The organism is Allobacillus salarius (assembly GCF_007559425.1).
GTDB lineage: Bacteria > Bacillota > Bacilli > Bacillales > Alkalibacillaceae > Allobacillus > Allobacillus salarius.
Genome location: NZ_VMHE01000009.1, coordinates 1 through 57671 on the forward strand (window position 1 = coordinate 1; position 57671 = coordinate 57671).

Here is a 57671-nt window from a genome sequence, read left to right on the forward strand (position 1 = left end):
CTATGTGCTTACCGCTACCAGGTCACACTCGGGACTTTCACCCGTTAGAATTCACCCATGCCGGGCAAACTAAAAAAGCAATCTTCATTTGTTGTGAAGATTGCTTAAAATTACATCTGTTCTTACTCTTCGGCATCCCCAACAGTAATTGATGCTTGTGGCATATTATGTTGGCCCTTTGCAGTCGTATGCGCAAACATCTCATACACGCCTTCTTCTTCAAACGTTACCTCAACCGTATAGCTTCCGTCTCCATTATTCGTCGTTTCGACGGTCTCGCTATTATCTTTGTCTCCTTTTTTCCAATATTCAAAGTTCATTTCTTCTGCATCTGTTACATCCTCTTCGCCATAAGTAACTATTGCTTTCAATTCAACTGTTTCCCCTACTTCAACTCGCTCAGGAATATCAACCTCTACTTCCAATGCAGTTAGTTCATCTGATTCATTCGAATGATCAGTGTGTTTTTTCTCCGCTTCTTTATCATTACTTGAACAAGCAGCTAATAAAAGAACCAATAAACTCAATACGATTAAACGTTTTATGTTCATTTCCTTTTCCTCCATTAATCTTAATGATGGGTAGTTCTATATTCAATCTAACATATTTACCTTCGTTCTATTAAGCAATTATTTGAAGGGTTTATGAATATTTTAGTGAACAATAATCGTCATACAATGTACAAATGACCTAGTTTTAACATGTTTATTTCAGGAAATAGTATTAGTGCGGGTGGACAGGCCCGTAAGAATAGAGGCACAAAAATTTCATCTAAGGAGGTTTTCAACATGCCAATGCTTAAAGAAGTAATGACAGATACTGTAATTGCTGCAGATGCAACAGATAGTCTTACGGAGACAGCAAAAGAAATGAAAAATAATGATATCGGTGATCTTCCTGTATTGGAAGGTAATAAACTTAAAGGCGTTGTAACCGACCGTGACATCGTCATTCGCGGATTGGCTGAAGGAAAAAATCCTGAAAACACGGAAGTTAGAGAAATCATGACTAGCAAGGTCATTAGTGCTTCACCTGACACAGATGTTCATGAAGGTGTTCAGCAAATGGAGAGTCATCAAGTAAAACGCTTATTCATCGTTGAAAATGATAACTTACAAGGCGTTGTCACAACAGGTGACTTAGCTAGAAATCCTCAAACGAAAGATATTGTTGATGAAGTACAGAGCGCAATAAAAGAAGAAAAATAAATAGTAGATGATAATGCCCACCTTCACAGAGAAGGTGGGCATTATTTATGAATCGAGCTCTGGATAAACTACAGAACCGTCTTCTTCGATAATTGGCATCGCTCCCCATCGACCTAATTCATGCTCAACAAGTTCGATTTCACTTTTGGAATTGTCGATGATATGAAACACCTTCCACCCATTCACTTGAAGCCAGTTACTAATCAGTAAGCGGTGACAACGTGATGGATGTCTTTCTGAACAGAAATAAACAACGTTTTGTTTCTTTGCTGCACGTTGAAGTTCATTAATCCCTTCTAAGAAATCTTCAGTTAATGTATAATCCGCATAGTTGTGAAAGGATTGATTGTTCCATCCATTATTCAATTCTTCCTGAAAAGCTCTTGATTTCGTTCGTCTCCCACCGAGAAGAGGAAAATGTTGATAAGCAATTGTAGATTCTGGTAGCCACTGTTCCATTCGTTCTTTCTTAAAATGAGGAAACTTCCGACTACCCGGGAAGGCTCTAACGTCTGCGACAAAATCGATATCCGCGTGAGAAAGCATTTTCAGAAAATATTCTTGGCTATGAACAGAGTGACCGACTGTATAGATATTCATTAACATACCCCTTTTCCGTAGCTCTTTATTTACTTAATTCCCTTCCCAAATGAGATTAATCGTCAATGATTTGAAACGGAAAGCTTTTGTAATTGAGCAATCTTCATTATAATGAATGAAGAACATTTTTGAGTAGTCAACATTGGAGGAATAGATAATGGCTTTTGTAATTACCGCCCCTTGCCAAGATGAAATGGCGGGTGAATGTGTCGAGGTTTGTCCTGTCGATTGCATTGAAAAAGGTCCAGATCAATATTATATCGATCCTGAAATCTGTATTAATTGTGGTGCATGTCTCTCTGTATGCCCGGTTAGTGCAATTGTGGAAGATTTTGATATGATGCCTGATGAAGAAAAATACTTGAAAGCAGCAGAAGAATTTTTTAAACGCAGCTAAAGATTGCCGGAGGAACAGCCGTGAATTTCTTAACAAATGTTAAAAATAGTATTCAATTACCCAATAAAGCAGCACTATTTCGTTTAAACCGAGTTAGTATGCGAGATACAATGGTTTATGCGTTGATTTTCACTTTTATTTTAGTACTCCCTGATATTTTCCATGCGTTCACATCATATAAGGAAGTGGACTATTTTGGAATGCCAAGAGAGTTGTATTTTATTCAGCTGATCATCCTTTACCCAGCAACGATTTTTCTATTCGTCGTCATTGGTTTATCGGTTTTGTCCGGAATCGCCGTCATCATACGAAACTTTTTACATAGAAAACTAGCCTATCAACAATTGTGGAAAATGACTGCGTTCGCCTTAACAATTCCAATGATCATTTACCTCATATTTCGTATTTTTCAAATTGAGGCGGTCTGGATTAATTCACTGCCTCTTCTCATTTACTTTTTCTTGATCACAAAAATGATCTTAGTATTTCCAAGGATGAAAGAATAAAATATATTTAATTGTAGCACTGACTCCGGTCGGTGCTTTTTTGTTGTTTAATTACATGGCTGTTTATGTCTGAAATCTACAACACCCTTTCTAATCCACTTTGAATGAGATGCCCTTCTCCTTAAATTCAACGATGAAATCAAGTAACATTTTCATTACATTTAGGCTGTTTTTGTAACAAAAGAAGCTATTTAAAATCTGTCAATATATAAATCTATGTAAATGTTTCCTGTTGTACTTCTATTAACCAATCAAGAAAATCTCACCAATTTGTCAACTCCTTGCTACATAAAGGTTATGCATTTTTCCATAGAATTGTCTATTAAACAGGAAATTTGTGCCACAAATATGACAGAAAAACGCATGCTATGATGATGTTGCAACAAAAAACAACCCAAAGGAGTGTAAAGCACACATGAAGAAAAAAATTAGTATTCTAGCGATTGCTTTAACTATTCTGTTTGGAGGAGTGTTTGCATCTTCTGCATCAGCAGCGGCGTCCGATCAGACACAAGTACAACAGAATTTCTCATATAAAGTCTTCTATTCTTTCAACGGGGGAGACTACTTCTCAAGTAATGATTGGTTGAAAAAATTCTTTAATAAAGCTGAATGGAACAACAAACAGGATCAAAAAGAACAAAAGCCATCTGACAATAAAGCTAATGAGCCAAAGCCAGAAAAACAGCCTGCTCCTGAGAAACCTAAAAAAGAAGTAGAAAAAGAGCAAGAGAAAGAAGCTGAAAAAGCTCCAGAAAAAGAGCAAGAGAAAGCACCTGAGAAAGAGGTTGAGAAAGAGCAACAAGTCGAAGAAACACCTGCTAAAGAAGAAGTTACGGAGCAAAAACAAGAGCAACCTGAACAAACAACTAATGAATTGAATCAGTTCGAACAACAAGTCGTTCAATTGACGAACGAAGAAAGAAGTAAACACGGTTTGCAACCATTGAAAATCGATACAGAATTGAGCAAAGTAGCTCGTGAAAAGTCTCGTGATATGGCGACAAATAATTATTTTTCACACAATAGCCCAACGTACGGTTCACCATTTGACATGATGAAACAATTTGGTGTTGACTATCGTACAGCTGGTGAAAATATCGCTAAAGGACAGCGTACGCCACAGCAAGTCGTCAATGCTTGGATGAACAGTGAAGGTCACCGTGCCAACATTTTAAATGGCAACTTCACGCATATCGGCGTTGGTTATGTAGAACAAGGCAATCACTGGACACAACAGTTTATCGGAAAATAATAGTAAAAAATGACCACCAATCATACAGATTTGGTGGTCATTTTTTTGATGAATATTAGCATCTAGGTTATTAATTTACTTTTAGCATACCTATTTTAACCGAAATCGTTGAATTTGTTTATTTAAGCTCTGAGCTTGGTTCTCCAATTCATTTGCAAAATGATTCACATTTTCAATAGTGCTGGCTTGCTCTTGAATCGAGGCATTGACCTCTTCCGTTCCAGCTGATGTTTCCTCTGCGACTGCAGCAACCTCTTGTGATTGTGCTGCCGTTGATTGGATGGCCTCCAACTGTTCATTAACTAATTCAGAAATGGCGTCAATCTCTGTAGCGACTTCTTCGACAGAATCGGCAACTTCTTCAATCGCTCGATTTGTTTTAACACCATTTTCAGACTCAACTCTTGCTGTCTCTACATTTTCATTGATTCGGACAACGACATTACTAACATCTTTTTGAATCGCTGCAATTAATTTTGAGATGTTTTTAACAGCTTCAGCACTTTGATCTGCGAGCTTACGGATTTCTTCAGCAACAACGGCAAAACCTTTACCGTGTTCCCCTGCTCTCGCCGCTTCAATCGACGCATTCAGTGCAAGTAAGTTCGTTTGTTCAGCAATATCGCCAACCATCGTAATGATTGTTTCTACTTGCTTCGTATTATCTTTTAGTCGATTGACATCCGTTAAAGACAGTTCTTGATTCTCCGTTAATTGCTGAATGCCGTCAACTAATTGATTAACGACCAATTTACCATTTTGCAGCGTATTTAACATCGAACGAGACTTGTTTCTTGATGTAGAAGCTTTCTCTTGAACATTTTCTGCAAGATTAGTAATCCGCTCAACCGATTCCACTGTTTGTTGGATTGCTTCTGCTGAACTTTCAGATCCACTGGCAATTTCATCAGTAGCTGAACGAATCGTATTAGAATAAGTCGCCAGTTCTTGTGAAATAGATTTCATCTTAATAACCGTATCATTCGTATGGTCAAAATGTGTATCAATATTAGTGACGGTATCTCTTAGATTTGTCAGCATCTGATCAAAGGCCTGCCCCAATGCTCTAATCTCATCATCTGACGAATGAATATCAATTTCTTGGTTTAGTTGTCCATCGGCAGCTTCTGAGGCTGCATGTTCCAATTTTTCAAGTGGCTTTGTAATGAATCGAGCAGCAAAGAAAGCCAGGATTCCTGACCAAATAACCCCAGCCAATAAGGTTAACGTTGTAAATATTTCCGTGGAAACTGCCCAATATTGAGTAACGTAATCATAGACTACGTAAAGGAACAAAGCGCTCATTGAATATGTAATAATTGCTAAAGCAGTTGTAAAAAACATTAATTTTTTACGAAGTCCAAACCGGTATTTCTTTTTCATGTACTCTCCCCCCGATTAATGAATTGGTTGATTAAAAGCTATGTATAAATAAATTCCGATCTTCATTGCTAGAATAATTCGATCGGAGTTGTTACCTTAGTCCTATAATTATATCGGAGCATTCTAAGTTTACTAAACAGTTATTTGGACAATTATTTGACAATAATACGTCCATCATACGTTCCTACTATGGGTTATATCGGTTGGATTTCAAGATTTTAAAGTAATATTAACTGAATGATAGATTGAGCCGGTTTCATTACTTTTCATTAATATAAAAAACCTCCTTAGACTATGTCCAAGAAGGTTTGTTATCTACCGCAATTATGAATTCAATTCTATACATTGCGATTCATTGGGTTTGGCACCCTATGACTCCGATTGGGCTCGAACCAACGACCTCCACCCTGTCAAGGTGGCGCTCTCCCAGCTGAGCTACGGAGTCGTTTGAGATATAAAGTTATTATCGACAATTACTAATATAATGTTTTATACTGAACTTGTCAATCTTTTTTTGGAGGTTTTATGATGATCGCCAGAATACTTACTTTTCTAACAATTGGCGGCCTATTATTGGCAGCTATTGCCGTAGCAGCACCTCAATATTTAACTAAATTTTGGATTGTTTCAGCGCTATTATTTTTGATTGGTATATCTATACTAGTCATTATCTATTTGAGAAGAGCAATATACTTAATCAAACAAATGAATGCTAAAGAGTGAATTGATTCAATTGTTTCATTTTTTTAGATATCACTTTCATTTCACACTCCCTTCGATTAAACTATAATTATTGTGAAAAGAGAGTCTTTGGGAGTGATTATGATGTCAAATCAATTCGTAACAGCAATTAATTGTATGGATGGTCGTGTACAAGAGCCGGTCATTCAATGGATGAAAGAAAAATACAATGCTACCTATGTTGATATGATTACAGAAGCAGGTCCGAACAAAACACTTCTTTATGGATCTGGTGAAGACAGAAAAAGAATTATGGATAAAGTAGATATTTCTTATCATAATCATGGCTCTAAAGTTCTCGCCATTGTTGGTCACCATGACTGTGCAGGCTATTCACTTGAAGATTCTACTAAAAAAGATAAGATCAAAACGAATGTACAAACATTTAGAAACTTAGATTATGAAATGGAAATCATCGGACTTTTTGTAAATGCAGACTTTGAAGTCGAAGTCGTAATAGATTAATTAAATGCCGTTCAAGTGAATTATAATGCTTGAGCGGTTTTTTGTTGCATAGTTTTGATCCATTTGGGGAACCTCGTTTGTATGGGGATTGGAGGATTACAAATGGTAGATGATCAACTAACCAAAGAAACAATTGAAATCAATAAAACAAAAATCTATTGTGAATACGCGATAAATGACCGACCACCGCTATTCTTAATTCATGGTTTTCTTGCCTCTACATATACATTTAACCGAGTGATACCGTTACTAGCTGAAGATTTTTCAATAGTAGCGTTCGATTTACCAGGGTTCGGCAGGAGTGAAAAATCGACTTCTTTTAATTACTCCTTTGAAGGCTATTCACAGTTAGTCAATGATTTAATGGATTACTTTCAAATGGATAAAGTTTTTATCGCAGGACATTCAATGGGTGGACAGGTTGCATTGTACACGGCGAAAAATTTTCCTGACCGTGTAAACAAGCTTGTGTTGTTAAATAGCTCTGGTTACTTAATGAAACCTGCACAAAAATATGTGACGGCTTCTTATCTTCCTTTCTTCCCATCATTTTTAATGCGTTATTTTAAACGAATAGGTGCTGAAAAAACTTTGCAGAATGTTTTATATGATCACTCGCTGATTAACCAAGAAATGATTGACGTATATGAAAAGCCTTTTTTAAAAAAAGATTTCTATCGTTCATTAGTGCGTATCATTAGGCAGCGAGAAGGCGATTTATCTACCGAACAGCTTAATTTAATTAATCATCCTACATTGTTGCTTTGGGGGAAGAATGATAAAATCACTCCCCTCCGCACAGGAAAGCGACTGGCGGAAGATTTAGCAAATGCAACCTTAAAAACATACAATCAAACTGGGCATCTGATCACAGATGAACGTCCGAATGAGATTGTCGATGAAATGAAGCATTTTTTACTTGAATAGTACTTCTTTAATCGCTCTCGGTTATCTGATCGGGCGGCTGCATCGCTTCGTCGGGTGGCTCGCCGCGTTAATCGGGCGGCTGGAGCTCTTTGTCGGGTGGCTCCACGCTCTCGGCGGGCGGCTGGAGCTCTTTGTCGGGCGGCTCCACGCTCTCGGCGGGCGGCTACATTGCAAAATCAGGTGTCCAGCAATCAAACTCCCTCTCCCTCTCATCGCCACACTTCCAATGCCGACACCAACAAAAAGCCCTGAACGAAGAATAACTCCTTCGTCCAGGGCTTTTATAGTTACATTTTATTTTGTCACATTTCCTTCTGCTGGAATCGGTTTTGCATTCAACATGCGAGCGAAATGGATCGTGTTATATGCCATTGTAGTAATTGCATTTTGAGTAAAATCGCTGTCTGTACCTGCTTTTATATAGGACGGACCTGGTCCTGCTTCGCCTACCCAATAGGCATCGGCGTTTGGTGGGATTGTAAATCCTAGATGGCTCAATCCATAAATGATGTCGTGTGAGGCATGCTTAGCGCCGTCCTCATTACCTGTAACGACTGCCCCTGCTACACGGTTATAAAATATTTCTTGTCCTTTGTCATTCGTTTGCCCACTGCTTCCGTTCAGTCGCTCTAAAGCCTTTTTGGCCAAGCTACTTTTTTCGCCTAACCAGACCGGTGAGCCAAGGATAAATATATCTGCATTGAGGATTTTTTGAAGGATTCCAGGCCATTCATCGCCCTCACCTAAATCATCTGAAATTCCAACAGGAACATTGTAATCGGCCAAACGTAACACTTCTACCTCTACGCCTTCTTTTTCATATACTCTTTTCGCTTCATCAAACAAAGCTTCCGTATTGGATTGTTCACCACTTTTTTTAAGTGAAGTGTTTAAAAATACACATTTTAAAGCCATAAAAAATACCTCCTATCTATAAAGCCTTTTCCCGTCAGATAGGAGGATTAAACGAATTTGGTTAGTGAACCATCTCTACTGCCATGACATGACGTTTCGTTCGCATGCACGCTTCTTTATTCACATCCGATTTCGGACAACCTTTACAATACTTACCGCTATTTGTTTCATAATTAAAACAGCATGTCCGACGAACTCGGACAGGTTCTTCTTTGCCTTCCACCTCAATTTTATTTGTATAAAACCGTTGTAATGGATTAAAGCTTGTCTGGAAAATATCGCCCTTCAACTGGAGTAGATAAGCAAAGTCATTCCATGCTTCCTTTTGTTCATATAAATTCAATTCGTCACTTTGCAATTTCGATTCATACAATTTATAAATATAAACAGCTGCATTTTCCCATAATAAAGGAGTTGGCACTTTTGCGACTTTATTGATCGCTTGAACATAATAGGATATTTCACGAATGCTTTCTTCCAAATATGCGTTACGGTCTGCTCGATTAGTCACTGTTGTTACTTCATCTGATTCGCTATACATATACGGCATCCATTTTTGTTTTTTCATCGCTGAAATGATAAATCGATTGCCGGTACTTAGATCCATCTTTTTATTAAAAACGGCAAGCGTATATAGTGCGGGAACGAGCAAAGTGTTTGTTAAACGCTTTATAAGTTGCGACCCTACAACCAATAACTGATCTGTTTGTAATATTTCATCCGTTTGCTTTAAATAATCATATAAAATGTTTTCATCTAATAATGATTGAATTGCCATAGGTTGATCAGTTAAGTTGTTTTGAAATAGTATTCGGAATGTTTGTTGTAGCTGATCTTTTTCATTTCTAGTTAGCGTCATTTCCATATCAATCATCCTTTTCGAATTAACCTATTCAAAGCACTCAAACATTCTTTACAACTGCATCTACTATTCATTATAGCTGAAATGATAATCATTCTCAACGAAAGTATATAATTGCTTAAAAACACCAAAAAAATACCACAGTATATTTACTGTGGCGTGACTCCCTCTATATCATTGTTTAATCGCTTCTATAGGCAAAACTTGTCTTTTCGTCACCATACAGGCAGCCTTATTAACGTCTGTCTTTGGACACCCTTGGCAATATTTTTGCTTAGTGTTTGTTTCATAATAAAAACAACATGTTCGTCTAACACGAATCGGCTGATCATTACCTTTTACATCAATTTTATTTGTATAAAAACGATGCAGTGGATTAAACCGTTCATCAAAGCATTGTGGATCAAGCTGTAACAAGTAAGCAAAATCATTCCATGCTTCTTTTTGCTCGAGCAACGTAAGATTTTCATCTTGTAACCGTGTCTCATATAACCAGTAAATATAAACTGCGACATTTTCCCATAATAACGGTCTGGGTACTTTTGCTACTCGATGGACAGCTGAAATAATCTTAGCGATTTCTTGAATTACTTGATTCAAATAAGATTCACGATCTGCCTTATGCTCAACAGTTGGTGCATCCCAACTTTTTTGATACAAATGTGGCATCCATAGGTCTTCTTTAATTCTCGAAACTAAATATAGATATTTCAATTGTACATTAAGTTTCTTTTGAGAAGTCGCCAATAAGAATAAAGCCGGAACAGTTAAAATGAATCCAAGCCGCTTAATAAACTGTGAGCCTAAAGCCAATAGCTGATTCGTTTGAAACTGTTCTTTCAAGTCCGGCAAATAGGATGATAAAAACTCTTCATCAAGCAACTGTTGAAATGAAACCGCAGAATCAGTTTCCTTCAAATCAAATAGAACCCGAAATTGGTTTTCAAATAGCTCTCGACTTTCAAGCGTCCATTTTTCTGGCATGGCTAGCATCCTTTTTCCGTCTTCCCCTACTGAATGGGATACACATTGGTGTTCCACTATGTGGGTCATTCATGATTTGACAGCGAAGACCAAAAACATTCGCCACTAACTCTGGTGTGACAATCGTGTCTGGGTCGCCTTGATGATAAATCGTTTTATTACTGATCGCTACAATATGGTCCGCATAACGACAAGCGAGATTAATATCATGCAATACCATGACAATTGTCCGGTTTTCTTCTTCATTCAAATCACTTAATAAATCCAAAATATCGATTTGGTGAGTCAAATCTAAATAAGTCGTCGGTTCATCGAGTAAAATAATATCTGTATCTTGCGCCAAGTTCATTGCAATCCAAGCCCGTTGACGTTGACCGCCGGAAAGTGAATCTACTTTTCTTTCGGATAAATCTTTTACTCCGGTCACTTCCATTGCCCGTTGCACCGCTTTTTCATCTTTCTCAGACCATTGGTTCAACCAACTCTGATACGGATATCTCCCCTGTTTAACAAGTTCAAGAACAGTCAAACCTTCCGGAGCGACAGGTGATTGAGGTAAAATTGATAGCTTCTGGGCAATTTTCTTCGTTGGCGTCCGAGCGATGTCAGCTCCATCTAAGACAACCGAGCCTTCTTTCGGCTTCAGCAAGCGTGCCAGCGAACGAAGCAATGTCGATTTTCCTGAGCCATTTCCTCCGATGAATACAGTAATTTTCCCTTTTGGAATCACCAAATCAAGCTCTTCAATGATGTCCTCTTCTCCATAGCCTAGTGTCAATGCGTTCGTACGAATGGCATCCATTCCAAATACTCCTTTCAGGTCAATCATTCTGAACCTTTATTGATTTCTACTCTTATATAACAAATAAATAAAATACGGAGCACCTATAGCAGATGTAAGCACACCTACCGGAACTTCAAGTGGTGCAAAAGCTGTCCGTGCAATCAAGTCCGCTGTGATGACAATACATCCACCGACTAAAGCAGATACTGGTATTAATGAGCCAAAGGAAGAACCTACTAACCGTCTAGCGATATGCGGTGCCATCAGGCCAACAAACCCGATGCCTCCTGCAAATGCGACTGCAATACCTGCTAACGAGGTACTAAGCGTAATCAACATGAAACGATCCCGTTGAATTAAACTACCTGCATTCGCTGCAAGATCCTCACCTAACTCCTGAACGTTTAATCGCCTTACATAAACAAATAAAATAGCCATCAAAAGAAAGAACCACGGGATAATTGTCCAAACTTCACTCCAATTAGCTCCATTGACACTTCCGGTAATCCATATATTTGCTCGTGAAGCTGTAAAGATCGGTCCTAAAATCATAATCATCGTTGTAAAGGCTTGTACTGCTGCTGAAACACCTATACCAATCAAAACTAACCGCATCGGTTTGATTCCGCCGTTTTTCCAAGCAAGGAAATAAACGAGAAAACCCGTAACAATGGCTCCTATAAATGAAGCAAGCGGTAACCATTGAATACTGACCGTCAGTGTATTGCTTCGGTCACTGAAAAAGGCTAAAAATCCGACTGTCGCGAACGCCGCTCCTCCCGTAATTCCGATAATATCCGGAGAGGCCAATGGATTACGGATCATTCCTTGTAATATCGCTCCTGATACGGCTAATCCAGCCCCTGCAAATAAGGCCATTAACACACGAGGCATACGAAACGATTGCACGACGAGGTTATTCATATCTGTACTAGAGTCAAATAGAGCTCTAACTACTTCTATTGGTGAAACGTTTAACTGTCCAATGCCTAAGCTTAAAATAATCAATACGATTGTTAAAAGAACCAAACCAACCACATAAGCGATGGACCGATAATTCATTAAAAATGAAATATTTCCAATTCGAAAAGGCACATATCTCTTCATTCGTTAATCCCCCTTCTTGCAATGTAAATAAAGAAGGGAACCCCGATGACTGCAGTCATGACACCTACCGGAACTTCTGCTGGCATAATGATATACCGTGCTCCAATATCGGCGATCAATAATAGTACTGCACCTAACATACCACTATAGGGAATAACCCATCGATAATCAATGCCAACCATCCATCTTGCGACATGTGGAATGACGATTCCAATAAAACCGATTGGTCCTGCAACTGCAACAGCTCCCCCTGCTAACAGAACAATTGTCAATGCGGCCAACACTTTGATTAACCATGTTTTTTGTCCTAAACCCTTAGCCAAATCTTCACCCATCGCAAGGACATTAATTTGCTTACCAATCAGTAAGGATGCAACCAAGCCAGTTAGTATATATGGAAAAACTGCAGTTAATATGTTCAAATCCCTTCCTTGCACAGAACCTGCAAGCCAAAATAACGCCTGATCTAATGATTGCTCATTTAATGTAAGCATCCCTTGTGTCAAAGATGAAAATAATGCCGCAATGGCTGCACCAGCCAATGTCATTTTAATCGGTGTCAAGCCATCTTTTCCTAATGTGCCCAATGAATAAACAATGATGACCGCTAATGTTGCTCCTAAAAAGGCCAACCATGTAAATGACATGAGTGATGTCATTCCGAAAGCGGTAATTCCAAGGACAACGAAGAAGCTGGCCCCAGCATTCACACCAAAGATACTTGGTGAAGCTAATGGGTTATTCGTGATCCCCTGCATAATGGCTCCAGCCATCGCTAAGCTTGCTCCGACTGCTGCAGCAATGAGCGAACGCGGGATTCGGGTATCTTGAATGATAATATGCTCATTCGATCCATCAAAACGAAGAAAAGAATCGATGACCATTTGCGTATCAATCTTTGTCAAACCCCAGATGACACTTCCCCACATAAAAAATAGTACAATAATTGAACCAATTCCTAGTCCAATCCATTTCCCTTTATTTTTTTCTATCATAATGAAGTTACCTTTCCACACTGAAACTCCGTAAGTACGGGCAAAAAGCACTAGCTTTCACCAGTCTAGATGAACGTGCCTAGCGTGTCAAAACAGAAAACGCTTATCAATTAGCTTTTACAAAAAAAGATAAATAAAATTTAATAATTTTGTTGACACTCTTATTATAAATGATTACGATTGTTATTGTAAATGATAATCATTCTCACCAAGGTGAATGGAGGAACAGAAAATGAAAAAAAGCATATTTTATTTAATTACTGGTTTACTCGTATTATTCTTAGCTGCTTGTGGCGGAGATGATTCGTCAGAAGAAAGTGGTAGCAATGAGAACGGTGACAACCAGACTGAAAGCGAATCAAGCAATACTTATGAAGTAGAGCATGCGATGGGCACAGCAACCATCGAAGAAAATCCGGAGAAAATCGTCGTATTGACAAATCACGGAACAGAAGCTTTACTCTCTTTAGGCATCACACCAACTGGCGCCGTCCAATCGTGGGTTGGCGATCCTTGGTATGAACATATTAGCGACGATATGCAAGGTGTTGAAGTCGTCGGTACGGAAAGCGACATTAATTTAGAAGCAATTGCTGCTCTTGAGCCTGACTTGATCTTAGCAAACAAAATGCGTCAAGAAGAACATTATGAAGCCCTTAACGCTATTGCACCAACGGTCATGGAAGAAACATTGCGAGGCGATTGGAAAGTAAACTTTGAATTGATTGCCGAAGCTGTCGGGATGCAAGACGAAGGCCAACAAGTACTTGATGATTACCAAAGCAAGGTTGAAGAACTTTCTGCAGATTTGGAAGACGCAGGTAAACTAGATACAAAAGTATCAATGGTACGCTTCATGCCACAAGATGTGCGTATTTATTATAAAGATTCATTCTCAGGAATTATCTTGGAGGAGATTGGATTAGATCGTCCAGAATCCCAAAAGAAAGATGAATTTGCAGCAAAAGGTGTTACAAAAGAACGAATCAATGAAATGGATGGTGACGTCATCTTTTACTTCACCTACCAAAAAGCTGAAGATGGTCAGCAAGTCCAAAGTGAGTGGACAGAAGATCCATTATGGCAAAACCTTGAAGCAGTTCAAGAAGGAAAAGCCTACGAAGTCAGTGATACAATCTGGAATACGGCTGGTGGCGTCATTGCAGCCAACATTATGCTCGATGACTTAAGAGAAAAGTTATTGAATGAAGGAGAATAATGCATAAGAAAAGTACCGGTGTTCATTTATAAGTAGTTCCGTTTCGGTGGAGAAAAGTTTAAATAACATACCATATGGGAGACCAAATCGCATAGCGATTCGGTCTCTTTAAAATGCTGTTATATCAATGCTTATGTTAAATTATCATATGAAATCGCATTGAAAATAGCATACTAAATAGCTAACTGACAATAGCTGTTGTCAATTGAATCTTTAGTATGCTAATTAGGGTTCTAATTGGAGTGTTATTTGGTGTGTAAACTTAGAATGAACAAAAGGCAGTTTTAGTGTTCAAAAGATAGCTGGCAACCTAAGTGAACGAATTGTTTTAAAGGTAAATGGAAATTTTATGTTAATATTAAAAATAGAAATTATGATAAATTGTACTTAAACTAACTGGTAATTTAGTGCAAGAGCTATGATTAACTGATATTTCAACAAACGGGCCATTTTGTTGAGAAAGGGGAACAGGATGAGTGTAATAAATATAATCGGCATAATTTTAGTAATAGTTCTGCTGGCATTGAGTTTGTTCAATGTTTCCTTAAGTAAAATAATTATAGTATTATTTATTAGTTCTCTTGGATTATTTGTTGTAAGAATGACTATTGAGAATAAGGATTTTTTAGATGCCTTTATAAATTCATTTGGTTTAATGACAATAATTTCGTTTGTCGTGGTTATCGTCAATTTTTATAAAAATCGTTCGTTTGAAAATAGCGAAAAGGAATAATGGGATTTCACCAACAGGGCGCGTTTGTGGAATAAAATGTGAAATGATGTACTTAAATTAAAGTGTGAATTAGTAATACAAGACAGTATAAAAGAGCAAACGCTTGGACATTAAAATGTTCAAGCGTTTTTGGTTGATATTTATACTGTTATTTTGATGTTAATTATAGTAATTTTTAGTGTGATAATCAGAATGTTTTTTCGCATTTTCTCCACAGTATCGGAACTACTTATGTTCATTTACCGGTACTTTTTCTTATTCCATTTGTATATGCGACCTAATTTCGGATATATGAGCCAAATACCTGGGATATGCTCCCTCGACCGCGACTTATGCTACCTTCTCTCTTGTTTATGCTCCCTTCATCGTATTTTATGGGACCGAGTCGAAAATATATGTACCCTGCTAACTTTTCAATGAAGAAACAGTCGATACTTTTTCATTCCATTTGTATATGAGACCTAATTTCGGATATATGAGCCGAATACCTGAGATATGCTCCCCCGATCGCAACTTATGCTACCTTCTTTATTGTTTGTGCTCCCTTCATCGAATTTTATGAGCTCAAAGCTAAAATATATGTACCCTGCTAACTTTTCAATGAAGAAACAGTCGATACTTTTTCATTCCATTTGTATATGCGCCCTAATTTCGGATATATGAGCCGAATACCTGAGATATGCTCCCCCGATCGCGACTTATGCTACCTTGTCTCTTGTTTATGCTCCCTTCATCGTATTTTATGAGCCCAAATCGAAAATATATGCGCCCCTTTTCAAGCCTTCCCACAAAGAAAAATGCCCGTGAGTGACCACTCACGGACATTTTCTTCATTATATTTAACTAACCCGTCTTCTTCTCTTTTTTCTCGGAGGATTTTTTCTTGGATGTGCTTTTTTCGGATGATTTCTTTGCCGTCGATTTCTTTTGTGTCGACTTTTTCTTTATTCCGGTCGATTTTTTCTTGTTTTTTTGCAAGGATTTTTCTAAAGCATCCATCAGATCAGTGACATTATCCTGCTTTTTCGGTTCTTTTGGAATGGTGACTTCTTCCCCGTCTTTTTTCTGTTCGATTAAGTCCTCTAAATTTTCACGGTACTCATCTTTATATTGTGTTGGATCGAATTCCGCTGTTAGTTGGTCGATAAGCAATTTTGCCGTATCGAGTTCTTTTTTACCGACATCCTCTTGCTCAGGTACATTCGGTACTTCTCCGACATTTCTCACTTCATCCGGATAATGAATCGTTTCCATGATTAATGTATTTTCGTAAACACGAACGACAGCAAGGTGTTCTTTTGAACGAATCGTGATTTTAGCCACTCCTATTTTCCCTGTGTCTTCCAAAGCTTTTCTTAATAACGAATACGCTTTTGCTCCTCCTGAGTTCGGAGAAAGATAATAGCTTCGATCAAAATAAATCGGGTCAATTTCTTCCAATTGAACAAAGTCCAAAATCTCAACCGATTTATCATCATTTTCCTCTTTTAACTCTTCTAATTCTTCATCGGTCAAAATGACGTACTTCCCTTTGGCATATTCAAACCCTTTAACAATTTCATCGTTTTCAACATCATCGCGTCCACATTCTGGGCATGTTTTTTTATAACGGATCGGAGTCTTACATTCTTTATGAAGTTGGCGTAATTTGATATCTTTATTTTCTGTCGCAGAATGCAACTTTACGGGTATATTCACAAGGCCAAAGCTAATGGATCCTTTCCACATCGTATGCATAAGGGGCTTCCCTCCTAGTCGAAATCAAAGTATTGGTCCTCTTTATATTCCCGAATTCATACGAATTTATTCATTGGATAATGGTGTAAAGAGTTCATTTCTGTGGTATCAATAACTACGAGGCTTGTGTACATAAGGATGGTGATGGTCATGTGGAAACCAATGCTAACCACATACAGCGAGGATGCGCCAATTGGCGACCAGTGGCGCTATGAAGTGAAATACGACGGTTTTCGCTGTGGTTTGGAATGGAAAGCAAGTAGAGTTACCTTATGGTCCAGAAATGGAAAAGAATTAAATGATCAATTTCCTGAAATCATCAAAGCCTGTGAAGAAAACCAAGACGCCTTCGAAAATGACCTTCCTTTATTGCTCGATTGCGAATTAGTGATTCCCGTCACGAATTTGCGTACCAATTTTTCTGAGTTGCAAACGCGAGGTCGAATGAAATCAACGGAGGCCATAGCAAAAAAAGCGGCGGAACGGCCTGCCAAGCTTTATGTGTTTGATTTACTGAAACATACCGGAAAATCATTAAAGAAAAAAACGTACCAAGACAGGCGCAATCAGCTAGAGAAGCTATTCAAAAAGAACCCGACCAAAAGGTTAAATCTGGTAACCCAATACAAAGATTTAACCAGCATCGAAGAAGATGTATTTTTGCATCAAGCTGAAGGCATTTTAGCCAAGAAAGTTGATTCAACCTATCAAGAAAATACACGCTCAAAACAATGGTTAAAAATCAAAAACTGGCGGCAGGTTCAAGGCATCGTTACGGGATGGAATCAAGCGAACGATTATTACGACCTTAGCGTTTATGACAAGCAAGAACTTGTTCCACTCGGTAAGGTAAAAAACGGTTTTCCAGACGACGACCGACAGACGTTGAATCAATTCATCCGAGAAAATGGACAAAAACTGAACCAATCCACTTGGCAAATCCCTGAAGGCGTTTGCATTGAAGTAAACTGTTTGAATGCACGCAATGGAGAAATTCGCGAACCGTTATTTAATCAGTTTCGATTTGATTTAGTTCCAAAAGAGTGTACGTGGGACCGCGTTCAAGAACAACTCGCCCAACTTCCGGAAGACATTGACTACTCAAATTTGGATAAACAACTGTTTTCCAAAGCAAGGAAAGTGGATTTATTGATCCATTTACGAAAAGTTGCACCATTGATGCTCCCCCATTTGTACAATAAAAAATTAACGGTCATTCGCTTTCCAGACGGAATTTATGAAGAGTCGTTTTACCAAAAACATGTCCCAGAATACGCGCCTGGATATTTCCAAGGAAATGAACATCTTGTCTGCAATGATTTAAAGAGTCTGATCTGGTTAGGCAATCATGCGGCATTGGAGTTTCATGTCCCTTTCAATCGGTTAGATGAAAAAAATCCGAGGGAAATGGTATTTGACATCGACCCACCAAATCAAAGCAAGTTCCCAGTTGCCGTAAAAGCCGCCCAACTGATCAAAGAATTATGCGATTATAAAGAGTTGGTCTCCATCGCTAAGACTTCTGGACGAAAAGGATTACAAATCCATATTCCAACGGACGGAGCATGGACGTATGACGAAACGAGAGAGTTCATGGAAACAGTAGCTAAAGTACTTGTACAAAAATATCCCGATTTATTTACGATTGAACGAATGAAAAAAAATAGAGGCGAACGCGTTTATATTGATTTCTTACAACATGCTGAAGGAAAAACAATCATCGCTCCTTACTCCCCTCGTGGACAAGGAAATGCAACGGTAGCCACTCCATTATTTTGGGAGGAAGTGAATGAAGATTTAGATCCGAATGATTACACGGTTTTTAACGTAGCTGAGCGGCTGCGTAAAAAAGGATGCCCTTTTCAATATGGTCAACAGTGAGGAATACTTTTCACTGGGAAGGGTATTTGTTGTTTATGAGGAGTGATAAACAATGCCTTACATCCAAATTAATGACCTCGATATTGAAGCCGCACCTTTTCAGGACTTAGCGCAAGCAAGACAGTTTTGTACAGAGGAACAAATCGTCGTGAAACATGAAGATACCTTTTATGTCGTGAACGAGACATTTGAAGAAGATCTAATCACTTATGGATATGAAAAAGTCTAATGCAATCATCACCGGTTGAGAAATTTCCGGTGGTGATTTTTTAGATTTGGCTCATATATGTTTGAATGGGTCTCATATTTCTGTTCAGCAGGTTCCTATTTTTGAAATTCATGCCTTTATATTTTTCTCATGGGAACATATCAGCCTAATTAGGCAAACACACGAGCAGGGTACATATGATCGCTATTAAGCGATATGACCTTGTCTCAGAAGAGGACTTTAATCAACGGTTATCGAAATAATGATTGTCGAGCAGCATGTCATGAACATATTAAGGTAACTTATCGCATCATTACAACGGGTTATGCAAGTGATCAACTACATAAATATTCAATCGACTATACTTTAATTACCGGGAGGAGGAACATTGTTGAAAGTAAAAATTGATCTGGATGAAAACCATCATGAAACGACCATCACGATTCATGCGAAGGAGTGGTCTAAAGAATTGGAACTCTTAGTTGAAAAATTAAAAGAACAAACAACCGGTAAATTGATTGGTACGGAAAATGACAAATCAATCTTACTCCATCCAAATGAAATCGACTTCATCTATGCACAGGAACGAAAAGTATTTGCTGCCGTGAACAAAAGATCCATAGAGATTAACATGAAGCTTTATGAGGTGGAAGAATTGTTGGAGACTTATCACTTTACCCGCTTCTCAAAGTCAGTCATTGGAAACCTGCAACAAATAGATTCATTCGAGTTAAGTTTTAACGGAAACCTTTGTGTCTTTTTCCGTTCGGGTAACAAGGAGTATGTTTCACGGAAATACGTCATGAATGTAAAAGAAAAGCTTATACTAGGAGGTGGTTCGAAATGATGGCTGAAGCATTCAAAAGAAGTCTTGGCGGCATGGCGTTCGCAGCGTTAATCACGTTTATTTTCATTACAGTACTCTTAATTACAGAAACTGAATCAACTATTTTGGACATATGGAAAGGAATGTTCGGTTCTTTAATTATGGGGATTTACTTTGGCTCAGCGTCGTTGATTTTTGACAATGAAAAATGGAGCCCATTAAAACAGACAATCATTCATTTTTTCTTGTCCGTGACCGTTTGGCTTCCTCTTGCACTCCTTCTTGGTTGGGTACCTGTTGGAATCATTCCAATCGTGATGGGTTTAGTTGGTTTTGTATTTATTTACACAGTATTTTGGTTTGTTTTGCGGAGTTACTTTTCAAAAGTCGAAAAGGATTTAAATGAGCATCTCAAAAAAACGTAAAAAAATGGCTGGCAACCCATGAAGGGAGCCAGCCGCCTATTATCGATTTCTCATTTGTTTAAACAGCTGATGACTAAACACAGCAGCACCAGCAATCAAGATCGATTGGATGGTTGATTCAAACGAGAGACCTAGCATCACACCGGTTAACAGGAAACTCAGACCAAGCAATGTGATTGGGATAAAGCGTGTTGGTAGATTCGTTGATATTTTTAAAATCCGACCGATGATGATCAATACGGGAATCAAAATATAAGCTTCTTCCATAATAAAATCCAACATAGCCAATGTTATTCCCCCTTTACTTGCGAAGGATATCGATGAACGCTTCGTACCCTGCCTTCTTGAGCTGTTCGATTCTTTTCTCAGCATTCTCCCTTTTATGAAAGGAACCTGTGACAACACGATATAATGTCGTTCCTTTATCCGTCGGTTCCTGGGATGCTTGTCTATAAGGAACGCCTTCTTCTGCACAGATCGCTTGAACGACGCATTCGTAAAGACCTTCGCGATAGTTCTTGTCTTTTAATCTATGCAGGTTTGGTCCATCTAAGAAGCCATATTCTACAATTGTTACTCTGGCACTACCTGTTTCGCGGTTCATATAATAATAGTCTCGCTTACGATTACCTGGATACGTTTTGGTGAAAATTCGTCTAAAAGGATACCCTGCTTCTTCAAATTTCTGCCGTAGATTTTTTTCGAAAGACCCATCCGCATAAATGCTGTGAATCAATTCCGCACCGGAACCACCGCCAGCATTAAAGTGATGTGATATTGCTTTTTCATATTTTGATACGGCAGCGGTGCGTTCATCCCTTGAAAGATTTCGATCTGATTTTCTGGTCACAGTACTCGAAACACCTAATTCATTCAGTCTCTGATTGACATATAGAGCTGCCTCAAGTGACCATTCTTTTTCCGCTACACCATCATGGAAGGCTCCAGTATCACTTCCACCATGGCCAGCGTCTTGAATCCATTTAGTCATATCATCCCTCCTTCATTAATAGATTATGAAAATACATGAAATCTGCTTGAGTATCTGTTTATAGAATCGTATATTTGTCGAAAAATGGGTGGAAAGATCGTTTAAAATAGGCGATTAGAGTTGTTTGATTATGCGAAATTTGAAAAGAAATATTTATTTCAACCTATTATCAATTTGTTTTACAGCTAAATAAAGAACATAAAAAAAGGCCTCTTTTAGAGGCTTTTTTTATGTATTGTAATTTAATGTTGCTAAATTAGTTCTAAAACAATTTCAGATAATCTGTGCCTGATAACTAATTGTGTTTTTCTAGCTTTTTCATTTAGTTCCTCAATATCTTCTGTTTGTTTTTCCCAAGATAACTTTGTTTCATTTTCTAAGTTTTTTACTTCACTTTCTAACCATGAATGGTATTTGTCATAGGTTTGTACAGCCTTTTCTTCACTCTGAAATTCTCCAGGACATTTAAAATGAAGATTTACAAGCTCCTGTTGAAATTCCCTTTCACCCTGTTCAACGATCTTTTGTTTAAAGACCTGAATAATCTCTTTTATGAAATCATCATCAAAGCCTACTTCGTTCATTTTATTCTCTAAATTATTCAGTGTAATGTTATTTAAATTTTTGTTATCCATCCATAGAGTATCTTTCACAATTTTTACTACCTTATCGTTCACTATGTACACCGCCTATTATTGAACTTCCTTTTATTAATATAGCATAATCCACTTATATGTTTTTAAAAAAAGCCAGGCGAATGCCTGGCTTTTCATATCATTTAATCATCATATTCAACACTTAATACTTTTCCTGTCTTAGCATCAATTTCGACTTCTGCTTCTTGTTCGTCATCTTCAAACTCAATTTCAAAAATTTGTTGTCCATCATCTTCATCTAGTTCAGCCTCTTGTACCGTTCCGTTATGAACTTCTTTTGCAATGTCGATTGCTTTCTCACGGCTAATGATTTCATTTGTTGATGTTTGTTCAGATGACTTTACTTGTTTATGATTAGCTGAGTTTTTCTCGTTTTCGTTTTGATCAGACTCGTTATTATCCTCTTTCTCTGTATCTTGTTCGTCGTCACGATCGTCATATTCAACTTCGATGACTTCTCCGGTATACGCATCTACATATACTTCAGCGTCTCTATTTTCTTTGCTCTCTATTTCTACTTTGAATAAAAGCTTGCCATTTTCATCTTCCAGTTCAATTTCTTCAATGTTTCCTTGAACTTTGCTAAGTACGATATCTTCTAGTTCATGGGCACCGACTAATTTATTTGTATCTATTTCCATATCAGTGTCCACCTCTGTTTCGATACCGTCTTTTCCATAACTTTTATCAAGGGTTTGATCACTCATTGCAGATACCCCAAAAGCTCCTCCAGCAGTTACAATGACGGCTACTGTACCTAATAATATTTTCTTCTTCATTTAACTTCCTCCTTTTGTTTCTTGGTATACTCTTACTGTAAACGTTCAATATGAGAAACAACGGATAGAATTATGAGAAAATGATTAGAAAAGAGTAAAAATCCACAAAAAAAGAACGAAGGCTAACGTTGCTTCGCTCTTTCTATTTACGGGCAAATCACCTCGGCAGTTTTGTGTTTTACAAAGGTCTCGATTTGATTAGATGATTATATTAATTATGACTACAGTGCCCAATATCACAAATAAAAAATCTATAATTGCCGACTTCTTATTTTCTTCTATTAAAGACTTGTAGAATTCATACACAAAGCTTATGAAAAGAGCAACTATTATTAATAAAAGACCAACACGATCATTGGTTCCTTCATTACCCAGAATGAGATCTGCTGCAAACAAAAACAAAATAGTAACTACGATTCCATAAATAACTTTAATCGTTTGGTTAATTTTTTCTTTACTCATCAGATCCCCCTTTATTTATCTCCATTTAACTAAAATGTCTAGTTTATAAATTGAAAAAAATTGGCGAATCTTAATTATCTTAATTTTACCATAAAGTTTAATTTTTTGTAATTTAGTCTTGAGTTGTGGATTAAAATGTGAGACAAATAAAGTAGTGAACTATATGATTTTCAAAGAAATCATAGAAGCATTTTATACAATAGTTTCCAAGCATTCACTAATTACGTAAACGTATTTTATCAGCAAATAAATTAATCATCTTTAGAAACTGAAATAACTTTCCCTGTAATCGCATTGATTCGAATCACATAATCTTCTTCATCGTCGTCTACTTTCTTTTCTACTTCAACATGGTAGTAGGCGGTTCCATCGACTTCTTTCAGCTCAATATCTTCTAGTTCTCCAGCTATTTTATCCAAAGCAATTTGACCTGCTTCTTTCTTTGTAATCAATGTGTATTGACGACTTTCATCTTCAGCTGGATTTTCTTGTTTAGACTGTTCTTTACTCACCCGTTTTTGTTCGCTTAATTCACCTGAGTTTGCATCCACATGAATTTGAATCGTTTCATGAGAGTTATCAATCGTTAATTTAATGTACGGTTGCTCTTCATCAACGAACTCGGATGAGATGATTTCACCTTTGTATGATTGCTTCACTTTTGTTTCAGCTTCTGATAGGGTTAGCTGATTTTCTTTATTTTCTTGCGTATTTTCACTTTCGTTCTCTGAATGATTTTCATCTGACGGTGGATCTTCGCTTTCTTCGATAATGAAATCTTCATCAGACGTTGATGACTCTTCTGAAGTTTCATCAGAAAGCGGTTGAATATTGAGTACTTGCCCTTCTACAGAATCAACGGAAATTAAATATTTACCATTGCTTTCTTCGATTTTCACTTCAAATTGTTCATCTTTCTCTTCAATCGATAGGACTTGAGCTTGGAATCGTTCTTCAATCCTTTCCTTCACTTCACTAACAGAGAGTTCTTCAGCAGAGGATTCACCGAAAAAGAATTGCTGCGCAATCAGAAAAAGAGTAATCGTCAGTATCGATCCTCCAGCCATCCAAAAGATTCTTTCTTTATTCAAAAGGCATTAACCTCCTTGAGTTGTCCATTTTAACCAAAGTATAAAACATAGAGATTAAAATTTAATGAGAAACGGATGAAGGAATCGTTAAAGTGACCGTTGTTCCTTCTCCAACCTGACTTTGGACATCTATTTTTATATCAAGCGCTTCTGCTAAATCACTAGCTAAAGCAAGACCGAGACCACTGCCCCCTTCATCACGGCTTCGCGCCTCATCCACACGATAAAAGCGATCGAATATTTTACCGATTGATTCTTCTGGAATACCTATTCCGTAATCCTTAATGTTGATGACATAGTTTGTCGCTCGCATTTTAATATCAATTTCAATCGATTCTTCGCTGTATTTACGGGCATTATCGATAAAGATATACAATAATTGTTTAATTTTTTGCTGGTCTGAGCGAATTGGAGGAATATCTTCATCTATGGTTAACTTTACTGTTCTGCCATAAGAATATTCGATGTTTTGTGAAGCTCGTTTCACAGTTTCTGATAATGAAAAAGATTCAACATGCAATTGCCAGTCCTTTTGTCTTCGAGCCAGCATGAGTAATTGCTCCGTCAAATCCCGCATTCGAACGGCTTCTGAATGAATAGCTTCAATGGATTCCATAACCAACTCAGGTTTCTCTAGTCCGCGTCGCTTAACCAGATTGGCATAACTTTCGATGACAGTGATTGGCGTTCGTAGTTCGTGGGACGCATTGGAAACGAATGCTTCTTGTTTTTCATAGTTGTCTTTCAAAAGATCAATCATTTCATTAAATGTACGCGTCATCGTATATAGTTCATCACCCGGTTTTTGTTGGTATTCGATATGCTTAAATGATGAACTCGTCTGAATATCTTGCATGGTACGAATGAGTGATTGTATTGGACGACTAATAAAATCAGCGAGCACTCTACCAGAAACCATTACCGGAATAATCGCGACTAAAACGACCAGAACCAAAACAAATCGGAGTGTCCGCAGGTTATCTTGTACAGCACTTAAATTTTCAAAAAGCTGCACATAAACAACTTCACCATTCTGCCAGATCGTCGGTACTTGGACATAACCGATCACTGTATTCGAATCTTCTGTTCTTCCACTCATTCGAACGGAATTGAATGGGATTGTTACCTTCCGTAATGACAAATAATCACCTGACGTAATTTCACTTAATTGATTGCCTTGCTCGTCTAAGATTCGTAACATGCCGTTTGACGGAACATAAACACCGAGTAAATCGTTTACCGGAAAACTTTCGTCTGCTTGAGCGATTCCTGTCAAAATATTTGTAACTTCATCTTCCATTTGATCGATTTCCCGGTCATATGTAATGTGGGAAAAAGTAAAATAAATTGTAATGGAAAGCAGAATAGTAATCACAACAAACACAACAGCAGTATATAAAAAGATTCTATTTTTTAGATTCATAAGCATCCTTCATGACATAGCCGACGCCTCGAACGGTATTGATTAATTTGTTATCTTGTTCTCCGTCAACCTTTTTTCTTACGTATCTAACATAAACATCAACGACGTTCGTTTCGCCATAGTAGTCGAATCCCCATACGGTTTCTAAAATCTGTTCTCTAGTTAAAACATGGCGGGGATTATTCATGAAATAAACAAGCAAATCAAATTCTCTTGGTGTCAGTTCGATCAATCGGTCACCACGGTAAACTTCTCTCGTACTTTCATTCAGCTTCAGATCGGAAAAAACCAACCATTGATCATCTATTTCATTGTTAGGCTTCTGCTTCAAACGAAGAGCTGCTCGAATTCTAGCTAAAAGTTCTTCGATTTGAAATGGTTTGGTCATATAATCATTGGCACCTAAATCGAGACCTGTCACTTTATCTTCAATAGAGTCTTTTGCAGTCAACAATATGACGGCAACTTGCTCATTTTCTTTTCGAATTCGACGTAGGATTTCAATTCCACTCATTTCAGGAAGCATGATATCGAGTAACACGACATCCCATTTTTCTGTTCGAAATTTTTCAATCGCTTCATATCCTGATGAAGCTTTATCGACTGTATAGCCTTCAAATGACAACTCTAATTCAAGCACACGTGCGATTTTATCTTCATCTTCTACAATTAAAATGGATGCATTGTCAGACATACTATTCACCTACTTTTTTCGCCTTTAATTATATGTTCATCTTATCATAAGAGAGAAAAAATCAGCACAAATCGAGTCCATAAGACTACTCGGTTTGTGCTGATTTTACGTTAGTTTATTTACTTATTCGAAAGCCAATCTTTCCAAAGTTCTTACTTTGTTCTAAATAATTGAATGCATCCACATAGTTCTCCGCTTCAAACATTCGATCGATTTCCGGTTTAATCCCGTGCTGTTCGATAAATTGAAGCATTTCACGGAACTCTTCTCTACTTCCCATCGTTGATCCTAATAAGTTGTATTGTCCATAGAAAAACTTCCGGATATCGATCGTCACCTCATCATCCGTTGTGGCACCAAATGTGACAATCGTTCCACCACGTCTAATGATTCCGAGGGATTTTTCAAAAGTGGCTGCACCGATGGATTCAATTAATAAGTCAACGGATTCATCTTTCAACTCTTCATTCCAATCCGAACCAGTCAAAATTCCACGGTCAGCCCCAAGCTTCTTGGCTTCCTCTAGTTTCTCTTCACTCCGTGACGTAACAATCACACGTGCTCCCGCCGCTTTCGCATATTTTAGTGCGAACGTGAGGACACCACTACCGATTCCAGGAAGCATGACTGTTTCATCTTTTTGTAAGTTCCCTCTTGTGAACAAAGCTCGATAGGCTGTCAATGCAGCAAGTCCTAAAACACCCGCTTCATCCCATGATAATTGAGTCGGTTTTTTCTCTACTTGTGACTCTGGCAAAACAATGTATTCAGCAAATGTTCCATCATCAGGAAAACCCACGATATTGAATCCTTCAGGTGGCACGTCGCTATTCTGCTCCCATCCCAAGCTTGGATTGATAATTACTTCTTGTCCAATTTCGAATCGTTCTGCATCACTTCCGATCACTTCGATAACCCCAGCACCATCCGATCCTGGGATTAAAGGTGGATCATTTTCTTTGTGGCGCTTAGTAATAACAGCTAAATCTCTACGATTCATTCCTGCAGTTTCCAACTTAATTAACACTTCTCCAGCTTTCGGTTCTGGTTTCTCTGTATCTGACCAGCGAACTCCTTCTACACCTGCGATTTTTTCATGAATCAATGCTTTCATATGACGAACTCCTCTCTATTAGATCTTCTTTTAATGGATAGCGTTCGAAAAATAGTTTTCCTCCTGGTGGCAATTGTGCTATTCGCCACAAATCTTCCGTTAAGACGGTTCCGATTGTTGGATACCCTCCTGTTGTTTGAGCATCAGCAAGCAGTATTATAGGACTTCCTTCCGCTGGCACTTGAATCGTTCCATAGGTCGTCGCTTCCGACAAAATATCTATGTTTTCTTTCCGCTCTAAACGATGACCCTGTAATTGGCACCCCATCCGGTCAGCTGCTTTAATTGTAAAGCCCTTCTCATAAAAGTATTGAATGGACGAATCTTTGAAGCTACTTTCATAATGACTCGGAACGACACGTACCGTTACTTCCTTCGTATACGTCGGAATCTCCATTGGTTGGATTGATTTGGCATGAGCTGCAGTTGACTGTCTGCCTTTAATGTTATCACCTTTTTGAAAGGCTTTCCCGAAACCTGCTTTCTCATAGACGGATTGACTTCCTAAATAGCTCGGTGATTCAATACCACCAGGAAGAGCAATATACGTGCGCATGCCTGATTTTGGACCTTTAAACGTCAATCGATCGCCTGAATGTACCGTTAGTTTTTTCCACATTGGAAGATGTTTTTCATTTATATAGCCATTTAAATCTCCGCCAGTGACGCTTATATCCGTATCTTCCACGACATCGAGTGTAACGCCACCCATTGTTATTTCAATAACCGCTTCCTTTTCTGAATTACCCAATAAATAGTTAGCACAATTTGCGGCGTAATGATCCATAACACCCGATATTGGTACTCCGAATGAACGATGCTTTTTCCGACCTTGATCTTGAACAGTCATCAAAATTCCTGGATTGATTACTTTCAACATAGATTTCTTCCTCACATTCCAAAGGTTGTCATAATGTGGATTCCTTCTTTTTCAAAAGCATGTTTACAAGCTTTCGCATGCTCGACAGCTTCTGGTGTATCACCGTGGAAACAAAGCGTGTCTGCATGGAGTTCAATGTCCATACCGTCGACGGACGTTACTTTTCCTTCTTTTGCAATACGTAATGCTTGTTCAACAACACTGTCTGTATCATGTAAAACGGCATTATTTTCAATTCTCGGTGTCAGTGTTCCGTCATTTTGATAGGTGCGATCCGCGAAAGCTTCCTGTGCGGTTACCAAACCTACTTGTTGGCCTGCTCTGATAAGCTCACTGTTAGCTAAGCCAAACAAAACGAGCCGTTGATCAAAATCTTTGACCGCTTGGGCAATCGCCTGTGCTACAGATGAATCTTTGCACCCCACATTATATAGAGCTCCATGTGGCTTCACGTGGTTCAGGCGGCCGCCGTGTAATCGAACGAATGCCTGCAATGCACCTAACTGATAAATCATCAACTCATAAATATCTTCTGGTGTATGAGGTATGTTTCTTCTTCCAAATCCATGTAAATCGTAAAAACTAGGATGAGCACCAATCTGTACACCTTTTTCCATCGCTCTCTTAACCGTTTGCGGAATGGTTTTATAATCACCCGCATGAAATCCACATGCAATATTACATGAACTGATAATACTCAATAATTCTTCATCATTCCCGACAGAAAATGCACCGTAACCTTCTCCAAGATCCGCATTAAAATCAATCGCCATCTTGAATCACCTCAATTTTTGGTTCAAATAATTTATTTTGTCGGATGGACTTGTATTCGTCTTCATCGACCGGATAAAAAGTAATATAGTCACCCGCCTGATAGTAGAATGGGTATTTTTTATCTAATCGGATGAGCTCCACTGGTGTTGTTCCAATAATATTCCATCCACCGGGCGATGAAACAGGGTATATGCCAGATTGTGAATTGATAATCCCTACACTTCCTTTTGGCACTTGATTTCGTGGTTTTTCCAGCCGAGGAATTGAAAATTTTTCTGTGAATCCACCGACATAAGGAAACCCAGGCAAGAAACCAACCATATAAATGGGATAAGCCTGATTCGTATGGTATTGAATGATTTCCATTTTACTCAAACCCGTTTTTTCAGTTACTCGTCCTAAATCCATTCCATTATAAAGCACAGGTAAATAAATGTTTCGAACGCTCTTCTTCACTTCCCTATACCCCTCATCTTCCAACAAAAGATTCAATTCACTTTTTACGCCTGGATATGATTGCTTAGTTGCATCATAGAAAACCGTTACATTCGTGAACGTAGCCACTACATCCACGATAAACGACCACTGTTGGCGAAGTAGTAAGTGACGGAAATGTTGCACCCTTTGATTCGTTTGCTTACTCAGTTCATTTCCGAAAGAGACAATAATCGCTTGGTCACCTAATGGCATAAATTGGATTGGATTCATTTATTTCAACTCACTTTCAATCTCAATAATTAAACGCTCTTACTTTTCGTAATTACCCTGTTTAACCATTCGCAGAAACTAATAAACTTCATTATTTTCATTATTTTTAAGACTATTTTAACATAGTTCGGGTATAGTCTTAGTTAGGGTAAAACTCTTTCGCGTCCATCTAATTCCATGGATATTTCTTCTAAGTATGCTAAAATAAATTTATATTCAGTAAACGGAGGTTTGATTTGTGGGAAGAGCCGGAAAAATGATTGACAGAGAAATTGAAAGTGATTTCCTGAATGAAACAATAACCATCAAAATTTATGAACCTGAAAATTTTAGCTCATTGTATAAATACCATCTTTGTATCATGCAAGATGGAAATGATTATTATCAACTTGGTCGAGCAGCTACTGTAAGCGATCGATTACACGGTGACGATAAAATCGAAAACACCATTTTTGTTGGAATCCATTATCAAGACCGCTACGACCGTTGGGATAAGTATCATCCAGACGGCGAGAAGAATGCCGATTACATTAAATTTTTACGGTCAGAGGTTGTTCCGCTTTTAGATGAGGAACTGCCTGGTTACAATGTCGGCTCTTGTCGCGTACTCATGGGAGATTCACTCGGTGGAACCGTTTCTTTAATGACTGCGTTAAAATATCCAAATGCATTCGGAAAAATTATTATGCAGTCTCCATATGTTGATGAACAAGTTTTAAAAGCCGTTGAAGCTTCTGAAGAAATTGCAAATATGACCATCTACCATACGATTGGAAAAGATGAGACCGAAGTACCTACGACAAAGGGTAGCAAAGATGATTTTTTAGAACCTAATCGAAAGCTGCATGAGCTTTTAAAGAGCAAAGTCGCAGATTATTATTACAAAGAAAATGAAGGTAAACACACATGGAAGCAATGGCAGAAAGATTTGCCACAGGCCCTTCAGACTATTTTTGGAAAATAATCAGCACATGAAAAGTTTTTCAGTCTCGTATCTGTTATAATAGAAGTTAAACAAAAATTGAGACGACTATATTTTTTAGGAGGGATGATTGAATGAGTCAATTAACTTACGGAATCGCTGCATTTCCATCAAAAAAAATTCAAGACATTGCCAATTCTTATCGGATGAGGTATGATCCATCATACTCCAAGATACCTCCTCACATTACATTGAAAGAAAGTTTCACCGCCGATCAGCAAACGATTGACAGATTGTCTAAAGACCTTTCGAAAATCGCGAAAGAGACAGAACCATTTGACATCGAAATAAAGAAAGTTAGTTCGTTCAGCCCGATTACTCATACGATTTATTTAAAAATAGAACCGAATGATACATTGAGTAAGTTGAATGAACAAATGAATGCTGAAGGCTTTCCAGGTGAACAAGCGTTTAAGTTTGTTCCACATATAACGATCAGTCAAGATTTATCTGAAGACGAACACTCTGATGTGTATGGCACGCTAAAGATTTCTTCTTTTGATTTAAAAGATACAATTGATCGTTTCCAACTTCTTTATCAGCTCGATGACGGTTCTTGGACCGTTTATGAGACATATAAGTTGGGTGAATGATGATCAAAATTAAGGAAGTAAGTACCGAACGAGAGAGAAACGATGCCTATCAGATCCGCCAAGAAGTATTTGTTGACGAACAAGGTGTTTCCATGGATGAAGAGATGGATGAACATGATGAGCACGCCATCCACTTTGTCGGTTATATTGACCAACGCCCTGTGCTCGCAAGCCGTTTAAGATTTGTCGATGAATATGGAAAACTTGAACGAATTTGTGTAGTCAAAGATGAACGTGGAAATCATTATGGAAATAAAATCATTGAAGAAATGGAAGAAACGATCAAAAAACACGGATACTTCAAAGCTAAACTGAATGCACAAAAGTATGCAGAAGAATTCTATAAAAAATTAGGTTACCAAACGATATCAGGTGAGTTTCTCGATGCTGGTATTCCCCACTTCACAATGGTTAAGGATTTATCTATTTAGGTATAAGTATCTACGTAATATAATATAAAGAAAGCCGGATAAACTTACGTTTATCCGGCTTTCTTTATTAGAAAAAATTCCAATTTATTTGGCAGGAAGGAGATTTGATTGTCGATAACCCTTCTTAATAACCAAATTGACGCTTCGGTGTATGAACAAATCCTTTCAAACGCATACTATTGAGAGGATTTAATGACATGGAGGGGACCAAAATGGGATTTGGATCCATTGCATTGGAAGCCATCATTGGATTTATAGCACTTTTTATATTGACAAAGATTCTCGGTAAAACACAAATGAATCAGATTACCGTTTTCGATTTCATCTCTGTAATGGTACTGGGTGAGCTTGTCGGTAATGCTGTTTATGATCAAGATGTTGGTATTCAAGAAATTTTATTTGCGGTTGCTCTTTGGGGAGCTCTCGTCTATGCCATTGATTTTTTTACTTTAAAAGTTCGAAAAAGCAGAAAAATATTAGAGGGAATGCCCTCGATACTCGTTCGCCGAGGAATTATCCAGTATGACGAATTAAAGAGAAACAAACTGGACCTTAGCCAAATGTTACAACTGCTGCGTGATAAAGATGTATTTTCATTGAGAGAAGTTGAGTATGCCATCTTTGAGCCAAGCGGTACAATTAACGTACTTAAAAAACATAATTACCAACAACCAGATCAACAAGCATTAAATATTCCAGAGCAAGATGTTTATTTACCGATTACCATTGTCGCCGATGGAGAAATTGTTGAAGAAAACTTAGATGAAATTGAATGGGATGAAAATCGTGTTATAATGGAAGCGGAACGACAAGGTTATCAATTGAAAGACATTGTATATGCAGAATGGGAAAAAGGGAAAGGCCTGTTTATCCTATCATCTGAGTAAGGCCTTCCCTTGATCTATAGTAAGCATCCAGTCAATAATTTGTCTGGATGTTATTTTTGTGTAGTCCTATTACCCCATTCTAAAAAAGCAAAACCTTTTATTAAACAGAGTCGCTAATAAACTTTCCTTTCCCTGTAATATCGGGAAAAGAAATATCTTTCCTCTTCCCTACTTTCGCTTGTTCAGTTACAAAGACGGTATTCTGTTGTGGTTTGTTTGTTCCTTCATGATCAAGTCGTTTCTTCAGTTGTTCTTTTCTTCGGTAAAATTCATCTAAATTTTGATGCTTCGCTAATTGTTCATGTAGCTTCACATGGTAAATCCGTTCCCATGTGATTGGATGAACTACATTTTGGACTGTTCTTAATTGATATTGGTTTGTTTGTTCCATTTTGACCGGAGCAATATAGCCCATTGACAACGACCTCCTCTATCTACTAACCTATTCCCTTTATCACAAAATATATGCCTATTCTTTATGACGTTCTTACGACTTTTACTTTACAACCATTTGACTACTCTATTTCATCTAGTTCCTACAAATAAAAAAACCGTACGATGAATATGACGAATCGATCATCGTACGGAAACTTATCTGCTTATGAACCTTTCATGAAAAAAGTTAAATCCAAAAAAATGGTGGTCTTCTTTCTTCGCTGTCAAAATCTCCGTCATCTTGTTCATCAGATGCTTCATTTTCATGTTCCGCTTCAATTTCTTCTTTGTTATGATCTGTTGGTCTCCATAAATCTGGTCTTCCCGAACCAAAAAATGGATCTTTTCTTTCTGGCGGTTCGAATGATACACGATCTGCTTTGATAACCAAGTCTTTTACGTGAATTTCTTTTTTATCTTCAGACAAGTTATTCATCTCCTTTTATGAAAATGTACATTACTACTATATTCATCCTCTGTCAGTTGGGAATAGTCAAACGCCCTTTTCCTTACAAAAGAAGGATTGCATTGATTTTCTAGAAATACGACATCCGCCCACACTCCACTAGGTAATTCGCATAATGTAGTAGCGTATAAAAGGTCATTTGACTAGAAAGGGGATATTATATGAGTTGTCGCTGTGATAAGAAAGATCGAACGGGAAATTGTGTTTGCGATATACTTCGTCAAATCGTGGAGGCACAACGAGATACAGTTGATCATGAGTGTCAGATTGGCTGTGAGCAATCGATTCAAGATTTGTTAGGTGATTCAGCTGCACCGAATAATCTCGATACGGTCCCTGTACTACTATATTGTGACTGTGATCCTTTTAAAGGATTCGGAGTGTATAACAACTCGAGCAGAACGGTTGTTGCAAGCTACTATTTCCGCGTCAAAAGTGTAGATAGTGATTGCTGTGCAGTTCTAGAACTACTGAGAGATCCACAAGAATCTCAACAAAACTTTACTGATCCAACACGTCAAAAGACTGCTAATCTTAAAACCACTGGAATTTGTATTACAGTTGATTTAGATTGCTTCTGTCATGTCACTTGTCTGCCAGCAGTAAACGCTTGTAGCTAATTCAGTTGAAGAAGCTGCCTTGATATAACTCAAGGCAGCTATCTTATGCATGTACATCTATAACCATCAAAAAACTGGCTCAGCCATATGGCCTTGCCAGCACATCATCTATAACCCCGCCAAACGAATATCTTTGATAATCTTCCTGGATATTTTGAAAGCTGGTGATTGCTGTGGCTTTAAAATGATCGCATTCTCATTGATATCTTGAATTGTTCCTTTAAAACTTGTTTCTTCAGTAATAATTTCACAATTCATTTGAGGAATTGTTAATAACAAGCGGCTTAAATGCTTGAATTTCTCACTTAAATCGAATGATTCAAACGAAGTTTTATTAGCATGATCTTCATTGTGCTCATTCGATGCTTTTTGTTGCGGTGAATCCTCTGTTGAACCTTCTTCTTCTCTTGCGTTATTTTTACTTGATTTTTTTGAGTAATAGAACGATTGTGCTTCAATCTCTGTTGAATGAGAGCTTTTTTCTTCGATAAATAATAATGGTGGTTTTACACGTTGCACGTATGGATCACTCCTTTGTCAGTTCTTCTCCATCATATGCAACGGATGCATTCTTGTGCGTTTGTACCGGGTGTTTTAGAAAAGATATTCATAAAATAAAAATTAAAACCTCAAAACCGATTGAGGCTTTGAGGTCTAATGATTTTATTCTGTTAATCCTAAAATATTATAACCTGAATCGACGTGTAAAGTTTCGCCTGTAATACCGCGTGAAAGATCACTCATTAAGAAATAAGCCGTATCTCCAACTTCTTCTTGCGTAACAGGTTTACGTAGTGGTGCTCTTTCTTCAATTGTCTTCAAAATCGAGTTGAAATCTCCGACACCTTTTGCAGATAATGTACGAATTGGACCAGCAGAAATCGCATTTACGCGGATTCCTTCTTTACCAAGATCGTTTGCAAGGTAACGCATTGTCATATCTAAGCTCGCTTTGGAGACGCCCATTACGTTATAATTTTCAACAACGCGCTCTCCGCCAAGGTATGTCATTGTCAAGATGCTTCCACCTTCTGTCATCAGCTCTTTAGCCTCTCTCGACACTGCTACCAAGGAATACGCGCTAATATTTTGAGATAGTAAGAAGCCATCTCTTGAAGTATCAATGAATTCCCCTTTTAAGTCTTCCCGATTGGCAAAAGCAATACAGTGAGCCAATCCGTGAATAACACCTACATCTTCTTTAATTTCAGCAAATGTTTTCTTTATAGCCTCATCGTCTGTAACATCACACTCATAAAAAAGTGAGTCGTCTCGATCCAACGTTCCAGCTAATTCTCTTACTGGTTTTTCAAAACGGTCACTAGCATACGTGAAGATCAAGCGGGCTCCTGCGTCATGTAAAGATTTAGAGATCCCCCAAGCGATGCTTCGTTTATTAGCAACACCCATCACGACGTATGTACGACCTTCTAATGAGAATTTCATTTCATTGGCCTCCTATTTGTAATAAGTTAGTATTTGTTATTAGTACCTAGTCCTATTTTATAAGAAAGCGCATCATTTAACAATCTTTTTTATCATTTATTTTGAAATAGGGATTTATTCCATGTTTAAATCAACAAATACATAAAGGAAGTAGCCAAGCCGAAATAAATCAACACTGAGATAATATCGTTAATCGTTGTGATGAATGGGCCACTGGCGACTGCGGGGTCTATATGAAATTTGTGCATTAATAATGGCATCAATGAACCGGCAATCGTTGCAACCAAAAGTGAAGCAGCAATTGAAACGCCGACGATAATACCGAGATATAGATGGTCCATCCAAACAAGAATAATAAAAAACATGAGTATACCGCTTGTCACACCTGTAATTAAACCAGTTACAGTTTCTCGACGAAGCCGCTTAAAAAAGCCCTCTTTAGATATTTCACCTGTCGCTAAACCTCTTACAGTAACAGCTAGTGCTTGTGTTCCGCTATTCCCAGCCATTCCAGCAATTAGCGGAATGAATATTGCCAACACTGCAACTTGGTCAAGCGTTTCTTCAAATCGTCCAATGAGACTTGCTGTAATAAGTCCGAGAAACAGTAAAATAATGAGCCATGGCAAACGCTTTTTTGCCGCATTAAAAGCCGTTTGGTCTCCTGGCTCCATATCCGTAACAGCTGCCAATTTGGAGTAGTCATCACTGGCTTCGATATCCATAACATCTAAAATATCGTCGACGGTAATGATACCGAGCAAATGTTGTTGCAAGTCAACAACAGGCAATGCCAAGAAGTCATAATCTCTCATTAACTGCGCAATATCTTCTTGGTGATCGCCAACATAAGAAGAGACAACTCGGTCACTCATGACATCACTGACTTTATCGTCTTGTTCGGAGATGATTAAGTCTCTTAGTGATATAACGCCGACTAATTTCTGTTCATCGTCGACAACAAATACATAATAAATCGTTTCCGCATCAGGTGCCGCTGAACGAAGATGCACCATTGCTTCTCGAATCGTCATATTTTGGTTAATGACGACATATTCCGTAGTCATAATACTACCGGCAGTTTTTTCTTCATAATGCAGTAAGCTGCGAATTTCGTCAGCTTCTTCTTTGTCCATCAACATTAACAAGCTCGTCGCTTGGTTTTTATCCAGAAGGTTCAGTATATCTACAGCATCATCCGTCGGCAGATCATCAAGGATCCGAGCAGCATATTCTGGATTCATTTCAAGCAAACGTTCACTGAAGAATTCAAAATTCATATGTGTACTAAGTTCAGACATTTCTTCTGGCGAAAGATACGTATAGATCTGGAAACGTTCTTCACTCGACACTTCTTCAAAAATCGTTGCCTGGTCATAAGGGTGAAGACTCAAATACGCTTCTCGGAATAATTCTATTTGATCATCTTCCAATGCCTTCATTACGTCTCGATAATTTTCTTTTCGTAAGAATTCCATATTTTCTGTGTTGTTATTTTCCATAAAAAAACCTCCTCAAGGAAGCAAATCCGTAGTATTATTGTATAATGAGTTAATTTATTCGACAAATGACTCAACTGTTTTAAATTGTCGAGAATTGACGTATGATTAAAAATGAAACAAACCTTAATAAGGGGAATACACATGGAAAATTACTCTAAAGAAAGATATCCTTTAGATTCTTTTTTAATTACAATCATTGTAGCACTGATTGCTATCAGTTGCTTTACATTATATACGTTACAAGATTTCTTGCCTGGGGACATATCGGGAATTAAATTTTCTATCCGGCAAATTATTTGGTTTTTAATCGGCAGCATTGGTGTTGTTGCCATTATGATATTAGATTTCGACTGGTATCGAAAAATTGCATGGATTGTATATGGATTCGGTGTGTTTTTGTTGGCAGGATTGTTTTTTCTACCATGGAGTACAACATTAAACGGAGCTACACGGTGGTATGAAATTGCGGGTCAAACCATTCAGCCATCCGAATTTATGAAAGTTTTTTTCGTCGTCGGTTTAGCGCACATGATTACATCACATAACGAAAAGTGGACGCAGAAAAATTTAACGTATGACTTGGTTTTACTCGCAAAGTTATTAGCTATGTCTTTGCCTCCTTTTGTATTGATTGCTTTACAGCCTGACCTTGGCTCTGCTTTAGTAATTGTCTCCATTACTGGCTTTCTGACGTTAATTTCGGGTATACGCTGGAGAACGTTACTTACGATATTTGGCACTGTTTTTGGTACGATAGCTGTAGTGGTCATTCTATATTTATCTAACACAGACAAATTTATTGAAGTCTTAATGAATAGCCCGTTTGACCACGTAGCTTATCGAATTCAAGCTTGGCAAAATCCTCATTTATACAGTGATGGATCAGCCATGCAAGCGATTAAGTCGATGTTAGCTATCGGTTCAGGCCAATTATTCGGTAAAGGCATTATGGGCTTTGAAGTTTATATTCCTGAAAGACATACGGATATGATTTTTACGGCAGTGGCTGAGCAGTTTGGTTTTATCGGTGCTAGTATCGTCATCGTCCTTTATTTCCTAATGATTTACCGAATCATTAAGATAGCTTTAGAAAGTAAGGATCCGTTCGGGACGTACTTATGTGTAGGTATGGTAGGGCTGTTTTCCTATCAAATCTTCCAAAATATCGGAATGTCGATTCAACTGTTGCCTTTAACAGGAATCCCTTTACCATTCTTGAGTTATGGAGGAACCTCCTTGCTCGTTTATATGGCAGCAATCGGTCTCGTTCTAAACATTCATTCTCGAAAAAGAGAATTTATGTTTGAATCTGATCAATAAATCAATCATTATATGAATAGAGAAAAAACTAGAGATAACTTTTTATGATGGAGGAATAAGTATCGGTTAGCGGAGGGAATTTAGATGGATGAGGAAGTACAACGGAAAGTTCTATGGGTAATCGGAGCTATTATTATCGGAATTACTGGAGTTTTAGTTGCACTGATTGGACCGAACATGATCTTATACTTTTTGTATGAGCATAATCAAACGAATGTTTTTTTAATTGAGGTACCGGTAATCGCGAATTTGTTACTCGGTTTTGGTACACTGGCATTTGTCCTGTTTTGTATTTTAATGATTTTTGAACGAAAAATGATAAAAGCAGCTGGGATTCTAATGCTACTCATTGGACTTAGCTTGAGTTATGTCAGTTTTAATTTGTACAATATGTTCGCTGGCGACGAAATTACCGTGAAAAAACCACTAGCTAAAGAGGTTTTTTCATGGTCTGAAATTGAAAATGCCAACTTCACATATGACGAAACAACCAATGAAACAGAAGTTGCTTTTCAACTTCCTGATGATGAGAAGAAATTTATTCTTTCTCAAAAACATGCCGGAGATGTCGGAACGATGAAAGTGTTATTAAAAAGAAATGATGTTCCCTATGAAGAGAAAGAAGTTTAAATGGATTTCAAATCAGTTGGCAATTGGCTATAAAAGTGAATTCGGTCTTCGCTGTATGGGTGTATGAAACTTAACGACTGGCAATGTAACGCTTGTCGATTTAACAGCTGTGTTGAACCTCCGTATAGATCATCCCCAACAAGCGGATGACCCATATATGAAAAGTGGACTCGGATTTGATGTGTCCGACCTGTTTCCAATTGAATCTTTATAAACGAGCAATTATTCTTTTTTTCGAGTAAACGAAAATGGGTAATTGCTCGTTTTCCTGTTTCTGAGACCATTCGTTCGATAATAGAGTTTGGTTTTCGACCAATCGGCAGATCAATGACTCCCTCTTCTTCTTTCATATAACCTTCCACAATCGCTACGTAATTTCGATTGATTTGTCTTTGTTGTAATAAGTGATGGGTATACCGGTCTTTTGCGATAACGATTAATCCGGACGTATTTCGGTCTAACCGGGTAACAATATGGAATGTGTTGTCAATACCTCTCTGCTCGTAGTCATACATAACACCGTTTGCTAAGGTCGGAGTATTGACATCATTAGGATTTGGTAAAACGGCCACCCCACTTTCCTTATTGACGACGAGTATCGCTGAATCTTCATACACTTTCTCTATTTCTAATGGCATTGGAGCAATCGTTTCGGAACGAATTTCATCTGGAAATTGTACTTCCAATCGATCGCCTGCACTAAGTTTCGTTCGCACAGTCACATTTTCCTCGTTCAATCGAATCTCACCGCGTTCTTTTACATCTTTTAATAATCGATTCGAAAAAAACCGTACATGAAGTAAATAATCACGTACGGTAAATTGAGTATATTCATCAGTAATCTTCCAATTCATTTTTGCATCACCCTTACACGAACGATCAATCGTTCTCTGTTCTAGCACTGGAAATAAATGAATCATGTACTCGTTTCCAAAACGGAAACGGTCTGAATCGAGCAAATCGTACTCGTTCTTCCGCAACACGGCATTGGATTGAGTGCACCTGATTGAAGCTCATTGTCAAGTGATCAATCGTAATCAAAAATGTTCGATTGTTTTTTGGACGTAATACAGTCGTATGATGTTTCGGTAGTATTAGCGGTGAGCCGACTGTACGGAATACACGGTTGTTAATCGATGCCATCTCAGTGATCTGATATGCTTCTAGCGATGGATGGATAATTGCGCCTCCCAATGCTTTGTTATAAGCCGTCGAACCTGATGGTGTGGAAATACATAAGCCATCTCCACGAAACGTTTCAAAGTGTTCACCTTTGATTTCTACATCAAGAACGACTGAACCCTCCGCTGTTTTCACAGATGTTTCATTTAGTGCAAGGTAACGATGTTCATGCTCATAATCTTTTGGACGGATGATTAGCTCCAATAAGGGATACTCAATGACTTGGAATGGTGTTCTCGCTATTTCAATAATCAACTTTTCCAATTCACTTGGAATCCAATCGGCATAAAATCCTAAATGGCCCGTATGGACACCGATAAAGGCCGTTTCTTTCAATCGATGATTATAACGATGAAATGCTTCAAGTAGAGTTCCGTCACCGCCTACTGAAATGACTAAGTCCGGTTCTTCTTCATCATAATCCATATCGAATTCAGATAAGTAGCTTTTAAATTTCGATTTGATCTCCTTCGAAACACTATCTCCTCTACACTGCACATAAAATTTCATACAAATTCTCCTTTTCTCTTCGAATGAGAACTCATTAATCATTTTTCCTTCTGAATATTTTTTGAGCGTCTTGAATTTCCTGTCTGATTTTCGACATTTCTTCATCCAGGCGGAAAGCTGCCTCTGCTGCGTTACGCAATCTTGTTTGTACTTCTTCTGGCAGTTGCCCAGCATATTTATAGTTAAGTGAATGTTCATTAATCGCCCAAAAGTTCATGGCTAGGGTTCTAATTTGAATTTCGGCTAACAGTTTCTTTACGCCGTAGATCGTTTCTACTGGGTAAAGAATAACAATATGATAAGAACGATAGCCACTTTCTTTATTTTTTTCGATATAATCTTTTTCTTCAATAATTTCGAAATCTTTTCTTGCACGGATTAGTTCAACGATTTCGTAAATATCTTCAACAAAAGGACACACAACCCGAAGCCCTGCGATATCTTGAACTTCCTCTTCCATATTGGATAGGGCGATCCCACGTCGCTTTGCTTTTTCAATAATACTCGTTATAGGTTTTACCCTTCCTGTTACAAATTCAATCGGTGAATGACGGGATTCATAGTCGAATTGCTTTCGCATCCCTTTTAATTTGATCTTCAGCTCGTCAACGGTTTGTGTATATGGCGCTAAGAAAATATCCCAATTCATAGCTGCATTCCTACTTTCTCCAACTTACTGATTTTCCACATTCCATTGTATCATAAATTAATTATGGTCAGAATCTTTGCTATGTAGTTCATAATATCGGATAATAAGAATAAGTTTTGAAGCTTGGAGGTGGCTCTATGCAAGAAATCGAAATTGAATTAAAAAACGAGCTGAATGAAAAAGAGTATACATATCTTAAGAACACGTTATTTAAAGATGCAAAAGTTAAAGAGCAAACGAATCACTATTTCGAAACAAATGATTTTCAATTAAAGAATACCGGTTCAGCACTTCGTATTCGATTTAAAAATGGAAGCTATGTCTCCACATTGAAAGAGCCACAGACGGAAGGCTTATTGGAAACTCACGACCAGCTAGACGATCAAGTTGCTTCTTCGTGGATGAATGGTCAAGTGTCCCTTGGGCCGAATATTCGTAGACAAATCGAACAGTTGAATATTTCAGAAGAGTCCATTCGGTACTTTGGTCAGCTGACAACGTATCGACAAGAAGTAGAAAAAGATGATTGCTTGCTCGTATTGGATCATAGTATATATCACAAGCAAGAAGATTACGAGTTAGAGATTGAAGCTCCGAGTATGCAGAAAGCACAAAGCAAACTGGAAGAAATCTTAACGACTTATCAAATAGAACGACGTCCGATTGAAAGCAAAATTAAACGATTTTTTTCTGCAAAACAATCCGATTCACATTAAATTGAAGAAATTTCAAGTAACCCCAAAAGACCATAATATTTGATAGATAGGAAGAGCGTTGCTACAATAATGAAGTATCAGAAAGAGAGGAACTTATTCATGACTGTTCAACGAGCGAATATATATGATGACATCGGAGGTTCCGAGACAATCAGTAAGTTGGTAGATGCTTTCTACGAACGAGTCGGTAAGCACCCTGATTTAATTCCGATCTTTCCAGAAGACTTGACAGAAACAGCACGAAAACAAAAGTTATTTCTCACTCAGTTTTTTGGTGGACCAAATTTATATATACAAGAACGAGGTCATCCGATGATGCGTGCGAGACATATGCCTTTTCCCATTACGCCTACAAGACGTGATGCTTGGTTAGCGTGTATGGAAGCCGCATTAGAAGAAGCAGAAATAGAAGAGCCATATCGTAGTGCGATGTTTGAGCGTTTACGTATGACCGCAAATCATATGATGAATACGCCCGAATAGAATTAGGGGGAAAGGGGAAATCGATGTGGAAGAGAAGTCATCACAAGTTATTATCGAACTAGCATCGAAAAAAGATTCCCAAATTGACCATTATCTAAATAAACCACTAGAAATGTACTTATTCATAGATCCGATGTGCCCAGAATGTTGGTCCTTTGAGCCGTATATTAAAAAGCTGGTCAGTGAATATGGGCATTATTTTAAATTAAGGCCGATTATTACCGGTTCACTATCCTCTTTATACAATCCGACTCCAGCTTATATCCGAGAGAAGATCAATAACTGGGATACGACAGCTAAAATGACTGGTATGTGTTGCGACCCAGATTATTGGCTAGTCAATCCTGAAACGTCACCTTGGCCTGTCTCTCTTGCTATTAAAGCTGCTGAGTTACAAGGACAACGTGCTGGCACAAGATATTTACGAAAGCTTCGTGAGTATCTATTCCTAACAAAGAAAAACATCTCTGATATTGATAATCTAGTAACCATTGCTGAACGAGTCAATTTGGATGTCGAAGAATTTCATAAAGATTTACATTCTGAAGCAGCCAAACGTGCTTTATTGGGAGATTTAAACTTGACGCGTGAAATGGAAGTTGACCAAACACCTTCAATTGTTTTATTCAATCGCGAAGATGAATATGATGGGTTGAAAATCACAAGTGCATATGATTATGAACTGTATGAACGCGCCTTGATGGAGGTAATGGGAAAGCATATTTCGCCTAGTATTAAACCAAGTCTCATGGAATTCTTAGCAGAACACCAATTTGTAGCAACAAAAGAAGTCGCTTTTGTCTTCGATTGGTCGATGAAGAAAACAGAACGAGAACTGTTGAAGCTATCATTTAATAATCAAATTGAAAGAATCGATGCAAAGTACGGAAGTTTTTGGATGTATAAACAAACGACATAATTTAATGATTCTAGTACTCATACTTTATCTAACCGCCCCGTAATATAATAATAGACAGGAGTTGATCGCGATGTTCATCGTCTTAGGCTGGCTATTATTATTACTCGGGGCTTTTTTATTGAATCTTCTTGGGATGATGGAATTATTACCACGCCTCATTACGTTCCCATTATTGTTCACGGTTATTTTTATATTTATTTTCACCATTACACAAAAAAATACTATTCGACGAAGGTAAAAATTCTTAAGCTTATCTTGCGGTAAAATACCTGAAAATACGATTGAACAATTCAATTCAACGTGAGGTTGCTCATTAATCTTATTTAAATGAAAAACCATTCTACATACAGTGCCGTATATAGAATGGTTTTTCGTTTTATTCAGCTAGAAGTTTTTCAAATTCATCTAGTTTCGCATCAAATACATCTAAAGCTTTATAAATTGGATCCTTCGTCGTCATGTCGACGCCAGCCTTTTTGAGCACGTCAATTGGATCTTCGCTACGACCTGCCTTTAAGTAATCCTTAAAGCGTTCGACTGCAACGTCTCCCTCTGTTAGAATTTTATCAGCCAACGTCGTTGCTGCAGCATAGCCTGTTGCATATTGATAAACATAGTAGTTCATGTAAAAATGCGGGATTCTTGCCCACTCGTATCCGATTTCTTCATCAACATGAACGTTATTGCCGAAGTATTTTTTATTCAAATCATAATAAATAGACGTTAATTTATCAGCTGTCAATGCTTCACCATTTTGATCGCGTTTATGAATTTCGTGTTCAAATTCAGCGAACATTGTTTGACGGAAAAATGTTGCTCTAAACCCTTCTAAGAAATTGTTAAGCAAGTATAACTTCTTATTCTTATCTTCCAACGTCTTTAACAAATAATCATTCAATAGAGCTTCGTTTGCAGTAGAAGCAACCTCAGCAACAAAGATTGAATAAGAGCCGTATCTTTTACTTTGGTTTTGATGTGTGTAGTAACTGTGAAGTGAATGTCCTAATTCATGTGCTAGTGTAAACAAGTTATCAATATTGTCATTCCAATTCATTAAAATGTATGGTCGAGTCAAATAGCTCCCAGATGAATAAGCCCCACTTCGTTTCCCTTTCGTTTCTAACCAATCGATCCAGCGTTCATCATAAGCTTTTTGTAGGATGGAATTGTACTCTTCACCAAGTGGCTTAAGACCTTCCAATACATGCTGTTTTGCTTCATCAATCGTTACTTCAATTTTTTCGTCTACTAACGGTGTATAAATATCGTACATATGCAGTTCATCTACACCGAGCATTTTTTTCTTCAAATCCATGAAGCGATGAAGTGATGGCAGTCGATCATTTACAGCATCAACTAACTGGTCATATACTTTTTCTGGAATATTATTTCGGTCTAATGAAGCTTCACGTGCTGAATCATAATTTCGTGCATCCGCATAAAAGTTTGCACCTTTTACTTGGCCGCTTAATGTTGCAGCGAACGTATTTTTAAAACTTTTATATGTGTTATGCATGCCTAGAAATGCATTTTTACGGACTTCTCGATCTTTTGAATCAAGAAAATCTCGATAACGGCCATTGGATAGTTGAACCTCTTCCCCATCTTCGTTCTTAATTTTTGGCAATTCCAAATCTGCGTTATCTAACATACTGAATGCTTTCCCTGCAGTAGTTGAAACTTCTTGTGATTTTGCAAGTAGTACCTCTTCTTTTTCACTAAGAACATGAGGGCGAGATTTCATTATGTCTCGTAATGTTTTTTCGTATTTTTTTAGTTCTTCATTTTGCTGTAAAAAAGATTCGATTTGTTCATCTGACATTCCGAGAATTTCTGGAGTCACGAAACTAAAGGCACTCATCGCTTCCGTCGCAAGGCTTGCGGCTCTTGCGTTTTGATCTTGGTACTTACTGTTTGTTGTATCTTGATCTGAACGCATATGTGCATAGACATATAATTTTTCCAAACGACCATCAAAGTCATCTTCAAATTGGAATAGTTTAAGTAAATTCTCAGGCGAATCAGCTAATGTGCCTTTAAATTGCTCCACTTTTTTATACTCTTCTTTTAATGCTTCAAACTCTTTCTCCCACTCTTCGTCATTCGAAAAAATGGCTTCTAAATCCCACGTCAAGTCAGTGGGTACTTCTTCTCTTGTTTTCAGTCCTGTGCTTTCTTCGGCCATCTATGTAACCTCCTTGTTTAATGATTCTTACAATTCTTTATTTTATAGCAGTTTCCATGGATTGTAAAAAGAAACTTCTCTTCTTCATTATTGTTTCCCCAAAATACGTTAAGATATTTTTATCAAAAACCAAAGCTTCATCTAAAGTTTTAGGAAATCGAGGGTGTTTGAGAACAACCCATCCTTGTGGTGACTTTTTTAGATAACCGAATGAGGATAATAATGTAAGGTATTCATATAGGGGGTGAATCGAATGAGTGGAGTGCTGTGTGGTAATTGTATTTGTAAATAATTCATTGCAAGATTTAAGAGCTTCTGTCCAAGATATATATTCTCCAATGTTTTTCTGTCTCCAGCAGCTAAGCAGAAATTGTGTTTGCCATATATAATTTGGTACAAGCAGACGGTAACTTGACTGTACTGGTAAGTGTACACAGGCTGGAAGATACTGCGGATGAAGATACTGTTGATAGAGCATCAGCATGAATCTCTTGTCGAGCTCTGAAATATGCTTTCGTTGCATTGTGCGTAGTCTTTGTTTTTCTTTCAACCAATATGTTTTGAAGCTACTTAAAGGAACATTCATTGGCATGTTTTGAAATGTTTCAATTCCCACTTTTTGAAGGGATAAATGGCTTCTTTGGACAAAGCACTTAAATTTTGAAGAAAAAAATTGTGATAAAATGGTCAGTCTTTTCTGAGGGGTTGAATAGAACAAAAGGATTGGTTGTTTAAACGGAGGTTCTTTCATAATTGCAGCTTTCATAAGAGGCGAGAGTCGAAAGGAGTGATTATAGAGAGCGTTTAAATATTGTACACCGAAAATCCAGACCGGCATAAATCCTGCTTTACGGATCCCGTTCGTTCTTGATTCGTATTCTTCTAATGAAATAGGAGCGCACTGATATTCAAATGCAACAGTTGTTTTACCGATTCTTGCTACGACATCAATGCGCTGTCCGACTTCGGGTAAAGCGTATTCTAAAGCGGAAGGATATCCTCGGTACTGGCACCATTGTTCGATATCGATCTTTCCGTTCAAATGTTCTGCTGATTCCCCTTGTCGCACTGAACAACTACTTTGTTGTTCATGTGCGAAGTGAGGGACTTTAATCCTACCGGCCTTCAAAATAACTTTTTCATTGCATTCGGGACACGTAAAAGATTCATGACGAAGCTGACTGATTTCTTGCTCATTCTTTTTATAAGCGGTAATCAATTTACCGAGCTTATTTTTAGCAACCAGCAAGCGTCGCCCTCCTCTCATTTATAATAATGGAGATAATAAGCGGAAAAACGATTCCATCACACGGATAAAAATAGAGCGTTTATTAAATGTTTCAGAAACTAACTCGTTTGAGTCGAGAAAGTCTCTTTCAAAGTCTTCTTTGAGCTCAATCGTACTATCTGTTTTAAAGAGAAACGCATTAACCTCAAAGTTTAAATGGAAGCTTCTCATATCCATATTGGACGTACCAATGCTCGCTAATTCGTCATCAACTAACATAACCTTACTGTGCATGAAGCCTTTCTCATATTCAAAGACTCGAATTCCTGCTTCAAGTAACTCAGCAAAATAAGAACGGGATGCGTGAAAAACGACACGTTTATCCGGCTTGCTAGGTACAATTAGGCGAACATCCAGCCCACTTAGACTAGCGACTTTCATCGCTGTCAATACATCATCGTCAGGAATGAAGTACGGCGATGCAATCCAGATTTTTTTCTTTGCAGAAATAATCATCGCAAAATAAAGCTTTTTAATTGTTTCCCATTTATTATCAGGGCCGCCGGCAATCATCTGGACGCCACCTTGTATCTGTTTATGATCTAAAACCTCAGTTTGTAGATACTTATGCTCCAATAATTGTTCATCTGTTTCATATTGCCAATCTCTTAAGAAGATCAATTGCAAGCTTCGTACAGATTCACCACGAACATATAAGTGTGTATCTCGCCATTTACCGTACATTTTCACTTTTCCTAAGTATTCATCACCAATATTCAAACCACCCATAAAGCCAATCTTTCCATCAACAATGACAATTTTACGGTGATTTCGATAGTTAATTCTGCTTCCAATTAACGGAAAGCGAACGGGCGCAAATGCTTGAACATGGATTCCCGCTTCCTTCATTTGATCAATGTACAAATTCGGCAATGCCCAGCAACCTACAGCGTCATATAAAAAGCGTACCTCTACACCTTGCTTTGCCTTCTCAATCAATACTTCTTGAATTTGCTTTCCAATTTGGTCATTACGCACAATATAATATTCCAGATGGATATGATGTTCTGCTTTTTTTAAAGCTTCAATCAACTCTGGAAATTTTTCTGCCCCATTGGTAAGTACGCGCGTATCTGTATTAAACGAAATTGGAGAATTCCCGAGCTCTTGTGCCAGACGGAAAAACATCTTTTGATGATCGCCCATCTGATCAATTTCTTTATTATTAAATACACGACTAACTTCATACATATTGAATGCTTTTTCATCTGCTTCTTTTTTCTTTTCGAAACGCTTTTTCTTTTTATAATTTCGTCCGAATAACAAATAAAAGAAGAAGCCAATCACTGGAAACACAGCAAAAATCAGTATCCAATTTAATGTCTGAGCTGGATTTCTGTTTTCAATAAAAATCGTAAAAACAATTAATATTGCGGATACGATAATAAAGATCGAAACAGTACCAATCAATTGGCCTTCTAAAAAGCTGTAAGAAATCCAACCGGTTATAATCAATAATCCTAAAAATAATGACACTTGCACCCATTTAAGCATCAAAAAGCCCCTTTTTATGTTAACTCCTATAATCGAAGGCTATTGTAACCATACCTAATGGTTAATTTTAGTTCAACAGCACGATATCTTATTATACCATGACCAATTTGAAGTTTCAGTCAATAGTCTGTTTGTATTTGCATAGTTCAGAGAGATAATTAAAAATTACCCATTTTTCAGATTTTATTCGGCCGTTAAGCAAATTGATTGGGTGATTCGGTGCAGTATTTGAAAAAGAGGTCTTCTATACACCCGAGTGGATGTGATGATTCGTCGTACCGTCGAATAGACCATGCCTATACACCTAAATGAATCCGTGGAATCGTCGTTTGGGCGTATAGACTGGCTCTATACACCTTTATGGATCCAAGGATTCGGCGTTCGGGCGTATAGATTGGCTCTATACACCTTTATGGATCCAAGGATTCGGCGTTCGGGCGTATAGACCGACTCTATACACCCGAATGAAAGTGGCGGTCCCACATTTGGTAGTATAGACTCTCTAATCTTTAACTTGAAATGATCGATAACATGCTGCTGTATGATGTAACATACTTACTCGAGGATAATGAATTTGTATAAGCAAAAAAAATAACTGACAAAAGTTATTGTCAGTTATTAAAACGTTTCTCTTAATTGTTTCAATGCATCTTCTTTAAAAATGCTCGTTCCATATTCATCGAGAAGGTGAATTGTTTCGCTCGTCTCTTCACCGTATTCCAAGATGCGGCTAATATAATTTTCTTGCTCATTTTCACTCAAGAATCCAATCGGAAAGTTAACATACAAGTAATATTGATTTTCTTTCGCAAAGAATTGATCTTCTATAAACCGTGTGTCACGCATGGAATGACTTAACGAGATCGCATCTTCCAAGTCGTCGAATTTCACAGTCATGTTTAAATCCTCATCTTCTTCTGGAGCTGATTTTTGTCGTGTTGAACCTTTCGTGTACGTCTCTTTTTTTCTTTGTTTATGAGGTACACTATTTTCAATCAACGATTCAATTTTTTCATTCATACTTGTATCCATTGGTGTTTCTTCGCCATCTGGAAATTCAAGCTTGGAACCATCTTGAGATATTTCCGCTTTTGTAACGACGATTTCCAATCCTTTATCCATAGCTTGCACTTGAATCCATAACGGTCCATCAATATTGAATGTCTCTCGATCGTTGACTTCATCCATCATTTCCCAGAAGAGTTGTTCGCCTTTATCGCGGTTATACCATATATCCTCACGTTTAAAGCCTCGATCTTCAATATCTCTGTATGATATATAAAATTTTAACGTATTTTCGTTGATACGTTCTATTTCCATTTGTCGTCCTCTCCCTTCGATTTATTTTGAGGAAGGATTATGTTTCTTCTTAGTAGTGTATTACCCGTAATCAAAATCATTCAATCATAACATAAATCAATATTCTTGTTCATATTGTATGGTAACTACATCGATTTGGTATGGACAATTCAGATATTCCATATTCGCCCTTGAAATGGACGAGCGATGCTTCTCGTCTACCATCCTTATTTCTATAATCGCTTAAGCAATTCCTTCAACTTCTTTATTATTTTTCTTTATTCTATCTAGTTTTAAAAATCAATTATAAAGGATTTCATTTCTTTGAACAACTAAACTGCTCTCGAAACAAATGTATTTATTACCAACTGTGAACATCTTGTCACGATATAAAATGGAGGTTTATTATGGACATATTTTTCACTGAGTTATTCACGAATTTAAACTGGGATATTTTCAAGGCTGTCTTAATTATTATCGGATTGGATTTAATTCTTGGTGGAGATAATGCTGTTGTCATAGCGATGGCTAGCCGTAACCTTCCCGAACATTTACAAAATAAAGCGATTGCTCTCGGAACAGTACTTGCGGTCTTCATTCGTTTTTTACTCGCATGTGTCGCCATTTATTTACTTACGATTCCTTACTTACAGTTAATTGGTGGATTGTTCCTGTTATATATTGCCTTTTCTTTGCTAAAAGAAGGTGAAGATGACCAAGAGATTCAAGCTTCTGGGACATTGTTAGGCGCAGTAAAAACCATTGTTATAGCTGATGTTGTCATGGGATTTGATAACGTATTGGCCATTTCAGCAGCTTCCAATCAAGATTTTCGTTTAATTTTATTTGGACTGGCTGTCTCTGTTCCAATCATCGTTTTCGGTAGCAGAGTAATTCTATATGCTATGAAAAAATATCCGCTCATCATTTATTTTGGTGCATCGTTATTAGCTTATACTAGTGGAGAACTAATCTTAAATGAACAAAAACTTGAAGTATATATTGAGTCATTACCATATATCCAAGTTGGATTGCCCATTTTATTGATTGTTCTTATCTGCTTATATGGTCGGTCTAAAAACATTCCAGTAAAAGCCTGATTATTTGACTCGGATAGAGCTTACCCGTTTTTACCAATTAAAAAAACAGCCACTGTGTATTTTACACAATGGCCGTTGACGTACTATTATTAATTTACCATTCGCTGTGCTTCTTTTAATTGGAATGAACGAACTTTTCTTGGTAAGAAGCGACGAATTTCATCTTCATTATAACCAACTTGAAGTCGCTTATCATCCAAGATGATTGGTCTTCTTAACAGTCCTGGGTTATCTTGGATTAATTTAATCAATTTCTTCAATGGTAATTGATCTAATCCAACGTCTAAAGTTTGGAATACTTTTGAACGTGTAGAGATAATCTCATCTGTTCCATCTTCAGTCATACGAAGAATTTGTTTAATTTCATCTTCGCTTAGATTTTCAGAGAAGATATTACGTTCAGTATAAGGTATTTCGTGTTCTTCTAGCCACGCTCTTGCCTTTCTACAAGATGTGCAGCTTGGTGAAGTAAATAATGTTACCATGCCATTCACTCTCCTTAAAGGGCTTTCAACACGAGTTAAAATATTTAAAATCGCTATTAGATTAAAATAACTTTAATTTACTTGGGTATGGTTTAAGTATACTACAATCATTCTAATATGAATAGATGGATTTGACATTTGTAATGAAAACTTCATATTTGCTATTGATTCCTTTAATTAAGTATTACCCTGTTATAAACATTATAAACCTAAAAACTGGATTTTTATTAAATAAAAATAGCTGCCTTTTCTATTAGGCAGCTGTAACCCTTACGTGGATTGCAATTCATTCGCATCTTCGAAAATATCCGTTTCTCTTTTTCTGCGCTTAAAAACTTGATCAACCGGTTGATAGCTCTCTCCATAAATCTCTTTATCCTTATATGTGTGGATATCCACATATGTTTTTTTCATTTTCTCATAAATTAATTCTTCATCTTCATCAATTGGTGACCAAAATAGAATTTCTAACGGATTTACTTCATTTGTTGCTATGGATTTTTTCTCATAACCGATTGTCTTAGCATGTTGGAAATTTTCGCGCTCATAAAATCTTAACCGTTTAGCCGTGTCTGTATCTTCGTAATCAACTGGCTCCACTTCAAGAATAATCGGCTTACCTTTCGTTTTTAACTGACCAATTAATTGTTTACCTATTCCTTTTCCTCGTGCTTTTGATGATACATATACATAATCAACAAAAATGAATTGTTCATATTCTGCGTACATCAAAACATGGTCTTCACTTTCATCTTTATGATAAATATTCCCTTTCTCATCTAATAAAATTTCAAAGTGTTCTTTGGATTTCATTTCTTCAATTGGAAAGTATTCATTTAGTTTTTCATACCAAGTCATAATTCCGCTCCTTTGTTGACTAAATTTCCGAATTTTTTCACTTACATTTATTTAGTTTATAGGAAGACGACTTGAAAGTTAAACGGTATAAAGCTTGAATATTCCGCTTGAGATCGGATTTAGTATGATCAGCCTATGCTAAACTCTTTTATTCTTATAGATCCACTTAATGGCTTTCGGATAGATTAATTTATTGAAATTAATAACGATAGACGTCAAAAAAAGTGCTGTAGAAAGAATTCATTTCCTACAGCACTTCATCTAAATCATTATTTTGGATCAAAATTGACCCCTTCTGTATACCGATTACCTGGGTTCCAAATCAAATACTCATAAATTCCGTTATCATATAAAGCACGGATTTGAGCTTCAACTTCTTTTTTTCCATAAGTGAACGTTTGGCCGGCTGGATACAACCAACTCGCTGTGAAATCTTGAATCCATGGTCTAGAAACTGGGCCGTCTTCAAGTTGACTTAACAGTTCATTCTCCACTTTACTGTATTCGTTAACAAGATTATACGGTTCGGTATCCGGTTTTTCAATGCCAAAGTAAGATGTCCAATGGCTTGGATAAATCATTGAAGAAATAACATCTACATTATCAGCGATCTTTAAGAAGTTTTGTCCAATGCCTGGAGCTTCTTCAATTGTTGCTGCATATCCAAAAATATCTACAGATACATCTACATCGTAAGCATCCAATTCTTTATTTGCGTACTCTACAAAGCTGGACACTGCATTCACACGTTCTTTGACATTATCCAGATCTGCTTCATCAAAATCTCCTCGACTATAGTCAAGTGATTCATCTCGTTTTTCAAATCCTTCCGGAAAGCGAACATAGTCAAATTGGATTTCTTGAAAGCCCATCTTAGCCGCTTCTTTCGCAATTTCAAGATTGTATTCCCATACATCTTTTATAAATGGATTGACGAATGCTTCTCCTCGCCCATTTTTCCATATAGAACCATTTTCTTTAAAGGACCATTCCGGTTTTGCTTCTGCTAGTTTCGTATCTTTGAAAACAACTATTCTCGCAATTGGATAAATTTCTTCCTCTTCTAGTTCTTTTAACATCGCTTGAGGATCTTTAACGTAGTTTTGAGAAAACTGACTATATAACTTATCTTCATCTTCCACTTTATACGTAATATTTCCATGGTCATCTTTAATGTCAATGACCATTGCGTTTAACGGAGTGGAAGCAAGAAGATCCTTCAAGTAATTAAAACGTTCACCACCTGCCGAATGGCCTGTAACGTAAACACCCCGAACTGCATCTGGATACTCAAAATTAAAGTTGCTCTGGTAAACGAAACGAGGGACAGGATCAGGAAGCACTTTTTCTGTTAATTCTGTTGTAAATTGCGTATGTAATTCAGCAACGTTACCGTCTTTTTCATCTGTTTCTTCCTCTGCATGGATTGTCATTCCAACTAATAATGTAAATGACATCATAATAAGAATCTGTAAGAAAATCTTGTTGTTTTTCATTATCCTATCCCCCATCTTTTTCTCCTACACCAAGTCTATTATATTATGTTTTTACTGTAAATGGGACTTATTTCTACAATTTTCTACAATTATTTTTGTTATGAAGTTTCATATAACAATCTCATAGACTCATGGCATACAAAAACTTTAGCAGCAAACGTTTTTATCAATTGTATGCACTATCTTCCCGGTTAATATAACGATTAAAACTTTTTTAAAATTTTAATCATAGTAAAAGAGCGGAATCTCTTCCGCCCTCAGTTGATTACGTTTACTTTTTATCCTAAAGCAACATCTAAAATCATCATGATGACAAAACCAATCATTAAGCACATGGTCGCCATATCTTTATTCCCATTTTCATGTGAACCAGGAATGACTTCTTCCACAACAACGAAAATCATGGCCCCTGCTGCAAAACTTAGTGCATATGGAAGGGTTGGTGCCATCCATGTCACTGCCAAAAAGCCGGCAATTGCAGATAGCGGTTCGACCATTCCGGAAAACTGACCGTACATAAAGCTTCTAAAACGCGAGATTCCTTCACGGCGAAGGGGCAATGAAATCGCAGCACCTTCCGGGATATTTTGAAGACCGATTCCTAATGCAAGTGTACCTGCACCTACAAGAGCTGATGTAGAATCGACAGCAGAAGCAACCGCACCAAATGCTACACCGATTGCAAGCCCTTCAGGTATGTTGTGAAGTGTGACAGCGAGAATTAACAATGTACTGCGTTTTCTTTTTTCAGGTTGTAATCCTTCGGGTTGATTCCGTCTTGCGTATGCGTGCATATGTGGTATTAGTTTTCCCATGGCCCATAAGAAAATGGCACCAACAAGGAATCCTATCGCAGCAGGTAGCCAACCGGGTTGGCCGCTTTCTTCTGCTCTGCTGATCGCTGGAGATAATAATGACCAAAAACTCGCTGCAATCATGACTCCCCCTGCCAATCCGAGCATACCGTCCATAATCTTCAAATTAACCTTCTTAGCTACAAGAACAGAGGCAGCACCTAGTGCTGTAGTTAGCCATGTAAATAGTCCTGCAATCAATGTCTGATTAAATAAACTTAAATCCATATACCAATCAAGCATACGTTGATCTCACTTCTTTCTATTTTAAATTCGAAATTACTTCGTCAATTTACCATATGTGAAATATACCAAAAGTGTTTCCCGTGGTCAACATTTATTTTTATTAAATTTTTTAAAAATAAACGATGATGAAATTAATCAAATTCATTCATTCGCAGCAATAATTTAATTTCCGTCTTGGACTGTTTACCCACTTCGCACTCATATTAATTGTTGTTAATCTTTCTGAATCGATCTATTCGTCGTTAGCGTAATCGTTCTAATTACATAATCGTTACATAGAGATATAAGTGGGAAGAAAACCAACGATGGGGTGAAATTACATGAGTGAGGATTTATCAAAAGAACAAAATGAGCGAGGCAAGAATCCAAAGCAAGAACAGCTTGACCAATATCGAATTCAAAATACCGGCAAGCCGATGACAACGAACCAGGGAAGGAAAATATCCAACGACTCAGAGACACTCAAGGCTGGAGAACGTGGACCTTCTTTACATGAAGATGTTCATTATTTTGAAAAAATGACGCATTTTGTGCAAGAGGAAGAGCCTGAGAGAGTCGTGCATGCAAGAGGTTATAGCGCACACGGCGAGTTTGAATGTTACCAATCCATGAAACATGTGACGAAAGCATGCTTTTTGCGGGAACCAGGTAAAAAAACTCCACTAACCGTCCGCTTTTCTACGGTTCAGGGGCCAAGAGGTTCTTATGATACGGCGAGAGATTTACGTTGTAAGGGTGTGAAATTTTATACAGAAGAAGGAAATTATGATTTAACGACGATTGCGATGCCTGTATTAATTAATCAGGACCCGATGAAATTTCCTGATGTTATCCATGCCTATCAAGCTAAATCAGATGATGATATTCCAACTGCAACAGGAGCTCATGATCATTTTTGGGACTATGTAGCGAATAACCCTGAAGCACTTCATATGGTGCAATGGATTATGACAGATCGAGGGATTGTCAGGAGTTATCGAATGATGGAATCTTGGTCGATCAATACGTATTTGTTCGTCAATGATGAAAATGTTGCGACATTTGTTCGATTTGTATGGAAGCCGGTTCTCGGGACACATGCCTTACTTCAAGATGAAGCAATAAAATTAGGTGGAATCGACCCCGATTTTCACCGCCGTGATTTACGTGATGCGATCGATAAAGGGCTTTATCCTGAATATGAATTAGGTGTTCAACTAATTCCGATGGAAGATGAATTTAAATACGACTTTGATATCCTTGACCCGGCAAAATTTTGGCCGGAGGAACTAGTTCCTGTCCAGTTAGTCGGTAAATTGACACTTAACAAAAACATTGATAATTATCATACGGAATCTGAACAGGTTGCTTTTAACCCAGGAAATGTTATCCCGGGAATCGATTTTTCGAATGACCCGATTTTACAAGGAAGACTAATCGCATATCAAGCAGCGCAAGCTCACCGAATCGGACCGAATTTTCAAGAGTTGCCAATCAATAAGCCTGTCTGTCCTTTTCATAATAACCAACGTCGAGGACCGATGCGCTATCGAATCGATGTAGACGAAGTCAATTATCACGAGAATTCACTAGCAAACAATACACCATATACAACACCGCCTGAAGCTGGTGGTTATGAACATTATCCTCAGAAAGTGGATGGCCGTGTTGTTCGTGGACGAAGTGAATCATTCAATGATTTCTTTACCCAGCCTCGCATCCTTTGGAATAGTTTAACCCCTGTAGAAAAGAAGCATACGATTCAAGCTTTTAGCTTCCAATTAGGTAAGGTAGAAAGTGAATCCGTTCGCCAGCAAAACGTCAATTTATTAGTCAACGTTGATCGAGAGCTTGCCTGTGTCGTTGCGGATAATATCGGTGTTGAACAACCAGAAGGCACCAACGTTCCGGTCTCGACAAGTTATCCTTCGTTAAGTCTTGCCAATGTGCCTTATTATGCAGCGACTCAAAAAGTCGGCGTATTGATCGGGAACGGTTTTGATGAAAATGAAGTGACCGATGTACTGCAATTCTTAGAGAAAAATAATGTGTTTATCGATGTTATAAGTGAACGACTCGGTGCAGTGACAAGTAAAAACGGTAAGCAATTGAAAGCAAATAAAACATTTTTAACGACGAGTCCTTATTTATACGACTCCATTTATGTCGTCGGTGGAGAGTCCAAACAGCAAGCAAAATTCATGAATGATATAGCTGAATTCGTGCACAATGCTTATAAGCATTACAAGCCGATTGGTGTTGCGACGACGGGACTTCCTTATATTCAAGCTTTCGAAAACAACAACTTATCAGGTGTCGTTTTCGCAGCCAACAATCCTAATTTCAACAAAGACTTTATTTCTGCGATTGCTCAGCAACGATTTTATGATCGAATTTAAATAAGAAACATGTTCAATTTACCTGTACAGATGATGAAGCATTTACAAATCATTTGTACGGGTTTTCTTTACCTTTTCTTAGACCACTTTTCGCATTCGTAGTTCTGAAAGAAGTATCAAAAATCGCCACAAAATGTTCTGTTGCGTTCTTATTATAATCCATTCAATCATTTTTATGATTTTGCATGAATCATTTTCAACTGCACAAGCTATGTATGAACATTCTTTATGCACCAATTGATCCATTAACAGATGTCATTTCAAAAGCAGGATACGATACACCATTATGAAGTAATTGAACTTAAGCTTTACTCGAATCGAATACGAAATCATCACTAATCGGGAGGTGAAAATATGGATACTGCGAAACGAATTGCGTTATTACTCGTCATTATCGGAGCAATCAATTGGGGGCTAATCGGCTTCTTCCAGTTTGACTTAGTAGCATCACTTTTTGGTGGACAAGATTCGCTTTTATCTAGAATTG

At 37.6% G+C, this 57671-nt stretch carries 65 protein-coding genes and 1 tRNA gene (1 of these 66 running past the window's edge); 27 read left to right on the top strand and 39 right to left on the bottom strand.

Annotated elements, in window-relative coordinates; translation table 11 throughout:
- Positions 1-122 precede the first annotated feature (122 nt).
- The gene (locus FPQ13_RS06545) at positions 123-551 is read right to left on the bottom strand and encodes a FixH family protein (RefSeq protein WP_144088536.1); all 429 of its coding nucleotides are present in this window, start codon (positions 549-551) and stop codon (positions 123-125) included.
- Between the two features lie 237 nt (positions 552-788).
- Between FPQ13_RS06545 and FPQ13_RS06550 the strand changes: the two genes are divergently transcribed.
- Entirely contained in the window at positions 789-1208 is a 420-nt protein-coding gene (locus tag FPQ13_RS06550) for a CBS domain-containing protein (protein ID WP_186279581.1), read from the top strand.
- 45 nt (positions 1209-1253) lie between these two features.
- Here FPQ13_RS06550 and FPQ13_RS06555 read toward each other — a convergent pair whose 3' ends face one another.
- Positions 1254-1808 carry a DUF488 domain-containing protein gene (locus FPQ13_RS06555; protein WP_144088538.1) on the bottom strand — a complete coding sequence of 185 codons (555 nt, stop codon included), beginning with the start codon at positions 1806-1808 and terminating at the stop codon, positions 1254-1256.
- Positions 1809-1965: 157 nt separating this feature from the next.
- On the opposite strand from FPQ13_RS06555, the gene FPQ13_RS06560 reads away from it, so the two are divergent.
- The 3 genes from FPQ13_RS06560 to FPQ13_RS06570 all read left to right on the top strand — a co-directional run bounded on the left by FPQ13_RS06560 (position 1966) and on the right by FPQ13_RS06570 (position 3966).
- The gene (locus FPQ13_RS06560; RefSeq protein WP_144088539.1) at positions 1966-2205 is read left to right on the top strand and encodes a DUF362 domain-containing protein; all 240 of its coding nucleotides are present in this window, start codon (positions 1966-1968) and stop codon (positions 2203-2205) included.
- A gap of 20 nt (positions 2206-2225) precedes the next feature.
- Positions 2226-2711, top strand: coding sequence for a DUF1189 family protein (locus FPQ13_RS06565; protein ID WP_144088540.1), 486 nt, complete (start codon positions 2226-2228; stop codon positions 2709-2711).
- A gap of 415 nt (positions 2712-3126) precedes the next feature.
- Positions 3127-3966: a CAP domain-containing protein gene (locus FPQ13_RS06570; protein WP_144088541.1), complete on the top strand. Its 840-nt coding sequence runs from the start codon at positions 3127-3129 to the stop codon at positions 3964-3966.
- A gap of 90 nt (positions 3967-4056) precedes the next feature.
- Here FPQ13_RS06570 and FPQ13_RS06575 read toward each other — a convergent pair whose 3' ends face one another.
- Together FPQ13_RS06575 and FPQ13_RS06580 are read right to left on the bottom strand one after the other, a co-directional pair.
- Positions 4057-5349, bottom strand: coding sequence for a methyl-accepting chemotaxis protein (locus FPQ13_RS06575; protein WP_144088542.1), 1293 nt, complete (start codon positions 5347-5349; stop codon positions 4057-4059).
- Positions 5350-5721: 372 nt separating this feature from the next.
- Positions 5722-5794, bottom strand: a tRNA-Val gene (locus FPQ13_RS06580).
- An 83-nt stretch (positions 5795-5877) separates the two neighbouring features.
- Between FPQ13_RS06580 and FPQ13_RS06585 the strand changes: the two genes are divergently transcribed.
- The 3 genes from FPQ13_RS06585 to FPQ13_RS06595 all read left to right on the top strand — a co-directional run bounded on the left by FPQ13_RS06585 (position 5878) and on the right by FPQ13_RS06595 (position 7482).
- Positions 5878-6072 carry a hypothetical protein gene (locus tag FPQ13_RS06585; protein WP_144088543.1) on the top strand — a complete coding sequence of 65 codons (195 nt, stop codon included), beginning with the start codon at positions 5878-5880 and terminating at the stop codon, positions 6070-6072.
- Positions 6073-6174: 102 nt separating this feature from the next.
- Positions 6175-6555, top strand: a complete 381-nt coding sequence (locus tag FPQ13_RS06590) for a carbonic anhydrase (protein ID WP_246065402.1) — start codon at positions 6175-6177, stop codon at positions 6553-6555.
- 102 nt (positions 6556-6657) lie between these two features.
- Entirely contained in the window at positions 6658-7482 is an 825-nt protein-coding gene (locus FPQ13_RS06595) for an alpha/beta fold hydrolase (RefSeq protein WP_144088544.1), read from the top strand.
- Between the two features lie 294 nt (positions 7483-7776).
- Here FPQ13_RS06595 and FPQ13_RS06600 read toward each other — a convergent pair whose 3' ends face one another.
- From FPQ13_RS06600 to FPQ13_RS06625, 6 genes are all read right to left on the bottom strand, one after another.
- Positions 7777-8397, bottom strand: coding sequence for a flavodoxin family protein (locus FPQ13_RS06600; RefSeq protein WP_144088545.1), 621 nt, complete (start codon positions 8395-8397; stop codon positions 7777-7779).
- Positions 8398-8458: 61 nt separating this feature from the next.
- Positions 8459-9262, bottom strand: coding sequence for a (2Fe-2S)-binding protein (locus tag FPQ13_RS06605; protein WP_144088546.1), 804 nt, complete (start codon positions 9260-9262; stop codon positions 8459-8461).
- A 171-nt stretch (positions 9263-9433) separates the two neighbouring features.
- Complete coding sequence (locus tag FPQ13_RS06610; protein ID WP_186279582.1) at positions 9434-10243, bottom strand: hypothetical protein; 810 nt, start codon at positions 10241-10243, stop codon at positions 9434-9436.
- Positions 10221-11045 carry an ABC transporter ATP-binding protein gene (locus FPQ13_RS06615; RefSeq protein ID WP_144088548.1) on the bottom strand — a complete coding sequence of 275 codons (825 nt, stop codon included), beginning with the start codon at positions 11043-11045 and terminating at the stop codon, positions 10221-10223. The genes FPQ13_RS06610 and FPQ13_RS06615 overlap by 23 nt, the downstream gene beginning before the upstream one ends.
- Positions 11046-11081: 36 nt before the next feature.
- Positions 11082-12134, bottom strand: a complete 1053-nt coding sequence (locus tag FPQ13_RS06620; protein ID WP_144088549.1) for a FecCD family ABC transporter permease — start codon at positions 12132-12134, stop codon at positions 11082-11084.
- Positions 12131-13132: a FecCD family ABC transporter permease gene (locus FPQ13_RS06625; RefSeq protein WP_144088626.1), complete on the bottom strand. Its 1002-nt coding sequence runs from the start codon at positions 13130-13132 to the stop codon at positions 12131-12133. Before FPQ13_RS06625 ends, FPQ13_RS06620 begins: the two co-directional genes overlap by 4 nt.
- Positions 13133-13361: 229 nt before the next feature.
- Between FPQ13_RS06625 and FPQ13_RS06630 the strand changes: the two genes are divergently transcribed.
- Positions 13362-14348: an ABC transporter substrate-binding protein gene (locus FPQ13_RS06630; RefSeq protein ID WP_144088550.1), complete on the top strand. Its 987-nt coding sequence runs from the start codon at positions 13362-13364 to the stop codon at positions 14346-14348.
- Between the two features lie 472 nt (positions 14349-14820).
- A complete protein-coding gene (locus FPQ13_RS06635) occupies positions 14821-15081 on the top strand; it encodes a hypothetical protein (protein WP_144088551.1) in 261 nt (86 codons plus the stop codon).
- 843 nt (positions 15082-15924) lie between these two features.
- Here the strand turns inward: FPQ13_RS06635 and ku are convergent.
- On the bottom strand, positions 15925-16818 hold the full coding sequence (ku, locus tag FPQ13_RS06640) for a non-homologous end joining protein Ku (RefSeq protein ID WP_144088552.1): 894 nt from the start codon (positions 16816-16818) through the stop codon (positions 15925-15927).
- A gap of 150 nt (positions 16819-16968) precedes the next feature.
- Here ku and ligD point away from each other — a divergent pair, with 150 nt between their 5' ends.
- From ligD to FPQ13_RS06655, 4 genes are all read left to right on the top strand, one after another.
- Entirely contained in the window at positions 16969-18699 is a 1731-nt protein-coding gene (gene ligD, locus FPQ13_RS06645) for a DNA ligase D (RefSeq protein WP_186279583.1), read from the top strand.
- A gap of 52 nt (positions 18700-18751) precedes the next feature.
- Entirely contained in the window at positions 18752-18928 is a 177-nt protein-coding gene (locus tag FPQ13_RS13440; RefSeq protein WP_186279584.1) for a hypothetical protein, read from the top strand.
- A 370-nt stretch (positions 18929-19298) separates the two neighbouring features.
- Complete coding sequence (locus tag FPQ13_RS06650; RefSeq protein ID WP_144088554.1) at positions 19299-19754, top strand: LytTR family DNA-binding domain-containing protein; 456 nt, start codon at positions 19299-19301, stop codon at positions 19752-19754.
- A complete protein-coding gene (locus tag FPQ13_RS06655) occupies positions 19754-20158 on the top strand; it encodes a DUF3021 domain-containing protein (protein WP_186278514.1) in 405 nt (134 codons plus the stop codon). Before FPQ13_RS06650 ends, FPQ13_RS06655 begins: the two co-directional genes overlap by 1 nt.
- Before the next feature lie 39 nt (positions 20159-20197).
- Here the strand turns inward: FPQ13_RS06655 and FPQ13_RS06660 are convergent, their stop codons facing one another.
- From FPQ13_RS06660 to pxpB, 12 genes are all read right to left on the bottom strand, one after another.
- Positions 20198-20440 carry a phage holin family protein gene (locus FPQ13_RS06660; protein ID WP_246065413.1) on the bottom strand — a complete coding sequence of 81 codons (243 nt, stop codon included), beginning with the start codon at positions 20438-20440 and terminating at the stop codon, positions 20198-20200.
- 19 nt (positions 20441-20459) lie between these two features.
- Entirely contained in the window at positions 20460-21149 is a 690-nt protein-coding gene (locus FPQ13_RS06665) for an N-acetylmuramoyl-L-alanine amidase (protein ID WP_144088557.1), read from the bottom strand.
- A gap of 251 nt (positions 21150-21400) precedes the next feature.
- Positions 21401-21826: a hypothetical protein gene (locus FPQ13_RS06670; RefSeq protein ID WP_144088558.1), complete on the bottom strand. Its 426-nt coding sequence runs from the start codon at positions 21824-21826 to the stop codon at positions 21401-21403.
- A 101-nt stretch (positions 21827-21927) separates the two neighbouring features.
- Positions 21928-22584 (bottom strand): PepSY domain-containing protein, encoded by a 657-nt coding sequence (locus tag FPQ13_RS06675; protein ID WP_144088559.1) that lies wholly within the window; start codon positions 22582-22584, stop codon positions 21928-21930.
- Positions 22585-22782: 198 nt separating this feature from the next.
- Positions 22783-23046 carry a hypothetical protein gene (locus tag FPQ13_RS06680; protein ID WP_144088560.1) on the bottom strand — a complete coding sequence of 88 codons (264 nt, stop codon included), beginning with the start codon at positions 23044-23046 and terminating at the stop codon, positions 22783-22785.
- A gap of 251 nt (positions 23047-23297) precedes the next feature.
- Complete coding sequence (locus FPQ13_RS06685) at positions 23298-24137, bottom strand: PepSY domain-containing protein (protein WP_144088561.1); 840 nt, start codon at positions 24135-24137, stop codon at positions 23298-23300.
- 61 nt (positions 24138-24198) lie between these two features.
- On the bottom strand, positions 24199-25560 hold the full coding sequence (locus tag FPQ13_RS06690) for a HAMP domain-containing sensor histidine kinase (protein ID WP_186279585.1): 1362 nt from the start codon (positions 25558-25560) through the stop codon (positions 24199-24201).
- Positions 25544-26254 (bottom strand): response regulator transcription factor, encoded by a 711-nt coding sequence (locus FPQ13_RS06695; RefSeq protein ID WP_144088563.1) that lies wholly within the window; start codon positions 26252-26254, stop codon positions 25544-25546. The genes FPQ13_RS06690 and FPQ13_RS06695 overlap by 17 nt, the downstream gene beginning before the upstream one ends.
- 115 nt (positions 26255-26369) lie before the next feature.
- The gene (locus tag FPQ13_RS06700) at positions 26370-27368 is read right to left on the bottom strand and encodes a zinc-binding dehydrogenase (protein ID WP_144088564.1); all 999 of its coding nucleotides are present in this window, start codon (positions 27366-27368) and stop codon (positions 26370-26372) included.
- The gene (locus FPQ13_RS06705; RefSeq protein ID WP_144088565.1) at positions 27349-28248 is read right to left on the bottom strand and encodes a 5-oxoprolinase subunit C family protein; all 900 of its coding nucleotides are present in this window, start codon (positions 28246-28248) and stop codon (positions 27349-27351) included. The genes FPQ13_RS06700 and FPQ13_RS06705 overlap by 20 nt, the downstream gene beginning before the upstream one ends.
- Positions 28249-28259: 11 nt before the next feature.
- A complete protein-coding gene (locus FPQ13_RS06710; protein WP_144088566.1) occupies positions 28260-29021 on the bottom strand; it encodes a LamB/YcsF family protein in 762 nt (253 codons plus the stop codon).
- A complete protein-coding gene (pxpB, locus tag FPQ13_RS06715; protein ID WP_144088567.1) occupies positions 29011-29730 on the bottom strand; it encodes a 5-oxoprolinase subunit PxpB in 720 nt (239 codons plus the stop codon). Before pxpB ends, FPQ13_RS06710 begins: the two co-directional genes overlap by 11 nt.
- Positions 29731-29968: 238 nt before the next feature.
- Here pxpB and FPQ13_RS06720 point away from each other — a divergent pair, with 238 nt between their 5' ends.
- The 4 genes from FPQ13_RS06720 to FPQ13_RS06735 all read left to right on the top strand — a co-directional run bounded on the left by FPQ13_RS06720 (position 29969) and on the right by FPQ13_RS06735 (position 32623).
- Positions 29969-30694: an alpha/beta hydrolase gene (locus FPQ13_RS06720; RefSeq protein WP_144088568.1), complete on the top strand. Its 726-nt coding sequence runs from the start codon at positions 29969-29971 to the stop codon at positions 30692-30694.
- A gap of 92 nt (positions 30695-30786) precedes the next feature.
- Positions 30787-31305 (top strand): YjcG family protein, encoded by a 519-nt coding sequence (locus FPQ13_RS06725; protein WP_144088569.1) that lies wholly within the window; start codon positions 30787-30789, stop codon positions 31303-31305.
- The gene (locus FPQ13_RS06730) at positions 31305-31736 is read left to right on the top strand and encodes a GNAT family N-acetyltransferase (protein ID WP_144088570.1); all 432 of its coding nucleotides are present in this window, start codon (positions 31305-31307) and stop codon (positions 31734-31736) included. Before FPQ13_RS06725 ends, FPQ13_RS06730 begins: the two co-directional genes overlap by 1 nt.
- Before the next feature lie 212 nt (positions 31737-31948).
- A complete protein-coding gene (locus FPQ13_RS06735) occupies positions 31949-32623 on the top strand; it encodes a DUF421 domain-containing protein (RefSeq protein ID WP_144088571.1) in 675 nt (224 codons plus the stop codon).
- 100 nt (positions 32624-32723) lie between these two features.
- Here FPQ13_RS06735 and FPQ13_RS06740 read toward each other — a convergent pair whose 3' ends face one another.
- Both FPQ13_RS06740 and FPQ13_RS06745 read right to left on the bottom strand, forming a co-directional pair.
- The gene (locus tag FPQ13_RS06740) at positions 32724-33038 is read right to left on the bottom strand and encodes a hypothetical protein (protein WP_144088572.1); all 315 of its coding nucleotides are present in this window, start codon (positions 33036-33038) and stop codon (positions 32724-32726) included.
- Positions 33039-33245: 207 nt separating this feature from the next.
- Positions 33246-33485, bottom strand: coding sequence for a hypothetical protein (locus tag FPQ13_RS06745; protein WP_144088573.1), 240 nt, complete (start codon positions 33483-33485; stop codon positions 33246-33248).
- A gap of 200 nt (positions 33486-33685) precedes the next feature.
- Between FPQ13_RS06745 and FPQ13_RS06750 the strand changes: the two genes are divergently transcribed.
- Positions 33686-34144, top strand: a complete 459-nt coding sequence (locus FPQ13_RS06750) for a CotY/CotZ family spore coat protein (protein ID WP_144088574.1) — start codon at positions 33686-33688, stop codon at positions 34142-34144.
- Positions 34145-34252: 108 nt separating this feature from the next.
- On the opposite strand, the gene FPQ13_RS06755 is transcribed toward FPQ13_RS06750, so the two are convergent.
- From FPQ13_RS06755 to mgtE, 3 genes are all read right to left on the bottom strand, one after another.
- The gene (locus FPQ13_RS06755) at positions 34253-34663 is read right to left on the bottom strand and encodes a CotO family spore coat protein (RefSeq protein ID WP_144088575.1); all 411 of its coding nucleotides are present in this window, start codon (positions 34661-34663) and stop codon (positions 34253-34255) included.
- A 144-nt stretch (positions 34664-34807) separates the two neighbouring features.
- Positions 34808-35590, bottom strand: coding sequence for an enoyl-ACP reductase FabI (gene fabI, locus FPQ13_RS06760; protein WP_144088576.1), 783 nt, complete (start codon positions 35588-35590; stop codon positions 34808-34810).
- Positions 35591-35715: 125 nt separating this feature from the next.
- Entirely contained in the window at positions 35716-37092 is a 1377-nt protein-coding gene (gene mgtE / locus FPQ13_RS06765; RefSeq protein WP_377863236.1) for a magnesium transporter, read from the bottom strand.
- Positions 37093-37233: 141 nt separating this feature from the next.
- Here mgtE and FPQ13_RS06770 point away from each other — a divergent pair, with 141 nt between their 5' ends.
- Positions 37234-38412 carry an FtsW/RodA/SpoVE family cell cycle protein gene (locus FPQ13_RS06770; protein ID WP_144088577.1) on the top strand — a complete coding sequence of 393 codons (1179 nt, stop codon included), beginning with the start codon at positions 37234-37236 and terminating at the stop codon, positions 38410-38412.
- Positions 38413-38496: 84 nt separating this feature from the next.
- Complete coding sequence (locus FPQ13_RS06775; protein ID WP_144088578.1) at positions 38497-39042, top strand: hypothetical protein; 546 nt, start codon at positions 38497-38499, stop codon at positions 39040-39042.
- On the opposite strand, the gene FPQ13_RS06780 is transcribed toward FPQ13_RS06775, so the two are convergent.
- From FPQ13_RS06780 to yjbM, 3 genes are read right to left on the bottom strand one after another with little or no spacing between them, the layout of a single operon-like run.
- Positions 39039-39896: an RluA family pseudouridine synthase gene (locus FPQ13_RS06780; protein WP_144088579.1), complete on the bottom strand. Its 858-nt coding sequence runs from the start codon at positions 39894-39896 to the stop codon at positions 39039-39041. The two genes, FPQ13_RS06775 and FPQ13_RS06780, sit on opposite strands and share 4 nt — an antisense overlap.
- A 25-nt stretch (positions 39897-39921) precedes the next feature.
- Entirely contained in the window at positions 39922-40734 is an 813-nt protein-coding gene (locus tag FPQ13_RS06785) for an NAD kinase (protein ID WP_144088580.1), read from the bottom strand.
- A 34-nt stretch (positions 40735-40768) separates the two neighbouring features.
- On the bottom strand, positions 40769-41383 hold the full coding sequence (gene yjbM / locus FPQ13_RS06790; RefSeq protein WP_144088581.1) for a GTP diphosphokinase: 615 nt from the start codon (positions 41381-41383) through the stop codon (positions 40769-40771).
- A 137-nt stretch (positions 41384-41520) separates the two neighbouring features.
- On the opposite strand from yjbM, the gene FPQ13_RS06795 reads away from it, so the two are divergent.
- The 4 genes from FPQ13_RS06795 (at position 41521) to FPQ13_RS13445 (ending at position 43739) form a co-directional block, all read left to right on the top strand.
- Complete coding sequence (locus FPQ13_RS06795; protein WP_144088582.1) at positions 41521-42099, top strand: CYTH domain-containing protein; 579 nt, start codon at positions 41521-41523, stop codon at positions 42097-42099.
- A gap of 99 nt (positions 42100-42198) precedes the next feature.
- Positions 42199-42582 carry a globin domain-containing protein gene (locus tag FPQ13_RS06800; RefSeq protein WP_144088583.1) on the top strand — a complete coding sequence of 128 codons (384 nt, stop codon included), beginning with the start codon at positions 42199-42201 and terminating at the stop codon, positions 42580-42582.
- A 25-nt stretch (positions 42583-42607) separates the two neighbouring features.
- Positions 42608-43501, top strand: coding sequence for a ClpXP adapter SpxH family protein (locus tag FPQ13_RS06805; protein ID WP_246065404.1), 894 nt, complete (start codon positions 42608-42610; stop codon positions 43499-43501).
- A 70-nt stretch (positions 43502-43571) separates the two neighbouring features.
- Positions 43572-43739: a hypothetical protein gene (locus FPQ13_RS13445; protein ID WP_186279586.1), complete on the top strand. Its 168-nt coding sequence runs from the start codon at positions 43572-43574 to the stop codon at positions 43737-43739.
- Between the two features lie 138 nt (positions 43740-43877).
- On the opposite strand, the gene pepF is transcribed toward FPQ13_RS13445, so the two are convergent.
- The 4 genes from pepF to mecA form a co-directional block, all read right to left on the bottom strand.
- The gene (pepF, locus tag FPQ13_RS06810) at positions 43878-45686 is read right to left on the bottom strand and encodes an oligoendopeptidase F (RefSeq protein WP_144088584.1); all 1809 of its coding nucleotides are present in this window, start codon (positions 45684-45686) and stop codon (positions 43878-43880) included.
- 37 nt (positions 45687-45723) lie between these two features.
- Positions 45724-46935, bottom strand: a complete 1212-nt coding sequence (locus tag FPQ13_RS06815; protein WP_186279587.1) for a competence protein CoiA — start codon at positions 46933-46935, stop codon at positions 45724-45726.
- 18 nt (positions 46936-46953) lie between these two features.
- Entirely contained in the window at positions 46954-48468 is a 1515-nt protein-coding gene (cls, locus tag FPQ13_RS06820) for a cardiolipin synthase (protein WP_144088586.1), read from the bottom strand.
- Between the two features lie 618 nt (positions 48469-49086).
- Positions 49087-49788, bottom strand: a complete 702-nt coding sequence (gene mecA, locus FPQ13_RS06825) for an adaptor protein MecA (protein ID WP_144088587.1) — start codon at positions 49786-49788, stop codon at positions 49087-49089.
- Positions 49789-50174: 386 nt separating this feature from the next.
- Here mecA and FPQ13_RS06830 point away from each other — a divergent pair, with 386 nt between their 5' ends.
- Entirely contained in the window at positions 50175-50867 is a 693-nt protein-coding gene (locus tag FPQ13_RS06830; protein WP_144088588.1) for a TerC family protein, read from the top strand.
- Between the two features lie 89 nt (positions 50868-50956).
- Here the strand turns inward: FPQ13_RS06830 and spxA are convergent, their stop codons facing one another.
- The 4 genes from spxA to FPQ13_RS06850 all read right to left on the bottom strand — a co-directional run bounded on the left by spxA (position 50957) and on the right by FPQ13_RS06850 (position 54803).
- On the bottom strand, positions 50957-51352 hold the full coding sequence (gene spxA, locus FPQ13_RS06835) for a transcriptional regulator SpxA (protein ID WP_144088589.1): 396 nt from the start codon (positions 51350-51352) through the stop codon (positions 50957-50959).
- A gap of 270 nt (positions 51353-51622) precedes the next feature.
- Positions 51623-52210, bottom strand: a complete 588-nt coding sequence (locus FPQ13_RS06840) for a GNAT family N-acetyltransferase (RefSeq protein ID WP_144088590.1) — start codon at positions 52208-52210, stop codon at positions 51623-51625.
- A 269-nt stretch (positions 52211-52479) separates the two neighbouring features.
- Positions 52480-53706, bottom strand: a complete 1227-nt coding sequence (locus FPQ13_RS06845) for a putative glycoside hydrolase (RefSeq protein WP_144088591.1) — start codon at positions 53704-53706, stop codon at positions 52480-52482.
- Between the two features lie 278 nt (positions 53707-53984).
- Positions 53985-54803: a ZIP family metal transporter gene (locus tag FPQ13_RS06850; protein ID WP_144088592.1), complete on the bottom strand. Its 819-nt coding sequence runs from the start codon at positions 54801-54803 to the stop codon at positions 53985-53987.
- Positions 54804-55126: 323 nt separating this feature from the next.
- Here FPQ13_RS06850 and FPQ13_RS06855 point away from each other — a divergent pair, with 323 nt between their 5' ends.
- A complete protein-coding gene (locus tag FPQ13_RS06855) occupies positions 55127-57184 on the top strand; it encodes a catalase (RefSeq protein ID WP_144088593.1) in 2058 nt (685 codons plus the stop codon).
- A gap of 354 nt (positions 57185-57538) precedes the next feature.
- Positions 57539-57671: the beginning of a DUF378 domain-containing protein gene (locus FPQ13_RS06860; protein WP_144088594.1), read on the top strand. 179 nt of this gene lie beyond the right edge of the window; 133 of the gene's 312 nt are visible here — the first part of the coding sequence; it begins with the start codon at positions 57539-57541; its stop codon lies off the right edge, out of view.

Coding starts and splice junctions, on each gene's coding strand:
- FPQ13_RS06545 (WP_144088536.1), bottom strand. CDS start 551: ATGAACATAAAACGTTTAATCGTATTGAGTTTATTGGTTCTTTTATTA.
- FPQ13_RS06550 (WP_186279581.1), top strand. CDS start 789: ATGCCAATGCTTAAAGAAGTAATGACAGATACTGTAATTGCTGCAGAT.
- FPQ13_RS06555 (WP_144088538.1), bottom strand. CDS start 1,808: ATGAATATCTATACAGTCGGTCACTCTGTTCATAGCCAAGAATATTTT.
- FPQ13_RS06560 (WP_144088539.1), top strand. CDS start 1,966: ATGGCTTTTGTAATTACCGCCCCTTGCCAAGATGAAATGGCGGGTGAA.
- FPQ13_RS06570 (WP_144088541.1), top strand. CDS start 3,127: ATGAAGAAAAAAATTAGTATTCTAGCGATTGCTTTAACTATTCTGTTT.
- FPQ13_RS06575 (WP_144088542.1), bottom strand. CDS start 5,349: ATGAAAAAGAAATACCGGTTTGGACTTCGTAAAAAATTAATGTTTTTT.
- FPQ13_RS06585 (WP_144088543.1), top strand. CDS start 5,878: ATGATCGCCAGAATACTTACTTTTCTAACAATTGGCGGCCTATTATTG.
- FPQ13_RS06590 (WP_246065402.1), top strand. CDS start 6,175: ATGTCAAATCAATTCGTAACAGCAATTAATTGTATGGATGGTCGTGTA.
- FPQ13_RS06595 (WP_144088544.1), top strand. CDS start 6,658: ATGGTAGATGATCAACTAACCAAAGAAACAATTGAAATCAATAAAACA.
- FPQ13_RS06600 (WP_144088545.1), bottom strand. CDS start 8,397: ATGGCTTTAAAATGTGTATTTTTAAACACTTCACTTAAAAAAAGTGGT.
- FPQ13_RS06605 (WP_144088546.1), bottom strand. CDS start 9,262: ATGGAAATGACGCTAACTAGAAATGAAAAAGATCAGCTACAACAAACA.
- FPQ13_RS06610 (WP_186279582.1), bottom strand. CDS start 10,243: ATGCCAGAAAAATGGACGCTTGAAAGTCGAGAGCTATTTGAAAACCAA.
- FPQ13_RS06615 (WP_144088548.1), bottom strand. CDS start 11,045: ATGGATGCCATTCGTACGAACGCATTGACACTAGGCTATGGAGAAGAG.
- FPQ13_RS06620 (WP_144088549.1), bottom strand. CDS start 12,134: ATGAAGAGATATGTGCCTTTTCGAATTGGAAATATTTCATTTTTAATG.
- FPQ13_RS06630 (WP_144088550.1), top strand. CDS start 13,362: ATGAAAAAAAGCATATTTTATTTAATTACTGGTTTACTCGTATTATTC.
- FPQ13_RS06635 (WP_144088551.1), top strand. CDS start 14,821: ATGAGTGTAATAAATATAATCGGCATAATTTTAGTAATAGTTCTGCTG.
- ku (WP_144088552.1), bottom strand. CDS start 16,818: ATGCATACGATGTGGAAAGGATCCATTAGCTTTGGCCTTGTGAATATA.
- ligD (WP_186279583.1), top strand. CDS start 16,969: ATGTGGAAACCAATGCTAACCACATACAGCGAGGATGCGCCAATTGGC.
- FPQ13_RS13440 (WP_186279584.1), top strand. CDS start 18,752: ATGCCTTACATCCAAATTAATGACCTCGATATTGAAGCCGCACCTTTT.
- FPQ13_RS06655 (WP_186278514.1), top strand. CDS start 19,754: ATGGCTGAAGCATTCAAAAGAAGTCTTGGCGGCATGGCGTTCGCAGCG.
- FPQ13_RS06660 (WP_246065413.1), bottom strand. CDS start 20,440: ATGTTGGATTTTATTATGGAAGAAGCTTATATTTTGATTCCCGTATTG.
- FPQ13_RS06665 (WP_144088557.1), bottom strand. CDS start 21,149: ATGACTAAATGGATTCAAGACGCTGGCCATGGTGGAAGTGATACTGGA.
- FPQ13_RS06675 (WP_144088559.1), bottom strand. CDS start 22,584: ATGAAGAAGAAAATATTATTAGGTACAGTAGCCGTCATTGTAACTGCT.
- FPQ13_RS06680 (WP_144088560.1), bottom strand. CDS start 23,046: ATGAGTAAAGAAAAAATTAACCAAACGATTAAAGTTATTTATGGAATC.
- FPQ13_RS06690 (WP_186279585.1), bottom strand. CDS start 25,560: ATGAATCTAAAAAATAGAATCTTTTTATATACTGCTGTTGTGTTTGTT.
- FPQ13_RS06695 (WP_144088563.1), bottom strand. CDS start 26,254: ATGTCTGACAATGCATCCATTTTAATTGTAGAAGATGAAGATAAAATC.
- FPQ13_RS06700 (WP_144088564.1), bottom strand. CDS start 27,368: ATGAAAGCATTGATTCATGAAAAAATCGCAGGTGTAGAAGGAGTTCGC.
- FPQ13_RS06705 (WP_144088565.1), bottom strand. CDS start 28,248: ATGTTGAAAGTAATCAATCCAGGAATTTTGATGACTGTTCAAGATCAA.
- FPQ13_RS06710 (WP_144088566.1), bottom strand. CDS start 29,021: ATGGCGATTGATTTTAATGCGGATCTTGGAGAAGGTTACGGTGCATTT.
- pxpB (WP_144088567.1), bottom strand. CDS start 29,730: ATGAATCCAATCCAATTTATGCCATTAGGTGACCAAGCGATTATTGTC.
- FPQ13_RS06725 (WP_144088569.1), top strand. CDS start 30,787: ATGAGTCAATTAACTTACGGAATCGCTGCATTTCCATCAAAAAAAATT.
- FPQ13_RS06730 (WP_144088570.1), top strand. CDS start 31,305: ATGATCAAAATTAAGGAAGTAAGTACCGAACGAGAGAGAAACGATGCC.
- FPQ13_RS06735 (WP_144088571.1), top strand. CDS start 31,949: ATGGGATTTGGATCCATTGCATTGGAAGCCATCATTGGATTTATAGCA.
- FPQ13_RS06740 (WP_144088572.1), bottom strand. CDS start 33,038: ATGGGCTATATTGCTCCGGTCAAAATGGAACAAACAAACCAATATCAA.
- FPQ13_RS06750 (WP_144088574.1), top strand. CDS start 33,686: ATGAGTTGTCGCTGTGATAAGAAAGATCGAACGGGAAATTGTGTTTGC.
- fabI (WP_144088576.1), bottom strand. CDS start 35,590: ATGAAATTCTCATTAGAAGGTCGTACATACGTCGTGATGGGTGTTGCT.
- mgtE (WP_377863236.1), bottom strand. CDS start 37,092: ATGGAAAATAACAACACAGAAAATATGGAATTCTTACGAAAAGAAAAT.
- FPQ13_RS06770 (WP_144088577.1), top strand. CDS start 37,234: ATGGAAAATTACTCTAAAGAAAGATATCCTTTAGATTCTTTTTTAATT.
- FPQ13_RS06775 (WP_144088578.1), top strand. CDS start 38,497: ATGGATGAGGAAGTACAACGGAAAGTTCTATGGGTAATCGGAGCTATT.
- FPQ13_RS06780 (WP_144088579.1), bottom strand. CDS start 39,896: ATGAATTGGAAGATTACTGATGAATATACTCAATTTACCGTACGTGAT.
- FPQ13_RS06785 (WP_144088580.1), bottom strand. CDS start 40,734: ATGAAATTTTATGTGCAGTGTAGAGGAGATAGTGTTTCGAAGGAGATC.
- yjbM (WP_144088581.1), bottom strand. CDS start 41,383: ATGAATTGGGATATTTTCTTAGCGCCATATACACAAACCGTTGACGAG.
- FPQ13_RS06795 (WP_144088582.1), top strand. CDS start 41,521: ATGCAAGAAATCGAAATTGAATTAAAAAACGAGCTGAATGAAAAAGAG.
- FPQ13_RS06800 (WP_144088583.1), top strand. CDS start 42,199: ATGACTGTTCAACGAGCGAATATATATGATGACATCGGAGGTTCCGAG.
- FPQ13_RS13445 (WP_186279586.1), top strand. CDS start 43,572: ATGTTCATCGTCTTAGGCTGGCTATTATTATTACTCGGGGCTTTTTTA.
- pepF (WP_144088584.1), bottom strand. CDS start 45,686: ATGGCCGAAGAAAGCACAGGACTGAAAACAAGAGAAGAAGTACCCACT.
- cls (WP_144088586.1), bottom strand. CDS start 48,468: ATGCTTAAATGGGTGCAAGTGTCATTATTTTTAGGATTATTGATTATA.
- mecA (WP_144088587.1), bottom strand. CDS start 49,788: ATGGAAATAGAACGTATCAACGAAAATACGTTAAAATTTTATATATCA.
- FPQ13_RS06830 (WP_144088588.1), top strand. CDS start 50,175: ATGGACATATTTTTCACTGAGTTATTCACGAATTTAAACTGGGATATT.
- spxA (WP_144088589.1), bottom strand. CDS start 51,352: ATGGTAACATTATTTACTTCACCAAGCTGCACATCTTGTAGAAAGGCA.
- FPQ13_RS06840 (WP_144088590.1), bottom strand. CDS start 52,210: ATGACTTGGTATGAAAAACTAAATGAATACTTTCCAATTGAAGAAATG.
- FPQ13_RS06845 (WP_144088591.1), bottom strand. CDS start 53,706: ATGAAAAACAACAAGATTTTCTTACAGATTCTTATTATGATGTCATTT.
- FPQ13_RS06850 (WP_144088592.1), bottom strand. CDS start 54,803: ATGCTTGATTGGTATATGGATTTAAGTTTATTTAATCAGACATTGATT.
- FPQ13_RS06855 (WP_144088593.1), top strand. CDS start 55,127: ATGAGTGAGGATTTATCAAAAGAACAAAATGAGCGAGGCAAGAATCCA.